32 protein-coding genes and 2 pseudogenes (1 of these 34 cut by a window edge) are annotated in these 42039 nt (G+C 70.8%); 22 read left to right on the forward strand and 12 right to left on the reverse strand.

Translation table 11 applies throughout. The features are described from left to right. Window positions 1–161 carry the 3' end of a GTPase HflX gene (gene hflX, locus ABZ659_RS26215; protein WP_360224500.1) on the forward strand. 1333 nt of this gene lie to the left of the window's left edge, so 161 of the gene's 1494 nt are visible here — the last part of the coding sequence; its start codon lies off the left edge, out of view; its stop codon occupies window positions 159–161. 68 nt (window positions 162–229) lie between these two features. Here the strand turns inward: hflX and ABZ659_RS26220 are convergent, their stop codons facing one another. Beyond that, window positions 230–1447, reverse strand: a complete 1218-nt coding sequence (locus ABZ659_RS26220; protein ID WP_360224502.1) for a hypothetical protein — start codon at window positions 1445–1447, stop codon at window positions 230–232. Between the two features lie 174 nt (window positions 1448–1621). Then, window positions 1622–2839 carry a hypothetical protein gene (locus tag ABZ659_RS26225; RefSeq protein ID WP_360224504.1) on the reverse strand — a complete coding sequence of 406 codons (1218 nt, stop codon included), beginning with the start codon at window positions 2837–2839 and terminating at the stop codon, window positions 1622–1624. Between the two features lie 585 nt (window positions 2840–3424). Here ABZ659_RS26225 and ABZ659_RS26230 point away from each other — a divergent pair. After that, the gene (locus tag ABZ659_RS26230; protein WP_360224506.1) at window positions 3425–5416 is read left to right on the forward strand and encodes an ATP-dependent DNA helicase; all 1992 of its coding nucleotides are present in this window, start codon (window positions 3425–3427) and stop codon (window positions 5414–5416) included. A gap of 205 nt (window positions 5417–5621) precedes the next feature. On the opposite strand, the gene lexA is transcribed toward ABZ659_RS26230, so the two are convergent. Continuing rightward, on the reverse strand, window positions 5622–6401 hold the full coding sequence (lexA, locus tag ABZ659_RS26235; protein WP_360224508.1) for a transcriptional repressor LexA: 780 nt from the start codon (window positions 6399–6401) through the stop codon (window positions 5622–5624). Window positions 6402–7069: 668 nt separating this feature from the next. Here lexA and nrdR point away from each other — a divergent pair. Both nrdR and ABZ659_RS26245 read left to right on the forward strand, forming a co-directional pair. Continuing rightward, a complete protein-coding gene (nrdR, locus tag ABZ659_RS26240; RefSeq protein ID WP_360224510.1) occupies window positions 7070–7621 on the forward strand; it encodes a transcriptional regulator NrdR in 552 nt (183 codons plus the stop codon). Between the two features lie 164 nt (window positions 7622–7785). Continuing rightward, window positions 7786–10680 carry a vitamin B12-dependent ribonucleotide reductase gene (locus ABZ659_RS26245; protein ID WP_360224512.1) on the forward strand — a complete coding sequence of 965 codons (2895 nt, stop codon included), beginning with the start codon at window positions 7786–7788 and terminating at the stop codon, window positions 10678–10680. A gap of 95 nt (window positions 10681–10775) precedes the next feature. Here ABZ659_RS26245 and ABZ659_RS26250 read toward each other — a convergent pair whose 3' ends face one another. Next, window positions 10776–11306: a TerD family protein gene (locus tag ABZ659_RS26250; RefSeq protein ID WP_360224514.1), complete on the reverse strand. Its 531-nt coding sequence runs from the start codon at window positions 11304–11306 to the stop codon at window positions 10776–10778. Window positions 11307–11454: 148 nt separating this feature from the next. Between ABZ659_RS26250 and ABZ659_RS26255 the strand changes: the two genes are divergently transcribed. From ABZ659_RS26255 to ABZ659_RS26265, 3 genes are all read left to right on the forward strand, one after another. Then, window positions 11455–12060 (forward strand): YdbC family protein, encoded by a 606-nt coding sequence (locus tag ABZ659_RS26255; RefSeq protein ID WP_360224516.1) that lies wholly within the window; start codon window positions 11455–11457, stop codon window positions 12058–12060. 133 nt (window positions 12061–12193) lie between these two features. After that, window positions 12194–12853: a histidine phosphatase family protein gene (locus ABZ659_RS26260; protein WP_360224518.1), complete on the forward strand. Its 660-nt coding sequence runs from the start codon at window positions 12194–12196 to the stop codon at window positions 12851–12853. Between the two features lie 12 nt (window positions 12854–12865). After that, window positions 12866–13798: an ADP-ribosylglycohydrolase family protein gene (locus tag ABZ659_RS26265; RefSeq protein WP_360224520.1), complete on the forward strand. Its 933-nt coding sequence runs from the start codon at window positions 12866–12868 to the stop codon at window positions 13796–13798. Window positions 13799–14187: 389 nt separating this feature from the next. On the opposite strand, the gene ABZ659_RS26270 is transcribed toward ABZ659_RS26265, so the two are convergent. Next, window positions 14188–15735: an MFS transporter gene (locus ABZ659_RS26270; RefSeq protein ID WP_360224522.1), complete on the reverse strand. Its 1548-nt coding sequence runs from the start codon at window positions 15733–15735 to the stop codon at window positions 14188–14190. Between the two features lie 187 nt (window positions 15736–15922). On the opposite strand from ABZ659_RS26270, the gene ABZ659_RS26275 reads away from it, so the two are divergent. The 3 genes from ABZ659_RS26275 to ABZ659_RS26285 all read left to right on the forward strand — a co-directional run bounded on the left by ABZ659_RS26275 (window position 15923) and on the right by ABZ659_RS26285 (window position 18040). Continuing rightward, window positions 15923–16546, forward strand: coding sequence for a TetR/AcrR family transcriptional regulator (locus tag ABZ659_RS26275; protein ID WP_360224524.1), 624 nt, complete (start codon window positions 15923–15925; stop codon window positions 16544–16546). A gap of 82 nt (window positions 16547–16628) precedes the next feature. Continuing rightward, window positions 16629–17330 (forward strand): ribonuclease HII, encoded by a 702-nt coding sequence (locus ABZ659_RS26280; RefSeq protein ID WP_360224526.1) that lies wholly within the window; start codon window positions 16629–16631, stop codon window positions 17328–17330. A gap of 68 nt (window positions 17331–17398) precedes the next feature. Next, window positions 17399–18040, forward strand: coding sequence for a hypothetical protein (locus ABZ659_RS26285; protein ID WP_360224528.1), 642 nt, complete (start codon window positions 17399–17401; stop codon window positions 18038–18040). Window positions 18041–18497: 457 nt separating this feature from the next. Here the strand turns inward: ABZ659_RS26285 and ABZ659_RS26290 are convergent, their stop codons facing one another. Further along, window positions 18498–19133, reverse strand: coding sequence for a hypothetical protein (locus ABZ659_RS26290; protein WP_360224530.1), 636 nt, complete (start codon window positions 19131–19133; stop codon window positions 18498–18500). Between the two features lie 278 nt (window positions 19134–19411). On the opposite strand from ABZ659_RS26290, the gene ABZ659_RS26295 reads away from it, so the two are divergent. The 8 genes and pseudogenes from ABZ659_RS26295 (at window position 19412) to ABZ659_RS26330 (ending at window position 31552) form a co-directional block, all read left to right on the forward strand. Then, complete coding sequence (locus tag ABZ659_RS26295) at window positions 19412–21571, forward strand: DEAD/DEAH box helicase (protein ID WP_360224532.1); 2160 nt, start codon at window positions 19412–19414, stop codon at window positions 21569–21571. Window positions 21572–21726: 155 nt separating this feature from the next. Then, complete coding sequence (locus ABZ659_RS26300; RefSeq protein WP_360224534.1) at window positions 21727–23301, forward strand: DUF4192 domain-containing protein; 1575 nt, start codon at window positions 21727–21729, stop codon at window positions 23299–23301. 416 nt (window positions 23302–23717) lie between these two features. Further along, a pseudogene (locus ABZ659_RS26305) lies at window positions 23718–24410 on the forward strand (glycogen debranching protein); the annotation flags it as partial. Between the two features lie 153 nt (window positions 24411–24563). After that, window positions 24564–25322 carry an NUDIX hydrolase gene (locus tag ABZ659_RS26310; RefSeq protein ID WP_360224536.1) on the forward strand — a complete coding sequence of 253 codons (759 nt, stop codon included), beginning with the start codon at window positions 24564–24566 and terminating at the stop codon, window positions 25320–25322. Between the two features lie 125 nt (window positions 25323–25447). After that, window positions 25448–27376, forward strand: a complete 1929-nt coding sequence (locus ABZ659_RS26315; RefSeq protein ID WP_360224538.1) for an ABC transporter ATP-binding protein — start codon at window positions 25448–25450, stop codon at window positions 27374–27376. A gap of 162 nt (window positions 27377–27538) precedes the next feature. Further along, window positions 27539–28426, forward strand: a complete 888-nt coding sequence (locus ABZ659_RS26320; protein ID WP_360224540.1) for an FCD domain-containing protein — start codon at window positions 27539–27541, stop codon at window positions 28424–28426. Window positions 28427–29010: 584 nt separating this feature from the next. Further along, window positions 29011–30552, forward strand: coding sequence for an RNA polymerase sigma factor (locus ABZ659_RS26325; protein WP_360224542.1), 1542 nt, complete (start codon window positions 29011–29013; stop codon window positions 30550–30552). 142 nt (window positions 30553–30694) lie between these two features. Next, window positions 30695–31552 (forward strand): serine protease, encoded by an 858-nt coding sequence (locus ABZ659_RS26330; RefSeq protein WP_360224544.1) that lies wholly within the window; start codon window positions 30695–30697, stop codon window positions 31550–31552. 100 nt (window positions 31553–31652) lie between these two features. Here the strand turns inward: ABZ659_RS26330 and ABZ659_RS26335 are convergent, their stop codons facing one another. After that, a complete protein-coding gene (locus ABZ659_RS26335) occupies window positions 31653–31883 on the reverse strand; it encodes a hypothetical protein (protein ID WP_360224546.1) in 231 nt (76 codons plus the stop codon). A gap of 443 nt (window positions 31884–32326) precedes the next feature. Between ABZ659_RS26335 and ABZ659_RS26340 the strand changes: the two genes are divergently transcribed. The 3 genes from ABZ659_RS26340 to ABZ659_RS26350 all read left to right on the forward strand — a co-directional run bounded on the left by ABZ659_RS26340 (window position 32327) and on the right by ABZ659_RS26350 (window position 36635). Then, a complete protein-coding gene (locus ABZ659_RS26340; RefSeq protein ID WP_360224548.1) occupies window positions 32327–34450 on the forward strand; it encodes a DNA topoisomerase IV subunit B in 2124 nt (707 codons plus the stop codon). 107 nt (window positions 34451–34557) lie between these two features. Further along, window positions 34558–35022, forward strand: coding sequence for a DUF485 domain-containing protein (locus tag ABZ659_RS26345; protein ID WP_360224550.1), 465 nt, complete (start codon window positions 34558–34560; stop codon window positions 35020–35022). Between the two features lie 20 nt (window positions 35023–35042). Continuing rightward, window positions 35043–36635, forward strand: coding sequence for a cation acetate symporter (locus ABZ659_RS26350; protein ID WP_360224570.1), 1593 nt, complete (start codon window positions 35043–35045; stop codon window positions 36633–36635). 151 nt (window positions 36636–36786) lie between these two features. On the opposite strand, the pseudogene ABZ659_RS26355 reads toward ABZ659_RS26350, so the two are convergent. The 3 genes and pseudogenes from ABZ659_RS26355 to ABZ659_RS26365 all read right to left on the reverse strand — a co-directional run. After that, window positions 36787–36936, reverse strand: a pseudogene (locus tag ABZ659_RS26355) (two-component system response regulator); the annotation flags it as partial. Window positions 36937–37160: 224 nt separating this feature from the next. Then, window positions 37161–38120, reverse strand: a complete 960-nt coding sequence (locus tag ABZ659_RS26360) for a sucrase ferredoxin (protein ID WP_360224552.1) — start codon at window positions 38118–38120, stop codon at window positions 37161–37163. Window positions 38121–38213: 93 nt separating this feature from the next. Continuing rightward, complete coding sequence (locus ABZ659_RS26365; protein ID WP_360224554.1) at window positions 38214–39488, reverse strand: citrate synthase; 1275 nt, start codon at window positions 39486–39488, stop codon at window positions 38214–38216. Between the two features lie 99 nt (window positions 39489–39587). On the opposite strand from ABZ659_RS26365, the gene ABZ659_RS26370 reads away from it, so the two are divergent. After that, window positions 39588–40754 carry a citrate synthase/methylcitrate synthase gene (locus ABZ659_RS26370; protein ID WP_360224556.1) on the forward strand — a complete coding sequence of 389 codons (1167 nt, stop codon included), beginning with the start codon at window positions 39588–39590 and terminating at the stop codon, window positions 40752–40754. Window positions 40755–40944: 190 nt separating this feature from the next. On the opposite strand, the gene ABZ659_RS26375 is transcribed toward ABZ659_RS26370, so the two are convergent. After that, entirely contained in the window at window positions 40945–41181 is a 237-nt protein-coding gene (locus tag ABZ659_RS26375) for a hypothetical protein (protein ID WP_360224558.1), read from the reverse strand. Window positions 41182–41327: 146 nt separating this feature from the next. After that, window positions 41328–41882: a DUF6082 family protein gene (locus tag ABZ659_RS26380; RefSeq protein ID WP_360224560.1), complete on the reverse strand. Its 555-nt coding sequence runs from the start codon at window positions 41880–41882 to the stop codon at window positions 41328–41330. Window positions 41883–42039: the final 157 nt, after the last annotated feature.

Below are 42039 nucleotides of genomic sequence, written 5' to 3' on the forward strand. Positions count from 1 at the left end.
CGCTGGTGCCGTACACCCACGGCAAGCTGGTCGCCCGCGCCCATGACGAGGGCGAGGTGATCTCCGAGGAGCACACCCCGGAGGGCACCCTGCTCAAGGTGCGCGTGCACGAGGAACTGGCGGCGGAACTGACGCCGTACGCCCCCGCCTCGGCCGTCTGAGCCGGGTCTTCACGCAGGACGGCCCGCCCCTCACCGAGGGGCGGGCCGTCCTGCGTGGTGGTGTGCGGTCACTGACCGCCGTAGGTCTCGCTCATGTTCTCGTACAGCGCCTGCGCGTCCCGGCCCAGCTGGGGTCCGGCCAGCCAGGTGTTGTCCAGCGGGCCGATCGACGTGTTCGAGACCAGCTTGGTCTCACCGTCGACCACCCGGAACCAGCCGCCGCCGGAGGAGCCACCGGTCATGGTGCAGCCGATGCGGTACATCGTCGGCAGTGACGCGTCGAGCGACAGCCTGCCCGGCTCGTCCAGGCACTTGAACATCTTCAGACCGTTGTACGGCGGTGCCGCCGGGTAGCCCCAGGCGCCCATCTGCCCGGCCTCCGCCGCGGCCGGGGCGGAGAAGTCCACGTCCAGCGCCGCGCCGACGGTCTCCTCCAGCGACTTCGCGCCCTGCTCCGGCTTCACATGGAGCACCGCGTAGTCGTACGCCGCACCCGCGCCGCCGGACTCCGAGCCGCCCTCGATCCAGCCGTTCGAGGTCGCGGCCCAGTCCGCCCACCAGTTGCCGTAGGGGGCGATCTCCCGCGGGTTGGCGTCGGACAGCTCCGCCTCGGACTTGCCGAGGTCGTTGTAGGCCGGGACGAACGCGATGTTGCGGTACCAGCCGCCGCCCCCGCCCGCGTGCACACAGTGCCCGGCCGTCCACACCAGGTTGGACTTGCCCGGGTGGTTGACGTCCTTGACCACCGTGCCCGAGCAGACCATCGAGCCCTCGGGGGAGTCGAAGAAGATCTTGCCGACCGGTGCCGCGTTCTCGTGGTACGGCGTCCGCTCGGCCTCCGCCTCGACGGGCGCGGGCTCCGGGTCGCTGACGTCCTGGACCGCGGACGCGTCCTTGACCGACATCGTCTTGTCGGCCTCCTCGGCGGCCATCATCCGCTCCGGCTTCCAGAGGCCCTCGATGACCGGGTTGACGAAGTCCTTGGCCTCACTGAGCCACTTGTCCTTGTCCCAGTCCTTCCAGCCGCCGTCCTTCCAGTCGTCGACGTCGATGCCGTGCTCCTTGAGCCGGTCCTGGAGGTCGGCCGGGATCTGGAGCTTGCCGTCGCCGCCGTCCGCCGCCCCGGACGCCGAGGCCGCCGGGCCCGGGTCGCCGTCGGCGGTGTCCTCGTCGGAGCCGCCGCAGGCGGTGGCGGTGAGCGCGAGCGCGGCGACGAGACCGGCCGCGGCGAGCAGCCGACGCCGCCTCCCGCCGAGCGCGGCGAAGGACGCAGATGGTGAACGCATGGTGTGATAACCCCCGTGGAAACGCTTGCTTGAACGCGTTGGTGTCACGTTGTCGATGTCGTCGTTGGTGTCATGTTCTTGCTGGATCAGGGTGCCGTGCGGGCCGGGGCCGAACGGCGGCGGGACGGTGAGGCTTCGCGTGAGACACCCGCCGCCGCGCCCCCTACCGGACGGTCACTGGCCCGCGAACTTCTTGCTGACCGAGTCGAAGACGCCCTCGGCCTCCTCGCCGAGCCGGGGACCGGCCAGCCAACCCGCGGTGACCGGGCCGATCGAGGTGTTGGACACCAGGGCGGGCTTGCCGTCCGACCCGGTGGCCACCCAGCCGCCGCCGGACGAACCACCGGTCATCGTGCAGCCGATGCGGTACATCGTCGGGTCCGTCTCGTTCAACGACAGCCGCCCCGGCTTGTCCTGGCACTGGTACAGCGTCTGACCGTCGTACGGCGGCGCCGCCGGATACCCGGTCGCCGTGAGGCTCTCGATCTCCGGCACGGCCGGGGCGTTGAACTCCACCGGCAGCGCCGAACCGACCGTCTCCTCCAGCGACTTGCCCCCGGCTCCCTCCTCCGGCGTCACATGCAGCACCGCGAAGTCGTACGGGGCACCGTCACCGCCGGTCGCGCCGCCCTGCTCGATCCACTGGTCAGAGGTCTGCGCCCAGTCGCTCCACCAGACACCGTACGGAGCGACCTCCTCCTTGGTGGCGCTCGCCAACTCCTCGGTGGACAGGCCCGAGTCGTTGTACGACGGCACGAACGCGATGTTCCGGTACCAGCCGCCGCTCTTGCCCGCGTGCACACAGTGGCCCGCCGTCCAGATCATGTTCGACTTGCCCGGGTGCGCCGGGTCCTGGACCACCGTGGCCGAGCAGACCATCGTGCCCTCGGGGGAGTCGAAGAGCACCTTGCCCGCCTCGGGCGCGTTGGCGTGGTACGACGCCGGAACGGCCTCGGCCTCCACCGGTGCCGGAGTCGGGTCGGTCACGCCCTGGTCGCCGGAGATGTCGTCGTCGACCTCCTGCTCGGGCGGCTCCTCGGCGTCCCGCATCCGGTCCGGGTCCCAGAGCCCCTCGATGACGGGGTTGATGAAGTCGTCGGCCTCACGCAGCCAGTCGTCCTTGTTCCAGTCCTTCCAGGCGCCGTCCCGCCACTTGTCGATGTCGATCCCGTGCTCCTTGAGCCGGTCCTTGATGTCGTCCGGCAACTGGAACTTGTCGTCGGCCCCCGCCGCCGCGGACGCCACCGCGTCGACGTCCGTGTCGTCCGACTCGCACGCGGTGGCCGTCAGCGCGACCGCCGAGACGAGCGCGACCGCGGCCAGCACGGGGGACGTTCTGCGGCGTGTGCCCCTGACCCGGCGAGCGGTGAACGACGGCCGTATGGATCGCATGGTGTGACTCCCCCTGGGGTGAACGGTCTCGGCGCTGCGGCCGTGATCCCCGCGGCAACCCGGCACCGCGCGGCACCGAACCCGCCAGGACCACCAGTGCCTGGGAACGGTCCCCCACACTATGCGTTCGCTGTGGGTGACTGCCGACGGAACGGCAACGGTTCGGCTACAAGGCTTCTGACCTGGCAATTGTCCGCAGTTCGGCGGTCTTTGCCGAAGTGATGTCCTTTCATGTCGGTGGGGCGGAGGGCGAGAGGTGAGGTGTGCTGTCGCCGTTGCGAGACCGCGGCTCCGACTTGCGGTCCACTCATGACGGAAGGCATGGACACTGATGAGACGGATGCGCCTCGCGGTCCCGTTGTCACGTGCCGCGATCGCGCGTTCACTTCTGGTACACCGCTCGGGGCGCTTCGGTTCCCACTGCCGCGGATCTTCTTCCGGCCGCGGGGAGCGGTTGCCCCCGGGCGAATCCCTGACGCGACCCGCCCCAACCCGATCAGCACTCGTCAAAAGCGGTCTTGATCCAACCCCTCCGCCACCGACGATCACCCGTTTGTCAGTGCCTGGTCGTAGGGTGGTCGCGCTATGACGAAGCCCTCACTCCCTGAACTCCTGCACGCTGCCGTCACCGCCGTCGGCGGCACGGAGCGCCCCGGCCAGGTGACCATGGCCGAAGCCGTCGCGGAGGCGATCGACGACGGCTCGCATCTGCTGGTCCAGGCCGGCACCGGCACCGGAAAGTCGCTGGGCTACCTGGTGCCCGCGCTCGCGCACGGGGAGCGGGTCGTCGTGGCGACCGCGACCCTGGCCCTCCAGCGCCAGCTCGTCGAGCGGGACCTGCCGCGCACCGTCGACGCCCTCCACCCGCTGCTGCGCCGCCGCCCGGAGTTCGCGATGCTCAAGGGCAGATCGAACTACCTCTGTCTGCACCGTCTGCACGAAGGCGTCCCGCAGGACGAGGAGGAGGGCCTCTTCGACCAGTTCGAGGCGGCCGCGCCGACCAGCAGACTGGGGCAGGACCTGCTGCGCCTCCGTGACTGGTCCCAGGAGACGGACACCGGTGACCGGGACGGCCTCACCCCCGGCGTCTCCGACCGCGCGTGGGCACAGGTCTCCGTCTCGTCGAGGGAGTGCCTGGGCGCCTCGAAGTGCGCCTACGGCGCCGAGTGCTTCGCCGAGATGGCCCGTGAGCGGGCCAAGCTGGCCGAGGTGGTCGTCACCAACCACGCCCTGCTCGCGATCGACGCCATCGAGGGCGCCCCCGTGCTGCCGCAGCACGAGGTGCTGATCGTCGACGAGGCGCACGAACTGGTCTCACGGGTCACCGGCGTGGCCACCGGCGAGCTGACTCCCGGCCAGGTCAACCGCGCGGTGCGCCGCGCCGCCAAGCTCGTGAACGAGAAGGCGGCCGACCAGCTCCAGACCGCCGCCGAGGGCTTCGAGCGGTTGATGGAGCTGGCACTGCCGGGCCGTCTCGAAGAGATCCCCGAAGATCTCGCCTACGCCCTGATGGCGCTGCGCGACGCCTGCCGCACGGTGATCTCGGCCATCGGCTCGACCCGCGACAAGTCCGTCCAGGACGAGGACGCGGTCCGCAAGCAGGCGCTCGCCTCCGTGGAGACCGTCCATGACGTGTCCGAGCGGATCGTGAACGGCTCGGAATGGGACGTCGTCTGGTACGAGCGCCACGACCGCTTCGGCGCCTCCCTGCGCGTCGCCCCGATGTCCGTCTCGGGCCTGCTGAGGGAGAAGCTCTTCACCGACCGTTCCGTGGTGCTGACCTCGGCCACCCTGAAGCTGGGCGGTGACTTCAACGGTGTGGGCGCGTCCCTGGGACTCGCTCCCGAGGGGACGGAGGGCGACGACGTCCCGCAGTGGAAGGGAGTCGACGTCGGCTCCCCCTTCGACTACCCCAAGCAGGGCATCCTCTATGTCGCCCGGCATCTGTCGCGGCCCGCGCGGGACGGCGACCGGGCGGACATGCTGGACGAACTGACGGAACTGATCAAGGCGGCGGGCGGCCGGACCCTGGGGCTGTTCTCCTCGATGCGGGGGGCCCAGCTCGCCGCCGAGGAGCTGCGTTCACGTATCCCCGAGTTCCCGATCCTCCTCCAGGGCGAGGAGACCCTCGGTGAGCTGATCAAGAACTTCTCCGCCGACCCGAAGACCTGCCTGTTCGGCACGCTCTCGCTCTGGCAGGGCGTCGACGTCCCGGGCCCCAGCTGCCAGCTGGTCGTGATGGACAAGATCCCCTTCCCGCGTCCCGACGACCCCCTGATGAGCGCCCGCCAGAAGGCCGTGGAGGAGGCCGGAGGCAACGGGTTCATGGCGGTGGCCGCCACCCACGCGGCCCTGCTGATGGCCCAGGGTGCCGGTCGCCTCGTCAGGGCTTCGGGGGACCGGGGCGTGGTCGCCGTACTGGATCAGCGCCTGGCCACGGCCCGCTACGGCAGCTACCTCAAGGCATCCATGCCCGACTTCTGGTACACGACGGACGGCCACCAGGTCCGGAAGTCCCTGGCGGCCATCGACGCGGCGGCACAGAAGGCGGAGAGCGAGAAGGCGGAACACGACTGAGAGGGCGGACGAGGGACTGACAGGGAGCTGGCGGCGGCGCGTGCGACGTAACACCGCCACCGCCCCCCTCGGTCACGGGGTCGTTGGCCAGGAGCGCGGCCAGGCTGCCCGGCGGCCGGGACACGCGCACGGCAGGACCCCGGAACCGGCGCAGGGGTCCCGGGGCCTGGTCTGGGAGCGGGTCGCTGACCCGCCGGTCGTGGCGTCAGACGCGCCGCAGAACGGCCACCACCTTGCCGAGGATGGTCGCGTCGTCGCCCGGGATGGGCTCGTATGCGGCGTTGTGCGGGAGGAGCCAGACATGGCCGTCCTCGCGCTTGAACCGCTTGACGGTGGCCTCGCCGTCCAGCATGGCAGCCACGATGTCGCCGTTCTCGGCGACGGGCTGGCGGCGGACGGTGACCCAGTCGCCGTCGCAGATCGCGGCCTCGATCATGGAGTCACCGACGACCTTCAGCACGAACAGCTCACCGTCGCCCACCAGCTGCCGGGGGAGCGGGAAGACATCCTCGACGGACTCCTCGGCGAGGATCGGGCCACCGGCGGCGATCCGGCCGACCAGCGGGACGTAGGACGCGGCGGGCTTGCCGGCGGTGTCCGTGGGCTGCGCGGCGGCGGCCTGGTCGGAGCCACGGACCTCGTACGCGCGCGGGCGGTGCGGGTCGCGACGCAGGAAGCCCTTGCGCTCCAGTGCCATCAGCTGGTGTGCCACCGAGGACGTGCTCGACAGGCCGACCGCCTGGCCGATCTCGCGCATCGACGGCGGGTAACCGCGCCGCTGCACGGAGTCCCTGATGACCTCGATCACCCGGCGTTGCCGGTCGGTGAGTCCCGAGCTGTCCGCTCGGATGCCTGGAGGTCGGCCCGGCAGGGAGCGCTTGTGTCCCTCGGGATTCGCGGTCTCGTTCATCACATGCACCGGCTCAAGTCGGCCCTGGGAGCGGTCCTGGGCGGTAATGGTGGCACTGTCTGCGGTGGTGGTCACGTCGGCCCCTCTCGATGGTCTCCCTGCTGGACAACGGTAGTAGCTTTCGAAAGGTTGCGCCAAACACACGTTCGAGTGAAAAAACGCGAATCACCTGACGTGATCTTGTGTCCAGGTGTATGGCTGGCGCGGTGTCGCGCAGACAAAGGGGCTCGTTGCTGTACGCTTCACCGCCGAGGCGGCGCCCCTGTAGGGGTGCGCCCCCAGTCTGCCATCAGGCATCCCGTCAACCGGGCACCGGCCCTCGCCCGCGCGGAAGATTCTGCGCGAGAGTCCCACGCCTCTTCCCGGTGGCGCTCACGGTATCTCCGTAAGTGCCGCCGCGGTGCGCCCGCGCGGCTCCGGGTTCGTGGTGTCGGTCCCTGGCCCCTGCCGGGCGGCAGCCGATCCGGTCGCCCACGTGGTCCGGCCACGGGGTGCTGCCCGCCCGCGTGCCCCGTGTGGTCGTACGCCACTCGTGCTCAGGGCTTACGCGCGCGCGACACGCGCGGCAGGTGTGGATGTACGGGCCAATCCCCACATCTAGTGGTTGGATGGCATCAGCAACCCAGTAGTTGTGGTCCCCCGGGTCTTGAGGTCTAGATCGATCGCCTATGCTGGTGGCTGCTTCGAGGGGCCCATGTGGCCCAGCGAGGCTATTGAGTCTGCTGTGAGGAGGGTTGGAGACCATGCACTGCCCCTTCTGCAGGCACTCCGACAGCCGCGTCGTCGACAGTCGTACGACCGACGACGGCACGTCGATCCGCAGGCGCCGCCAGTGCCCCGACTGCTCCCGTCGTTTCACGACCGTGGAGACGTGCTCGCTCATGGTGGTGAAGCGGTCCGGAGTCACCGAGCCCTTCAGTCGCACCAAGGTCATCAACGGCGTGCGCAAGGCATGTCAGGGACGGCCTGTCACCGAGGACGCGCTCGCCCAGCTGGGCCAGCGGGTCGAGGAGGCGGTGCGGGCCAGCGGAAGCGCCGAGGTGGCCGCGCACGAGGTGGGGCTGGCCATACTCGGCCCCTTGCAGGAACTGGACCTCGTCGCGTACCTGCGGTTCGCCTCCGTCTACCGGGCGTTCGACTCGCTCGAGGACTTCGAGGCCGCGATCGCGGAACTGAGGGAACACACGGGACGCCCCGCCACGGACGACGAAGACGTGGCCGACGGGGGCCAGCGAGACGACCGCGGACCCGGGGGGACCGGGCAGGTCCCCGAGCCCGCGGGCGCCGCCGACTGACCGGCGGGCCGGGACCGCGCGAGACGTGCGGGCCCGGTCGGGCGGCGGCGATCGAAGACCTGTCGCGGGCGGCGGCCAGAGGGTGCCCGCGACACCAGACAGAACACCGTGCCACGGGAACATCGGGGCACTTCAGGGCGTTTCAGCCCGTACAGGGAGGCGGCATGACAGAGACGGCGAGCGGTCCGGCACGAGGTTCCCGGGCGAAGGGCACCAAGGCCACCAAGGGACTGCGTATCGAGCGCATCCACACCACCCCCGGCGTGCACCCGTACGACGAGGTGGCCTGGGAGCGTCGTGATGTCGTCATGACCAACTGGCGCGACGGCTCGGTCAACTTCGAGCAGCGTGGCGTCGAGTTCCCCGACTTCTGGTCGGTGAACGCGGTCAACATCGTCACCAGCAAGTACTTCCGTGGTGCACTCGGCACCCCGCAGCGCGAGACCGGCCTCAAGCAGCTGATCGACCGCATCGTGAAGACGTACCGGAAGGCGGGCGAGGACCACAGGTACTTCGCGTCTCCCGCCGACGCGGAGATCTTCGAGCACGAACTGGCGTACGCCCTCCTGCACCAGATCTTCAGCTTCAACAGCCCTGTCTGGTTCAACGTCGGCACCACCCAGCCGCAGCAGGTCTCCGCCTGCTTCATCCTGTCCGTCGACGACTCCATGGAGTCGATCCTCGACTGGTACAAGGAAGAGGGCATGATCTTCAAGGGCGGTTCCGGCGCAGGCCTGAACCTCTCCCGGATCCGCTCCTCCAAGGAACTGCTGTCCTCCGGCGGCAACGCCTCCGGCCCGGTCTCCTTCATGCGCGGCGCCGACGCCTCCGCGGGCACCATCAAGTCCGGCGGTGCCACCCGCCGCGCCGCCAAGATGGTCGTCCTCGACGTGGACCACCCGGACATCGAGGACTTCATCGAGACCAAGGTCAAGGAGGAGGAGAAGATCCGCGTCCTGCGCGACGCGGGCTACGACATGGACCTGGGCGGCGACGACATCGCGTCCGTCCAGTACCAGAACGCCAACAACTCGGTCCGGGTGAACGACGAGTTCATGACGGCCGTGGAGCAGGGCGGCCAGTTCGGGCTGCGCGCCCGCATGACCGGCGAGGTCATCGAGGAGGTCGACGCCAAGTCGCTCTTCCGCAAGATCGCGGAAGCGGCCTGGGCCTGCGCCGACCCCGGCATTCAGTACGACGACACCATCAACACCTGGCACACCTGCCCCGAGTCCGGCCGGATCACCGCGTCGAACCCGTGCAGCGAGTACATGCACCTGGACAACACGTCCTGCAACCTGGCCTCGCTGAACCTGATGAAGTTCCTGAAGGACGACGGCGAGGGCCACCAGTCCTTCGAGACCGAGCGCTTCCAGAAGGTCGTCGAGCTGGTCATCACCGCGATGGACATCTCCATCAGCTTCGCGGACTTCCCCACCCAGAAGATCGGCGAGAACACGCGCGCGTTCCGCCAGCTCGGTATCGGCTACGCCAACCTGGGCGCCCTGCTGATGGCGACCGGCCACGCCTACGACTCCGACGGCGGACGCGCCCTCGCCGGTGCCATCACCTCCCTGATGACGGGCACGGCCTACCGCCGCTCCTCCGAACTCGCCGCGGTCGTCGGCACGTACGACGGGTACGCCCGCAACGCCGACGCCCACAAGCGCGTCATGAAGCAGCACGCCGACGCCAACGGCAAGGCCGTCCGCATGGACGACCTGGACACCCCGGTCTGGGCCGCCGCCACGGAGGCCTGGCAGGACGTGGTCCGGCTCGGGGAGAAGAACGGTTTCCGTAACTCCCAGGCGTCCGTCCTCGCACCGACCGGCACCATCGGTCTGGCGATGTCCTGCGACACCACCGGTGTCGAGCCCGACCTCGCGCTGGTCAAGTTCAAGAAGCTGGTCGGCGGCGGCTCGATGCAGATCGTCAACGGCACCGTCCCGCAGGCCCTGCGCCGCCTGGGGTACCAGGAGGAGCAGATCGAGGCGGTCGTCGCCCACATCGCCGAGCACGGCAACGTGATCGACGCTCCCAGCCTCAAGCCCGAGCACTACGAGGTGTTCGACTGCGCCATGGGCGAGCGTGCCATCTCCCCGATGGGTCATGTCCGCATGATGGCCGCGATCCAGCCGTGGATCTCCGGCGCCATCTCCAAGACGGTCAACATGCCGGAGACGGCGACCGTCGAGGAGGTCGAGGAGATCTACTTCGAGGCGTGGAAGATGGGCGTCAAGGCGCTCGCGATCTACCGCGACAACTGCAAGGTCGGCCAGCCCCTCTCCGCCAAGAAGAAGGAGCCGGCGGAGGAGAAGGCCGAGGCCCCGGCGGCCGTCGAGCCCTCCAAGGTCGAGAAGGTCGTCGAGTACCGTCCGGTCCGCAAGCGGCTCCCCAAGGGCCGTCCCGGGATCACCACGTCCTTCACGGTCGGCGGTGCCGAGGGCTACATGACCGCCAACTCCTACCCGGACGACGGCCTCGGCGAGGTCTTCCTGAAGATGTCCAAGCAGGGCTCGACCCTCGCGGGCATGATGGACGCCTTCTCCATCGCCGTCTCGGTGGGCCTCCAGTACGGCGTGCCGCTGGAGACGTACGTCTCCAAGTTCACCAACATGCGCTTCGAACCGGCCGGTATGACGGACGACCCGGACGTGCGGATGGCGCAGTCGATCGTCGACTACATCTTCCGCCGCCTGGCGCTGGACTTCCTGCCCTTCGAGACGCGTTCGGCTCTCGGCATCCACTCCGCCGAGGAGCGTCAGCGCCACCTGGAGACCGGTTCCTACGAGCCGCTCGACGACGAGGACATGGACGTCGAGGGCCTGGCCCAGTCGGCGCCCCGGCAGACCGACCTGAAGGCCGTCGCCACCCCCAGGGCCGAGGTCGAGGCGGCCAAGCCCGCCCCGCAGGAGGCCCACACCAGTGCCGAACTGGTGGAGATGCAACTGGGCATCCAGGCGGACGCCCCGCTGTGCTTCTCCTGCGGCACGAAGATGCAGCGGGCCGGTTCCTGCTACATCTGCGAGGGCTGCGGCTCGACCAGCGGTTGCAGCTGACCCGCTGCCGGGCTGACCGCCCGACGGGTGGTGTCCCGTAGTACCTGAGGAGGAGGGCACCGGCCATGTGCCGGTGCCCTCCTCGTCATGGGTGGTCAGGCGCGGCGCGCGCCCATGAGCTGGGCGAACGAGACGGGGTCGTCCTCGAAACCGTGGACGCCGGGATGGAAGTCCCACGCCCCCGTGTCCTCTCGTATGAACTCGGCGACCGTCGCCGCGGTCGCGCCGAGGACGGCACCGAAGTCGTCCGTGGCGAGGTCGGTGTACCCCTCACGGATGCGCAGCGCCGGGTTGATGACACTGACGAACGTCCGCGTACCGGGACGCTGCTGGATGACGACACCGACCACCACGCGCGTGTACCGCGCGTCGATCCGGTCCAGTTCCACGGTCATGACCTCGTCCCAGCCGAAGCCCTTGCCGTCCTTGCTGTCGCGGTTGAGGTGGATCGTGCCGTCAGGGGAGCGGCTGTCGAAGTGCACTACGTGGACCGGATCGCCGTACGGATCGCTGGCGAGATAGGGCGCGGCGATGATGTCCAGATCGGTGGGCGGCTGCCCCGCCGGACTCGGATCCCACTTCAGCGCGATCTCGGCCTTGTGGATCCCCTTGATGAGGCCGTTCACCGGACTTCCCCCTTCTCCGTGTGCCTCGGTGCCAACTGGCTTTTCGTCAAGGCTGGTTGTCCATCGTGCCACGCGCGCGTGCCGTCCCGCTTGGGTGATCTCCACCCGACGTGACCGACGCCACGCTCCCGGGCCGTACGATGGCGCGGTGCTGGTCAAGTGGATTCGCTGCACCGTGGTGGACCGCCGCGGTTTCGAGCGGGGGCAGCGGAAGTGGGCGGGACTTCTGGGGGAGCCGGGGTTCCGGGGGCAGGGCGGTGGCTGGAGCCGCGGGCGGCCCGGGGTGGCGCACGTCTTCGCCTTCTGGGAGAGCCGTGCCTTCTACGACTCGTTCATGGCCCGCTCCCATGACCGGCTCGCGGCGACCCAGTCGGGCACGTTCAAGGACGCCCAGGCCAAACTGTTCGACTACCGCTTCGACGTCAAGACGGGGTTCGAGCCGCGCTTCACGGACGCGGACCTGGTCCGCGTGGCGCACTGCCGCGTCCATGAGGAGCGCGCCGAGCACTTCACGCTCATGCAGGAGAAGGTGTGGAACCCGGCGATGGCCGGATCCCCCGGCATGGTCCGCGGGCTGTTCGGAGAGGCGCCCGGCAGCGAGTTCCTCATCCTGTCGATGTGGCAGTCGGCCGCCGAGCACGGCAAGTACCGCACCGAGCGGGTGGAGAGGCTGGCCCTGCGCGCCCAGACCGAGGCGGACGTCGCCGCCCTCACGGGCGACATCGTGGAACTGGAGCCGAGCTGGACGGTGTGACGACCGGGAGGCACCTATGGAACGCCGCACCCCGTGTGGCCGCTGTGCTCCGAGGTGCAGAAAATGTGTGACCTACGCCGTATGGAGCCCGTACGAGTGCTCGAACGGCTGTCACTCGATCTAGGGTTTCGGCATGGCACGACCACGGCGCATCGTTCTTGTCCGGCACGGCGAGTCAAGGGGCAACGTTGATGACTCCGTGTACGAGCGCGAGCCCGACCACGCCCTGCCGCTGACCGAGCGCGGCTGGCAGGAGGCCGAGGAGACCGGCAAACGACTGCGGGAGCTGTTCGGGCGGGAACGCGTCAGCGTGTACGTCTCCCCCTACCGCCGTACACACGAAACCCTGCGCGGCTTCCACCTCGACCCCGAGCGGATACGGGTCCGCGAAGAACCACGCCTGCGCGAGCAGGACTGGGGAAACTGGCAGGACCGTGAGGACGTACGACTCCAGAAGGCGTACCGCGACGCCTACGGGCACTTCTTCTACCGCTTCGCGCAGGGGGAGAGCGGCGCCGACGTCTACGACCGGGTCGGCGGCTTCCTGGAGAGCCTGTTCCGCAGCTTCGAGGCCCCCGACCACCCGCCGAACGTGCTGATCGTGACCCATGGCCTGGCGATGCGCTTGTTCTGTATGCGCTGGTTCCACTGGACGGTCGCCGAATTCGAGTCGCTGTCCAATCCCGGGAACGGTGAGATGCGGATGCTCGTTCTCGGAGACGACGACAAGTACGTCCTGGACAGGCCATTCGAACGCTGGCGGAATCCGGAGCCGTACGGGATCACCGATTAGAGTGGCAGGGCGATGACCGCTGACTCCTCACCCGCCGGGCGCCTGGACCGCGCCCTGGCCAGCCTGCGCGGACTCGCGGTGGGGGACGCGCTGGGGTCCCAGTTCTTCGTACCGGGGCGCTACCCGCTGCTGAAGCGCCGCGAGCTGCCGCCCGGCCCCTGGCAGTGGACCGACGACACGGAGATGGCGTGTTCCGTGGTCGCGGTCCTCACCGCCCACCACCGCATCGACCAGGACGCCCTCGCTCACTCCTTCGCCCAGCACCATGACTTCGACCGGGGGTACGGGCCCGCGGTCAACCGGCTGCTGCGCCTGGTCCGGGAGGGCGGTGACTGGCGCGAACTGGCCGCCGCGCTCTTCAACGGGCAGGGGTCCTGGGGCAACGGCGCGGCGATGCGGATCGCCCCGCTGGGCGCCTGGTACGCGTCCGACCCCGAGCAGGCCACGCACCAGGCCGAGATCTCGGCCTACCCCACGCATCAGCATCGGGAGGCCGTCGTCGGCGCCATGGCCGTCGCCGCCGCTGCCGCGCTGGCAGCCGACCCCGGCGGACCCCCGAGCGCCGAGGCACTGCTCGACGGGGTCATCGCGCTCGTCCCCAAGAGCGCTGTCGGCGCCGGACTGCGCCGTGCGCGGGACATGCTCGACTACGGCGACGCGGGCACGGTGGCGGCCGTGCTGGGCTGCGGACGGCGCACGACGGCGCACGACACGGTGCCGTTCGCGCTGTGGTCGGCAGCCCGGTCGCTGGCCGACTACGAAGCCGCCTTCTGGACGACCGCCCAGGTCGGCGGGGACGTGGACACCACCTGCGCGATCGTGGGAGGCATCGTCGCGGCGGGCAAGGCGGGGGCGCCGCCCGCCGCGTGGGTGGAGCGGACCGAGGCGCTGCCGGAGTGGGCGCCGACCGCCGTACAGGGGGCTGTGGGTCCGGAGTCCGCCTAGGTTCTGACCCGTGGCCGGGTGAGTCCTGACCTGACCGGCGGATCGGGTCACGCCGGGCTTCCACGACCGGCACCCCGCGACTTTCCGCAACTATCGGGAACTCTCCGTGACCGTTTACCCGTTGTCACGATAACCGCTGCGCGAAGAGGCGACCGGCGGGCTTGGGGTGAGTGACTGGAGGTGTCGTGGAGGGCTGGGTGGCTGTGATCGTGCTGCTCGTGGCGGTCTGTGCCGCGGCGACCGCCCTGACAGCGGGCGGCTCGCTGCTGACGTGCGCTGCCGCCATCCGCCCGCTGCTCGCCCCGGGCCGACCCGGCGGTCACGGCGACGGGCCGACGTCAGGCCCGCCCTGGTGTGAGCCGCCGGAGTTCTGCCGCGTCGCGGGTCCGTCACCCCATCATGGGACCGGTCGTGCCGGACAGGGCCTCCATGTCGCTCTTGCGTATCCGGATCACCAGCCATGCCGTGCCGAGGGCGAGTACGGCCATCGCGGCGGCCGGGATGAAGGCCGTCGAGATCCCCTGCGCGAGCACCTCGTGGCTCCACGGTGCGGGCAGTTGCTGCGTCTGCGCGAACTCCGCCTTCTGCTGCGGGGTGCCTTCGGCGAGGAACTGCGGGACCTGCTTCTCCGCCTCGTCCTTGCTCGCGGTGCCGAAGACGGTCGTGAGGATCGACAGTCCCAGCGACCCGCCGACCTGCTGGGTGGCATTGAGCAGGCCGGACGCCGCCCCCGCTTCGTGCGAGGCCACGCCCGAGACCGCGGTGACCGTCGCCGTGACGAAGTTCAGCCCCATACCGAAGCCGAACACGAGCATCGGCCCGAGCACGCCGCCCACGTACGAGCTGTCGGGGCTGATGAGGGTCTGCCAGGCGAGACCGACCGCCACCAGCGCCGAGCCGACCACCATGAACGGCTTGGGGCCCAGCGTCGGCAGGTACTGCTGCGACAGCCCCGCGCCGATCGCGATCGCGACCGTGACGGGCAGGAAGGCCAGACCAGCCTTGATCGGGCTGTAGCCGAGCACGTTCTGCACGAACAGCACGATGTAGAAGAACATCCCGAACATGGCGGCTGCCAGGCTCAGCATGATCACGTACGTCCCCGACCGGTTGCGGTCGGCGAACATCTTCAGCGGCGTGATGGGCTCCCTGGCCCGGGTCTCGATGAAGACGAAGGCCAGCAGGAGTACGAGCGCGGCGCTGAAGGACCCGACGGTCATGCTGTCCCGCCAGCCGTCCTCCGCCGCCCGGATGAACCCGTACACGAGGGAGGCCATGCCGAGGGTCGAGGTCAGCGCTCCCGCGATGTCGAAGCGGCCCGGGTGCCGCTCGGACTCGCTGATGTAGAGCGGTGTCAGCACGACGATCAGCACACCGATGGGCACGTTGACGAAGAGCACCCAGCGCCAGTCGAGCCAGTCGGTGAGCATTCCGCCTGCGAGCAGCCCGATGGCGCCACCGCCCGCGGAGACGGCGGCGAAGACACCGAAGGCGCGGTTTCGCTCCGGTCCTTCGCGGAACGTGGTGGTGATGAGGGCCAGCGAGGTGGGCGACGCGATGGCGCCGCCCACGCCCTGGAGGGCGCGTGCGGCCAGCAGCTGCCACGGCTCCTGTGCGAGTCCGCCGAGCAGCGAGGCGAAGGTGAAGAGCAGGATGCCGGTGATGAAGACCCGTCGGCGACCGAGGATGTCACCGGCCCTGGCACCGAGCAGGAGCAGACCGCCGAAGGTGAGGGTGTAGGCGCTGACCACCCACGTCAGGTCGGTCGTGCTGAACTGGAGCGCGGCTTGAATGTGCGGCAGCGCGATGTTCACAATCGTCGCATCGAGTACGACCATGAGCTGACAGGCCGCGATGACGGTGAGGGCGATGCCGGGACGTCCCGGTCGTCGAGCCGCACCTGGCTGTGTGTTTTCGATCAACTGAGAGGTTGTCACTATGGGTCCCCCACGAACCGTGTAGTGAACGGTCGCGTTCACTGTGGCGTCCACGGTAGTGAGTCCCCAGTAAGGAACGCAACCGTTCACTTGGAATGTCCCCGTACTGCGTGTCCCTCGCTGTCGCCGTCCGGTCTGCGCCCCGCCCCCCGACTCCCCGCTCACTCTGCTTGCTGGAGACAATCGAATGGTTACTTCGCGCTGGACGGCCGCCCCCGCTCAGGCGGCCACTCCCCGTCGGCGCGGTGCCGTACTCGAACGTGCGATCCTCGACGCCGCGTTGGAGCAGCTCAGTACGGTCGGCTGGAACGGCCTCACGATGGAGGGCGTGGCCAGCGGTGCCCAGACGGGCAAGGCCGCGGTGTACCGCCGCTGGCCGTCCAAGGAGGACCTGGTGGCGGACGCGCTGCAAGCGGGGCTGCCACGGCTGGAGGCGGCGCCGGACCTGGGCGACGTCCGCGAGGATCTGCTGGCGCTGTGTCGGCGGATGCGCGAGGCGATGTACTCGCGTACCGGTCTCGCCCTGCGGTCAGTCGTTCACGAATGCGACTCGCTCCAGGCGGAGCGGTTCTACAGCGTGATCGTCGACGGTGTCGTGGAGCCCACGGTCGGGCATCTCCGCGATGTCATCAACCGTGGAGTCAAGCGAGGGGAGGTGCGGACCGACGCGGCGAACGAATACGTGTATGACGCCATCCCGGCCATGATGATGTACCGATCGAAGATGTGCGACAGCGAATGGACCGATCGGGAAATCGAGGAGATGGTCGACCAGTTGATGATCCCACTGCTGCGGCCGACGAAGGGCTGAGACCGTGCCGTTCTGGTTCCGCGGCGGCCACTGCGGACCGGGGTGTCGCCGGGCGTTCGGGGCGGCGTACGCTTAGGGCGCCATGCCGTACGAACCGCCTACTCACACCGTCGAACGCTCCCTGCGGGCCACGACCGGAGCGAAGATCATTGCCGGTGTCGACGAAGTGGGCCGCGGGGCCTGGGCTGGTCCCGTGACCGTCTGTGCGGCGGTCACCGGACTGCGCCGCCCGCCCGAGGGCCTCACCGACTCCAAGCTCCTCACCGTCAAGCGTCGCACCGAGCTTGCCCTGCTCCTCCAGACGTGGGTGACGTCGTACGCCCTCGGGCACGCGTCGCCGGAGGAGATCGACGAGCGCGGCATGACGGCGGCGCTGCGCCTCGCGGCGGTGCGGGCCCTGGAGAGCCTTCCGGTCCGCCCGGACGCGGTGATCCTCGACGGGAAACACGACTACCTCGGAACGCCGTGGCGGGTCCGGACGGTGATCAAGGGTGACCAGTCGTGTGTGGCGGTCGCGGCGGCGTCGGTCATCGCCAAGGTGCAGCGCGACAAAATGATGGCCGAACTGGGTATCGACCATGCAGACTTCGGTTTCGCGGACAACGCCGGGTATCCGTCACCCGTGCACAAGGCCGCGCTGGCGGAGTGGGGGCCCACCCCGCACCACCGGTTGTCGTGGGCGTATCTTGATGCGCTGCCCCAGTGGCGGCACCTCAAGAAGGTCCGCAGCTGGGCGGAGGGAAGCGTTCCGGGGATCGAGGGGCAGCTCGGCTTCGATTTCTGACGACTCCGCTCGCACGTATGTGCCACCCGCTGACGCGAGCCGCACCGACGTTTGATAAATATCAGCTCATGCCTCTCATCCCCGAGGAGCCTCAGATTCACGAGAGTGCCCAGGGTCCCCGCGCTACTCCGGCCAGTGGCCGTACCGCGCCGACCCCTCGTCCCGTACCCGGCCCCCGCCCCGCGGCCCCGCCCCGCCCCGGTCGTCCCGGTCCGCACCGGCCCACGCCGCCGGTGCAGCGGGCACCGCGTGACGCGGCCACGGCCACGCCGGGGCCGTCAGGTCCCGCTGCCCCCGCCCCCTCGGGCGAGGCCGCGAAGACCCCGCAGATCCAGCTGATCCCGGCCACCCTCACCGGCGCGCTCGACGCCGCCGAGGAGGCCGTGGACCTGCTCCTGGAGTCCGGGCGTGCCCCCGGCGACGTGCTGGTGATCACCACCGGCGAGCCGCACCCGTGGGCCACCCACGAACTGTCATTCGGAGAAGCGTCGTACTGGGCGCAGCACGACGCGGGCGACGACGTCTTCTACGCAGACGCCACCGCCGCCGGTCGGGCCGCGTCCCGTCCGGTCGTGGTCGTCGCCGTCAACGGCGGCTCCGACACCGTTGCAGCGACCGCTCTCCCGCTGGCCCTCAGCCGGGCCGGTGCCCTGCTGATCGTCTGCGGCGATCCGCAGCAGATCAACGCCGTGCTGGGCGCGGGCGTCTGAGCCCGCTCCGGCAGGTCCGAACGGGCCGACCGGCGGCTGTGGGGCGGGATGCGGCAGGGACGCACAGTGGTCCCTTCGGCGTGCGCTGACCCGGCCTGACCGGCCGAGCGCGCCGCGCTCGCGCACCGGCGCCGTCCGTCGCCCCCGGACGCGGCGCGGGCTGTTCGCCCATCCTGCTAGCGCACCGGCGCCGTACCGCGGGGGCCAGCGCCGAGCTGTGGCGTCAGGTGGGCGGTCACGCCTGCCTGGCTCTCACCGCACGTACGGACCCGCTCCGCTTCTGGGGCGGTGCACGGGGCTGTCCGCGGCAGTGCCGTGCTCGGGGACGGTCGTACAACGGTGACCGGCCATGTGTGCGGCCGCTGCGTATCCCCGCGATACCCACGACGGGAAGGGGCGCCTCACGCGCGAGCGGTGCCGAGCGCCAGACGACAGTGCCGCGACGACGGGACCGCGCTCAGCGGGCCGCCGCGCGGCGCAGGACCTCAGAGGCGGCGCCCCCGGTACGCAGCGGCGGGGGCGGTGCCTCCGCGGTGGCGAAGGGCTCCGGCGCGGAGTCCGCGCTCGGCCGCCGTCCGCCCCGCCCCTCGCCCAGGACCTGCCAGCCGTCGCGGGTCAGCGTGATGTACGCCCCGCAGCGCAGGCCGTGCAGGGTGCACGCGTCGCGCAACCCCCACATCCACGCGCCGTCCTCCTCCGTCCAACGCGCGTCACCCTCACGGCAGTAGAGCAGCACAGCCGTACGCACCGGGGTACGGCGACGCAGGTCGTGGGGTATGACCCGGCGCAGCTGGGAGAGCAGCGCGTTGCGGAACATCCAGCCGTCGGCCGGGGCGGGGCGGCGGAGGAACGAGGCGCTGGCCCGCAGTCGCTCGTCCGGGTCGAGGACCGCCACGACCGCGGTGTGCGGCCCGGGGTGATGTCGCGCGTGCAGTCCGCTGACCACCTCACGCGGGTTGCGCAGCAGGGGGATCCCCGCAGCCGCCCACTCCGCAGGTTCGAGCATACGGGCCACAGGGTTGGCGGATGCGGCGGACAGGTCGGCGGACGTCGACGTGGATGCCGCGGAGGACGGAGCAAATCCGAAGGTCACGATCCTCCCTTCGGCTACGCGCCCACACTGCGGGCGCCATTGGATTCGGGGGAGCGCACACCGCAGCGAAGCTCTGCCGGATCACGGCCCAGCCGTGCGGGGAGCGGACTTCAATTCTTCCTGTCGAACTGAGATGCGGCAACGAGCAATTGATGTCACTGGTCCTTATCGGGTGTTGAGTGGCTTATATCCCTACCCACGGACCCCTCGGGTGACGCGTGGGCGCCGATCGCCGGTGAGGTGGCCGATTGTCAGTGCCATCGGGTTGCATGGGGGGCATGGATGATCTGGAACTGCGTACCGAGGCCGACACCATCCTCGCCGAGCTGGTCGGCGACCCGGGAGGTCAGGCGCGGCTGCGTGAGGACCAGTGGCAGGCCGTTGCCGCGCTCGTGGAGGACCGCAGGCGCGCCCTGGTGGTGCAGCGCACCGGCTGGGGCAAGTCGGCGGTGTACTTCGTCGCCACCGCCCTGCTGCGCCGTCGTGGAGCCGGTCCCACGGTGATCGTCTCCCCGCTGCTTGCCCTCATGCGCAACCAGGTCGAGTCGGCGGCGCGGGCCGGTATCCGGGCGCGCACCATCAACTCGGCCAACCCGGAGGAGTGGGACGCCATCCACGACGAGGTGGAACGCGGGGAGACCGACGTCCTCCTGGTCAGTCCGGAGCGGCTCAACTCCGTCGACTTCCGCGAGCAGTTGCTGCCCAGACTCGCCGCCACGACCGGTCTGCTGGTCGTCGACGAGGCGCACTGCATCTCCGACTGGGGGCATGACTTCCGGCCCGACTACCGGCGGCTGCGGGCGATGCTCGCCGAGCTCTCCCCGGGCGTCCCGGTGCTCGCCACCACGGCCACGGCCAACGCGCGCGTGACCGCCGACGTGGCCGAGCAACTGGGCACCGGCGCGGGTGAGGCGCTGGTGCTGCGCGGGCCGCTGGAGCGGGAGAGCCTGCGGCTCGGGGTGGTCCGGCTGCCCGACGCCGCGCACCGTCTGGGCTGGCTCGCCGAGCACCTGGACGAGCTGCCCGGGTCGGGGATCATCTACGCCCTGACGGTGGCCGCGGCCGAGGAAGCCGCCGCCTTCCTGCGGCAGCGCGGCTTCCCGGTGGCCTCGTACACGGGGCGCACGGAGAACGCCGACCGGCTCCAGGCCGAGGCCGACCTGCTGGACAACCGGGTCAAGGCGCTGGTGGCGACGTCAGCGCTCGGGATGGGCTTCGACAAACCCGACCTGGGCTTCGTCGTGCACCTCGGTTCGCCGTCCTCGCCGATCGCCTACTACCAGCAGGTGGGACGAGCGGGACGCGGCGTGGAACACGCCGACGTGCTGCTGCTGCCGGGCAAGGAGGACGAGGCCATCTGGCGCTACTTCGCCGACACCGCCTTCCCGCCCGAGACGCAGGTGCGGCAGACCCTCGCGGCGCTCGCCGACGCCGGACGGCCCCTGTCCGCGCCCGCGCTGGAGGCACTGGTCGATCTCCGGCGCACCCGCCTGGAGACCATGCTGAAGGTGCTCGACGTGGACGGTGCCGTCAAGCGGGTGAAGGGCGGCTGGATCGCCACCGGCCAGCGGTGGGAGTACGACGCCGAGCGGTACGCGTGGGTCGCCCGGCAGCGGGCCGCCGAGCAGCAGGCCATGCGGGAGTACGTGAGCACGGACCGGTGCCGGATGGAGTACCTGCGCCAGCAACTGGACGACGAGGGGGCGGCGCCCTGCGGACGCTGCGACAACTGCGCGGGATCCTGGGCCGACTCCTCGGTCTCGGCGGAGACACTGACGGGAGCGGCGAAGGAACTGGACCGGCCCGGGGTGGAGGTCGAGCCACGCCGGATGTGGCCCACGGGACTGCCCGCACTCGGCATCGACCTCAAGGGGCGTATCCCGGCCGGGGAACAGTGCGCCACCGGACGCGCCCTGGGACGGCTCTCCGACATGGGCTGGGGCAACCGGCTGCGGCCCCTGCTGGCCGAGAACGCGCCGGACACGCCGGTCCCGGACGACGTGCTGCGTGCCGCGGTGACGGTCCTCGCCGACTGGGCGCGTTCCCCGGGCGGCTGGGCGTCGAACGCCCCGGACGCCGCCGCCCGCCCGGTGGGCGTCGTGGCCGTCCCCTCCCTGGCCCGGCCCCAGCTGGTCGGTTCCCTCGCCCAGGGCATCGCGGACGTGGGCCGTCTGCCGTTCCTGGGCACGCTGACCCACACCGGGCCGAGTGGCGCGCACACGGTACGCCGCAGCAACTCCGCCCAGCGCGTCAGGGCCCTCTCCGGAGCCTTCGCCGTCTCAGAGGAGTTGGCCGCGGCTTTGAAGACCTCCCCAGGACCCGTCCTGCTCGTGGACGACTACACCGACTCCGGCTGGACCCTCGCCATCGCCGCCCGACTCCTTCGGCAGGCGGGCGGCAAGGCGGTACTCCCGCTGGTCCTCGCGGTGGCGGGCTGAACCCCCGGCCGCCTGTTGACTCACGAGGCCGTTGGGCGGTGGCGACGGCTGTAGGCGGCCATGTCGTGACACCTTCTACCTCTGATTGACGTGAGCCTGATCGGAGTTATCCACAGCCTCAAGCGAGATTCTGCAATCCGCGAGATCGTCGACACATGACGCATCACGACGAAACCACTGGATCCTTCGACAACGACGACATTGCCGGACGGAAGGGGAACGACCGACCGGCAACGGGCTCCACGCACCCCACACACACCGCCGCACCGCACATCGGCCCCACCGCCTACGGTGGCGACCTCGGCGCCCAGCAGGTCACCCTGCGCACCCCGGCCGAACTGGCCGACGCCCTGCCGTACCTGCTCGGATACCGCCCCGAGGACAGCATCGTGCTGGTCGCCCTCCACGACCGCGACGGACGCGGACGGTTCGGCGGCCGGGCCCGCCTCGGCATCCCGGCGAACCCGGACGACTGGCCCTCCGTGGCCCGGCAGTTGGCGCAGGGACTGGTCAAGGGCAGCGAGCGCAGGGGAGCACGACCCGAGCAGATGGTCGCGTACGTCTGCCAGGAACCGCCGACTGGCGAGACCGGCCAGCAGGTCATGGAACGCCTACGACCACTCGTCCAGCAACTCCGCGTCGAATGCGGCCTGCTCGACGTCCCCGTGCTCGACGCCCTCTGCATCTCGTCCGGCCGTTTCTGGTCGTACTGCTGCGACATCGAGGGCTGTTGCCCGGCCGAGGGAGCGCCGATGGGCCTGCCCGGCACCTCTGTACTGGCCGCGGCGGCCACGTACGTCGGACTCCAAGTGCGGGGCACGCTGCGGGAACTGCGGGCCCGGCTGCTCCCGTGGGAGACCGCCGCAGTGCAGGACCAGGAAGCGGCGCTCGACACCGCCAGTCTGACCGTGGTGCGACGCATCCTCGACGAGACGAGCCGCGAGCAGGTCGCCGAGGAGACCCTCGAACTGGCTGAGCGGCTCATGGGCCGTCTCGCGGCGGCGCCACCCGCCACCAGCACCGCGTCAGCCGACCTGGGGGACGACGAACTGCTCAGCAATGGTGAAGCCGCGACCTTGATCCTCGGGCTGCAGGACCGCACGACCCGCGACCGCGCGGCCGAGTGGATGGAGGAGGACGAGGCAGGTCCCGCGATCCGGCTCTGGCGGGCCCTGTCCAGGCGCTGCGTCGGCTCCTACCGCGAACACGCCGCCGCACCGCTCACCCTCGTCGGATGGGTCGCCTGGTCCACCGGCGACGACATCGAGGCACGGGAGGCCCTCGCCATGGCGCTGGGCTCCGACCCGGACTACCTCTTCGCCCGACTGCTGCACCAGGCGGTCAACGAGGGACTCGACCCTGAGTCGCTCCGACGCTGCCTGCGCGCCGAACGCGAGGAACGCGGGCGGGACGACGCCGCAGGACCAGACAGCACGGAAGAGCCTGCGGCACGGCCCACACCGGCTCCGGCAACAGCGGGGACTACGGTTTTCCGGCGACGCACACGCCCTGGTGCCCCTACGCCGGGGGTGGGCGTGGCCAGGCCCCTTCCGAAGCCGTCCGGAAGCACCCGCCCGGGTGGCGGACGGCCCGGACGGACCCGGCCCTCCGACGGCCGCCCCGGCGGGTCCCGTCCCGGAGCCCTGGGGGAGGAGACGGCACGTCGTCGCGGCAGGCGTACGGGAGACGAGCGTCCGGCGAGGAACGGCGGTACTGGGGATGACGTATGAGGCGGCGCGAGCTACGAGGCCATGGCCGTGCCGCGAAGATCGGTTGCCGAGGAGTGATCGCGGGGGCCGTGCATGCCATCGCCGGACTATGGAAGGGTGGCCGACTCGACTCCGTGCGGAGGTCGGCACCCCACGGTGAGGCGGGCGGCAGCGAAGGCCGACCGGTGCGACGCCGTCAATCGGTCAGCGTGCCGTGGCGTGGCCGTGACCTGGAGGAGCGCGGTTCCGTTCACCTGAGTGGCGGAACGCCTGAGCAGGGCGGGCCGCCGCACCGACCATGTCCTCCCGGAGCCTCCGCCAGGCACCGATCGTGCCCGAGGCGCACGAACCTGGCCGCCCTGGGTGCTATCGCGTCCGGTCGCGCGGGCCCCGAACTGCCCGCCAGCGTTCATGACTCCGGCCTGCGCTGGTCCTGCGACTTCTGGGTGGCCACGCCGGGAGGTGGACACCCCGCCGCCGCGCGGGCCTCCGCCGGACGTCTGCTGCCCCAGCTCGGCTCGGCTGCCGCCCACCTCCTTGACACCGGCCTGCTGGGCGGCGGCGTCCACGCCCCTGGCCTGCTCGACGGCGTGCAGACCGGGCAACTGGCCCGGCTGCTCGGCAGCCCGGCCATGGACTCAGGCTGGGGCCTACGTGGGCTGGGAGCGAAGGAGGCGGCCTACAACCCGTTCGGCCACCGTGGCGGGGCCGTGCGGGTGCAGGAGACCGCGACAGCCGTCGCGGGCCTGGCCGCGGCGGGCTACGAGAGCGAGGCGAGCGGACTGCTGCGGGGCGTCCTTGCGGCGGCCGAGGCCTTCGGGTACCGGCTGCCCGAGATGTACGCGGGAGAGCAGCGCACCGACGGCAGCGCCCCGCTGCCCCACCCGGCGGCCTGCCGCCCCGCCGCCACCTCGGCCGCCGCCGGGACCCTGCTGCTGACCTCCCTCGTGGGCATCCGCCTGGACGCCCCGGGCGGCACGGTCACCCGGCGCCCCATACGCAGCGCACCCCTCGGCGAGATCGGGCTGCGGGGCCTGAGCGTCGCGGGTGCCCCCTTCTCCGTACGGGTCAGCCGACGCGGCCTCGCCATGGTCGAGGAGGCAGCGGACGGCCTGCGACTGGGCGTGTGACCGCTCGGCAGCAGCCGTATGACCTCGTATGACACGACAGCGGATCACAGGCAGCGGCGGACCCTTGGTCCGCTTCCGGAGGCACGCGGACCGGCCACTGGTCGGGCTGGCGAAGGGAGTGTTTATCGTCAGGCAGACGACTATGATCGCCATATGCCCTACGACCCGTCAGCCTTTCCGCCTTTTGCCGTCACCGTGGACCTGGTCGTGCTGACCGTTCGCCGCCACGCCCTCTGCGCGATGGCGGTGCGCCGCGGTGAGCCCCCTTTCCAGGGGCGCTGGGCGCTGCCCGGCGGCTTCGTACGAGCTGACGAGGACCTGGCACAGGCGGCGGCACGGGAACTGGCCGAGGAGACCGGGCTGCGCGTCCACGACCCCGCCGTCCCCGCCCAGGACAACGGCGCCCACCTGGAACAACTCGCGACCTACGGCGACCCCAAGCGTGACCCCAGAATGCGCGTGGTCAGCGTCGCCCACCTGGCGCTCGCCCCCGACCTGCCCGCACCCCGGGCCGGAGGCGACGCGAGCAACGCGCGCTGGGCGCCGGTCGAGGAACTGTTGCAGCAGGGCGGCTACGGGCGGGACAGCGACCCACTGGCACCCCTCGCCTTCGACCACGCCCAGATCCTCGCGGACGGCGTGGAGCGGGCCCGCTCCAAGATCGAGTACTCCTCGCTGGCCACGGCGTTCTGCCCGCCGGAGTTCACCGTCGGCGAGCTGCGTCGCGTCTACGAGGCCGTATGGGGCGTCGCGCTCGACCCGCGCAACTTCCACCGCAAGGTCACCGGCACCCCGGGCTTCCTCGTCCCCACCGGCGGCACCACCACACGCCAGGGCGGCCGACCCGCCCAGCTCTTCCGGGCGGGCGGAGCCACACTGCTCAACCCCCCGATGCTGCGGCCCGAGGTGTAGCGCGGGGCCGCGACAGTGCTGCCGAGGACCACCCGCCGGGCCACCACACCCCGACGCGGGACCGGACCCGGGAGCCCATCTCGCGGTGCCCGAAAAATCGGACATAGCGCGCTATCTTGCTGAGAGTGATCCAGGCCATCGGACTGACCAGCAACCCCCGCAAGGGCCTTGCCCCCGCCGTCGACGACCTCTCCTTCGAAGCGCGCGCGGGCCAGGTCACCGCGCTGCTCGGAGCGGTCGACGCGGGTAAGACGACGGCGCTCCGGCTCATGCTGGAGCTTCAACAGGGCCGGGGGATCACCTACTTCAGAGGCCGCCCACTGCACCGCATCGCCCACCCGTCGCGCGAGGTCGGTGTGCTCCTCGGCGACGTACCGGGCCACCCGGCCCGCACGGTCCGCGGCCATCTGCGCATGTTGTGCGCGGCCAGCGGAGTGCCCGTCCGCAGGGCCGACGAGGTCCTTGAGGCCGTAGGTCTCGTCAGTCTGCGCGACGAGCGCCTCGGCACCCTCTCACGCGCCATGGACCGCCGCTTCGGCCTGGGCTGCGCGCTCCTGGCCGACCCTCACACCCTAGTCCTCGACGAACCGGCCGACGGGCTCTCCACCCGCGAGAGCCGCTGGCTGCACAGCGCGCTCCGTGCGCACGCCGCCCAGGGCGGCACGGTCCTGTTCACCACCGCCGACCCGAAGGAGGCCGCCCGTACCGCCGACCGGATCGTGACGCTGGACCGCGGCCGACTCGTCGCCGACCAGGACGCCGCGGACTTCGCCCGCACCAGACTGCGCCCCCGGGTCGCCGTACGCAGCCCGCACGCCGCCCGTCTCGCCGCGCTGCTGACCAAGGAGGCCCGCACCAGGCACCGTTCGGTCGAGGTCGTACGAGAGGGCGGCAACCGCCTCTCCGTGTACGGCGGTAGCTGCGCCGACGTCGGCGAGACCGCTTTCCGGCACGGCATCCTCGTACACCGACTCGCGGACGAGATCGGCGACATGGGGCCCGGCGCGACGGAGGACGCCGCGGCGTGGGCACCCCAGCCGCAGCCGCAGCCGCAGCCACAGTCAAGGGAGGGCCGCCCTCTCCCCTCCGAGTCACCCTTGGAAGCCTCCCCCTCCCCCCCTTCCCACCCCACCCTCCCCGCCACCACCCCGCCCACGCCAAACACGCCACCCCCACCCCCACCTCCGCCCGCACCCTCCGAGCCCATCCCCAGCCCTCAGGACCGCCCCCTCGAAGCCGCCCCCTCGCTGCCCGCGCTCCCGCCCCCCATCTCCGTGCGCCCCGCCCCCAGCCCACTGCGGCCGCTGCGGTACGAGCTGCGGCGGGCCGCCGGGATCAGTACCGGGTTTCTGACCGGGGCGGCGGTGCTCGTCGTGTCGGCCGTCACCGCCGTGGTCCTCGCGCGGGTCGGGCACACCCCGCAGCCGCGCCTGCTGGCGGCGTGGCCGCGGGAGCTGCCGCTGCCGCCCGCGGCGCTCGGGGCTGGGCTGCTGGGCGCGCTGGCCTTCGGTGACGAGTTCCGCCACCCCGCGCTGGCGGCGGATCGCGGCACCGTGCCCCGCAGGCTGGGGCTGCTGGTCGCGAAGCTCCTCGTGGCCGCGGTCACCGCGCTGACCCTGGCCGTCCTCACCGTGGGCTGCGACGCCGAAGTGCTCTACCTGTTCTACGGACGGGAGCTGGCGGAGGTTCCCGCTGACTGGCTTCCGCTGGGTGCCGGTTGGGTCGGGCTGGTCGTGGGGTGCGCCTGGTCGGGGGTGCTGGCCGCGGGGGTCTTCCGGTCCACGACCGCCGGGCTGGCGGCGGTGGTCGGCGTTCCGGTGCTCGTCGTACCCGTCGTACACAGGGTTCTGGAGGGGCCGTCCGTTCGGGCCGCGAGGGGGTGGCCGATGCGCTGGCGTGAGGTGCTCCTGTCGCAATGGCCCTTCGGTGGGGAGCGGTACCTGGCCGCGCTGGCGCGGATGCTCGCCCAACCCGTGGGCAGCGCGCTGGCGTTGTCGCTGACCACGCTGCTCTGCGCGTATCTGCTCACGACCCTGCGGAGCAGGGCCCGGTGACACTGGTTCGTCGCCTTCCGGTCGCGGCCTGTGCGCAACTCTCCAGGGAACGCCCATTTCTTTCCGATAAGGCGTCAATTGGGGCGAAGTGAGCGATCACCCTTTCGTGTGCTTTTCACCAAAGACCTCAAGGGAGTTGGAGACGGCGCCGACAAAGGATGCGTGAGTACCCTTGCGCACACCATGATGACCTCCGCCCGCTCCGCTGACTCCGGTCTCACCGGACCGGGCGAAATCGACCGCTACCCCTACGCCGAGGCCCCGGCCGTCGACCGCGTCGGCATCCCCGCGTGGGAGGGCGCCGACCCCGAGCTCGGCCGCGCGGGCCGACGCGCCACGGGCAGCCGTGGCCGCGGCCTGCACGGCCAACTCGTCCAACAGCTCGGCCAGATGATCGTCTCCGGGGACCTGGGTGCCGACCGTCCGCTGGTGCCCGAGGAGATCGGCCAGCGCTTCGAGGTCTCCCGCACCGTCGTCCGTGAGTCGCTCCGCGTCCTGGAGGCCAAGGGCCTCGTCAGTGCCCGCCCGAACGTCGGCACGCGCGTGCGCCCCGTCAGTGACTGGAACCTCCTTGACCCGGACATCATCGAATGGCGGGCCTTCGGGCCGCAGCGCGACGACCAGCGCCGTGAGCTGAGCGAGCTGCGGTGGACCATCGAGCCGCTCGCCGCGCGACTGGCCGCCGGGCACGGCCGCGAGGACGTCCAGCAGCGGCTCTCCGACATGGTCGGGATCATGGGCCACTCCTTGGGGCAGGGTGACGTGCTGACCTTCTCCCGCGCCGACGCCGAGTTCCATTCCCTGCTGATCCAGGTCGCGGGCAACCGCATGTTGGAGCACCTCTCCGGGATCGTCTCCGCGGCCCTCCAGGTCTCCGGCGGCCCGGTCACGGGCTGTGACCGTCCGAACGAGGCCTCGCTGGCACACCACGCCAGGATCGCCGACGCCCTCGCCGCGGGCGACGGGGCGGGCGCGGAGACCGCCATGCGGCAACTGCTCACCGTCCACCCCGAGGTGGAGCGCGTGGTGCCCGCCCCGCGCGAGCACTGACCCTGGTCCCGCGCGCGAGCGCTGCCCCGGTCCCCGCGTGGACGCCGACCGCTCCCGGCCCAGCGCGTGCCGCCGCGGGCGCGGGTGCTGACCGCCCTCTCGCGCGGACGCTGGACGCGCGCCCGTGCGAGCGCTGACCGCTCCCCGGGAGCACCGCGGCCCGGTGGGCGTCCTTCCTCCTGCGCCACCGCCCGGCTGGCGCCCTCCTCCGTCGGACCCCGCAGGGATCCTCCCGACCTGCGGGGTCCGATGCCGCGCGAGGTCATCGACGGTCGGTAACAGCGGCCAATCGGGCGGTACGGCGGACAATGGTCGTACAAGGGTGAAACCATCTGCCCGTGTCTGACCGTTTTTGAGTGCTTACGGGGTGTGACTCGGGCCACGCGGAATGGGCGTAACGCTCGTGGAGGCAGCGCGATGACCTAAGAGGTGACAGCCGCGGAGGGAATACAGACGCCGTACACGGCGCTGTGCATCTTCCCCGGCCCCGCCCGCGCCGTCGGCCCATCCCCAAGCCGGTGGTCGGCTCCTGTCCGTCACGGACGGGGCCGGAAGTCGTTTTCCAACGTTCCGAGAGGTTGTTCGTGTCGGCCAGCACATCCCGTACGCTCCCGCCGGAGATCGCCGAGTCCGTCTCTGTCATGGCGCTCATTGAGCGGGGAAAGGCTGAGGGGCAGATCGCCGGCGATGACGTGCGTCGGGCCTTCGAAGCTGACCAGATTCCGGCCACTCAGTGGAAGAACGTACTGCGCAGCCTCAACCAGATCCTCGAGGAAGAGGGTGTGACGCTGATGGTCAGTGCCGCGGAGCCCAAGCGCACCCGGAAGAGCGTCGCAGCGAAGAGTCCGGCCAAGCGCACCGCCACCAAGACCGTCGCGGCGAAGACGGTGTCCGCGAGGAAGGCCACCGCCAGCACAGCCGCTCCGGCCGCTCCGGCCGACCCCGCAGTCGACGAAGCCGCGGAGGAGACCGCGCCCGCCAAGAAGGCGGCCGCGAAGAAGGCGACCGCCAAGAAGGCGGCCACGAAGAAGACCGTCGCCAAGAAGACGACCGCGAAGAAGACGGCCGCCAAGAAGGACGACGCCGAGCTGGTCGAAGAAGAGGTCCTGGAGGAGCCCAAGGCGGGCGACGAGCCCGAGGGCACCGAGAACGCGGGCTTCGTACTGTCCGACGAGGACGAGGACGACGCCCCCGCCCAGCAGGTCGCCGCCGCCGGCGCGACCGCCGACCCGGTCAAGGACTACCTCAAGCAGATCGGCAAGGTCCCGCTGCTCAACGCCGAGCAGGAGGTCGAGCTGGCCAAGCGCATCGAGGCGGGTCTCTTCGCCGAGGACAAGCTCGCCAACTCCGACAAGCTGGCGCCGAAGCTCAAGCGCGAGCTGGAGATCATCGCCGAGGACGGCCGCCGCGCCAAGAACCACCTGCTGGAGGCCAACCTCCGTCTGGTGGTCTCCCTGGCCAAGCGCTACACCGGCCGCGGAATGCTCTTCCTGGACCTCATCCAGGAGGGCAACCTCGGCCTCATCCGCGCGGTGGAGAAGTTCGACTACACCAAGGGCTACAAGTTCTCCACATACGCCACCTGGTGGATCCGGCAGGCGATCACCCGCGCGATGGCCGACCAGGCCCGCACCATCCGTATCCCGGTGCACATGGTCGAGGTCATCAACAAGCTCGCGCGTGTGCAGCGCCAGATGCTCCAGGACCTGGGCCGCGAGCCCACCCCGGAGGAGCTGGCCAAGGAACTCGACATGACCCCCGAGAAGGTCATCGAGGTCCAGAAGTACGGCCGCGAGCCCATCTCCCTGCACACCCCGCTCGGTGAGGACGGCGACAGCGAGTTCGGTGACCTCATCGAGGACTCCGAGGCCGTCGTCCCGGCCGACGCGGTCAGCTTCACCCTCCTTCAGGAGCAGCTGCACTCCGTCCTGGACACCCTCTCGGAGCGCGAGGCGGGCGTCGTCTCCATGCGCTTCGGTCTCACCGACGGTCAGCCGAAGACCCTCGACGAGATCGGCAAGGTCTACGGCGTCACGCGTGAGCGCATCCGCCAGATCGAGTCCAAGACCATGTCGAAGCTGCGCCACCCGTCCCGCTCCCAGGTGCTGCGCGACTACCTCGACTAGGCCGCACCGTCCCTCGGTACGGCGACGAAGGCCCGGCTCCCCCTCGGGGAACCGGGCCTTCCGCGTGCCCGCGCGGGGTGCGGGGTGCTGCCTGGTGAATCACTCTGGGTGTTCCATGACCGCCCCAGAGTGAGGAGCATGTATGCGTCGGTCTGTTGTCCGGGCGCTGTCCCGGCCGCTGGTCCTGGCCGCTGCCGCGGCCGTGCTGCCGCTGGTCTCCGCCGTCCCCGCCGCCGCCGACAGCGTCGTCATCGGCGGGTTCCCCGTGGACGTCGCCCAGAGCCCCTGGACGGTGGCCCTGTCCAGCCGTGACCGGTTCGGGGGTACGCGGGCGGGTCAGTTCTGCGACGGGGTGGCCGTCGGCCCGACGACCGTGCTCACGGCGGCCCACTGCCTGGACGAGGAGGTGCTGAGCGGCCCCGTGGAGCAGGTGCGTGACTTCAAGGTCATCGCGGGCCGTACGGACCTGCGCGCGCGGGAAGGGCGGGAGATAGCCGTACGGGACGCCTGGGTGAACCCGGACTACGACCGTGACAGCAACGCCGGGGACTTCGCGGTGCTCAGCCTCGCCGAGTCGCTGCCGGAGAACTCGGCCATCCAGATGGCGCCCGCGGGGGACCCCGCCTACGAGCCCGGCACGGCGGCCGTGGTCTACGGCTGGGGCGACACCAGCGGCGCCGGGGACTACGCGACCGGGCTACGGGGAGCGCGACTGCATGTGCTGTCGGACGCCCTGTGTGAGCGCGCCTATCCGGGCGGCGGGGACGGCGAGTACCGAGCGGAGAGCATGTTGTGCGCCGGTGAGGTACTGGGCGGGCGGGACGCCTGCCAGGGCGACAGCGGCGGGCCACTGGTCGCGCGCGGGAGGCTGGTGGGTCTGGTGTCCTGGGGGAGCGGCTGCGGGCGCTCCGGCAGCCCCGGCGTCTACACGAGGGTGTCCGACCTGCTCACCAAGGTGCGCTGGGGCACGGAGGCGGGGTCGCCGCGCGCCGGAACCTGACTGGGATACGTGGAGACGATGACGGGCGGCCACCCCTGAGGGCAGGGGGACCGCCCGCACTCCGGCCTGTGCCGGATCGGCTCGTCGTGGATCCGAGGTGTCAGCGCTCTTCTTCCGTAGCGGAAGCGGGAACGGTCGTCAGCCGCTCCGTCTCGTCCTGTATCTCAGCGGCGATCTTCTTGAGTTCCGGCTCGAACTTGCGGCCGTGGTGGGCGCAGAAGAGCAGTTCTCCGCCGCTGAGCAGGACGACGCGCACATACGCCTGTGCGCCGCAGCGGTCGCAGCGGTCAGCGGCCGTCAGCGGGCTCGCGGGGGTCAGAACAGTAGTCACGTCGCCTCTTCTCTAGCTCGACGAGCTGTCGTACCAGGGTCAACATCCAACCAGGCCCAAAACGTTCCCGCTCGGGGCTATTCCTCGAAAAATCTCTCCGAGGCCGGCCGTCTGCTGCCGGTTGGCGGCGAATGTGCCGTATTGCGTGTCTGTGTGTCTTACGGTTTCGCGCTGTCGGTCATCATCGGTCCTCCCGGCTGGGTTGCCGGTTTGTTCATGAGGACGTGCCCGGAGCCTAAATGGTTCATGCCCCGAAGGGAACGTGATATGTACTTCACCCCATCGAGGGATCGAACAGGTATGCGATGGTGCACTAGGCTGAAACCGCAGACGAGGGTGGCGTTACAACGGCTCTACCTGGGCTCGGTACCCTCTGAGCGGCGACCGAAGCCGGGCCCTTACCCACCAGGGCCTCATCTGAAATTCAGCGAGGAGCGAACCGCGTGACCGCCGAAACGTCCGTGCCGTCCACAGCGCTGCTGGCAGGAGCAGACCGGGACGGTTCCAACTACACCGCGCGGCACCTGCTCGTCCTGGAAGGGCTGGAGGCCGTCCGCAAGCGCCCGGGAATGTACATCGGCTCGACAGACAGTCGAGGCCTGATGCACTGCCTCTGGGAGATCATCGACAACTCCGTCGACGAGGCCCTCGGCGGCTACTGCGACCACATCGAGGTCGTCCTGCACGACGACGGCTCGGTGGAGGTCCGGGACAACGGCCGAGGCATCCCCGTCGACGTCGAGCCCAAGACCGGCCTCTCCGGCGTCGAGGTCGTCATGACCAAGCTGCACGCGGGCGGCAAGTTCGGCGGCGGCTCCTACGCCGCCTCCGGCGGTCTGCACGGCGTCGGTGCCTCCGTGGTCAACGCCCTCTCCGCCCGGCTGGACGTCGAGGTCGACCGCGGCGGGCACACCCACGCGATCAGCTTCCGGCGGGGCGTGCCCGGCGCCTTCGCCTCGCTCGGCCCGGACGCGAAGTTCGAGGCCCACAGCGGCCTGCGCAAGGCCAAGAAGATCCCCAAGACCCGCACCGGCACGCGCGTGCGCTACTGGGCCGACCGCCAGATCTTCCTCAAGGACGCCAAGCTCTCCCTGGACAACCTCCACCAGCGCGCCCGCCAGACCGCCTTCCTCGTCCCGGGCCTCACCATCGTCGTCCGCGACGAGTACGGCCTCGGTGAGGGCGGCAGCAAGGGTGAGGAGTCCTTCCGCTTCGACGGCGGCATCAGCGAGTTCTGCGAGTACCTGGCCACGGACAAGGCGATCTGCGACGTCCTCCGCTTCTCCGGACAGGGCACCTTCAAGGAGACCGTCCCCGTCCTCGACGAGCACGGCCAGATGACGCCCACCGAGGTCACGCGCGAGCTGGGCGTCGACGTGGCGCTGCGCTGGGGAACCGGCTACGACACCACGCTCAGGTCCTTCGTCAACATCATCGCCACCCCCAAGGGCGGCACCCACGTCGCGGGCTTCGAACAGGCCGTCGCCAAGACGATGAACGAGGTGCTGCGCGCCAAGAAGCTGCTGCGCGTCGCCGAGGACGACGTCGTCAAGGACGACGCCCTGGAGGGCCTCACCGCGGTCGTCACCGTCCGGCTCGCCGAACCGCAGTTCGAGGGGCAGACCAAGGAGGTGCTCGGCACCTCGGCGGCCCGCCGGATCGTGAACAACGTGATCACCAAGGAGCTGAAGGCGTTCCTGACGGCCACCAAGCGGGACGCCGCCCAGCAGGCCCGCGTGGTCATGGAGAAGGTGGTCGCCGCCGCCCGTACGCGCATCGCGGCCCGCCAGCACAAGGACGCGCAGCGCCGCAAGACGGCCCTGGAGTCCTCCTCCCTGCCCGCCAAGCTGGCCGACTGCCGCAGTGACGACGTCGAGCGCAGCGAGCTGTTCATCGTCGAGGGAGACTCCGCGCTCGGTACGGCCAAGCTGGCCCGGAACTCCGAGTTCCAGGCGCTGCTGCCGATCCGCGGCAAGATCCTCAACGTCCAGAAGTCGTCCGTCACGGACATGCTCAAGAACGCCGAGTGTGGTGCGATCATCCAGGTCATAGGAGCCGGGTCCGGCCGCACCTTCGACATCGACGCGGCCCGCTACGGCAAGATCATCATGATGACCGACGCCGACGTGGACGGCTCCCACATCCGCACCCTGCTGCTGACGCTGTTCCACCGCTACATGCGGCCCATGGTCGAGTCGGGCCGGGTCTTCGCCGCCGTGCCGCCGCTGCACCGGATCGAGATCATCCAGCCCAAGAAGGGCCAGGACAAGTACGTCTACACGTACTCCGACCGGGAACTGCGCGACAAGCTGATGGAGTTCCAGGGCAAGGGCATCCGCTACAAGGACTCCATCCAGCGCTACAAGGGCCTCGGCGAGATGGACGCCGACCAGCTGGCCGAGACGACGATGGACCCCCGCCACCGCACCCTGCGCCGGATCAACCTCTCCGACCTGGAGTCCGCCGAGGGCGTCTTCGACCTGCTGATGGGCAACGAGGTCGCCCCGCGCAAGGAGTTCATCTCCAACTCGGCGGCGACGCTGGACCGGTCCCGTATCGACGCGTAACCGCCGCCCGTACCCGAGCTTCGCTCCCGTTCTCCCCTCATCACCTGATGGGGTGAGAGCGGGAGGAAGAAGAGTCAGGGATCTTCCCGGTCTGTCCATGCTTGGCCATGCACTCAAGCAACGCTAGGTACGGCGACCCCTGGTATGACGCGCTCGCCTCCGGCTGTGGCGAGGCGAACGGGACGCACGAACCGGCCACGTCCGTGCCGCCCGCCCGCGTGGGCGGCGCACGGGACGCCACGGCCGAGGTCTACGTAGAGGTGCGGCGCAGCGCGGCCTTCCAGGAAGTACGCAGCCGCTACCGGCGGTTCGTGGTGCCCGCGGTCGTCGGCTTCCTCGTCTGGTACGTGGCCTACGTGGTGACCGCCACGACCGTGCCCGGTTTGATGGCCCGGCCCGTGGCGGGCGCGGTGAACGTGGCGATGCTGGCCGGGCTCGCACAGTTCCTCACCACCTTCCTGCTGACCTGGGCCTACGCGCGGCACGCGCGGCTGCGCCGGGACCGGGCCGCACTCGAACTGCGCTGGGACACCCAGGAACTGACCCGCGGCGCGCGGGGCGGTGCGGGGTGACGGAGAAGCTCCCGGGCAGCCTGACGGGTGATCATCAGGCGCTGGCGCTGCTGCTGTTCAGTGTGTTCGTCGCCGTCACCCTGGGGATCACCACGTGGGTGAGCCGTGACCGGCATGGTTCCGCGGAGGAGTTCTATGCCGGGGGACGTCTCTTCTCCCCCCTGGAGAATGGTTTCGCCATCGCGGGTGACTACATGTCGGCCGCCTCCTTCCTCGGCATCTCCGGGCTCATCGCCCTCTACGGCTACGACGGGATGCTGTACTCGGTGGGCTTCCTGGTGGCCTGGCTGGTCGTGCTCTTCCTGGTCGCGGAACTGGTGCGCAACTGCGGCCGGTTCACCCTGGCCGACGTCGTCGCCGCCCGGATGCGGGAGCGGCCGGTGCGGATCGCGGCGGGAACTTCCTCGGTGACCGTGTCCGTTCTGTATCTGGTGGCGCAGATGGTGGGCGCGGGCAGCCTGGTCGCGCTGCTGCTGGGCGGGAGCAGCGGCGCGGCGCGGACCTGGACCGTGATCGGCGTCGGCGCGCTCATGGTGATCTATGTGTCGTGGGGAGGGATGCGGGCCACCACCTGGATCCAGATCGTGAAGGCGGTGCTGTTGATCGGCGGCACCATCGCGCTGACGGCGCTCGTCCTGGCGCGGTTCCACGGCGACATCAACCGACTGCTCACCACGGCGGCCGACCGCAGCGGGCACGGCCGGGAGTTCCTGGCACCCGGGCTGCGCTACGGCGGGGGCTGGACCGCCCGCGTCGACTTCATCAGCCTCGGACTGGCGCTGGTCCTGGGCACCGCCGGGCTGCCGCACATCCTGTCCCGCTTCTACACCGTGCCGACCGCGCGGGCTGCACGGCGTTCGGTGGTCTGGGCGATCGGGCTGATCGGCGGCTTCTACCTGATGACGATCGTCCTCGGCTTCGGCGCCGCCGCGATCCTCGGACCGGACACCGTGCGCGGCTCCAACGCGGCCGGGAACACGGCGGTTCCGCTGCTGGCGCTCGACCTGGGCGGCGGCGCGAATTCCACCGGAGGAACGGTTCTCTTCGCGGTGGTCGCCGCGGTCGCCTTCGCCACCATCCTCGCCGTGGTCGCCGGGATCACCCTCGCCTCCTCCGCCTCCGTGGCCCACGACCTGTACGCGTCCCTGCGGCGCCGCCGGGCCGCGCCCCGCAGCGAGGTCACCGTCGCCCGGGTCGCAGCGGTCGGCATCGGCGTCGTCGCCATCGCCCTCGGCCTGCTGGCCCGGGACCTGAACGTCGCCTTCCTGGTCGGCCTCGCCTTCGCCGTCGCCGCGTCCGCCAACCTGCCCGTGCTGCTCTACTCGCTGTTCTGGCGCGGCTTCACCACCCGCGGCGCCGTATGGTCCGTCTACGGCGGGCTGGTCCCGGCCGTCCTGCTCGTTGTCCTGTCGCCGGTGGTGTCGGGCAGCCCCGACGCGCTGTTCCCGGGCCTCGACTTCCAGTTCTTCCCACTTCAGAACCCCGGCCTGGTCTCCATCCCGCTGGGCTTCGCCGCGGGCTGGCTCGGCACGGTCACCTCGGCGGAGGAGCCCGACGAGGCCAGGCACGCGGAGACGGAGGTGCGGTCGCTGACGGGGGCGGGGGCGGCGTAGCGGCCCGGCGCCCGCGACGCCGACAGCCCGGCCCGTCCGCCCCGAGAGGCGGACCGGGGAGATCGGAGCGCGCGTGGGCGAGAAACGGCGGCCTGGATTCCGTAGGGAAGGAGGGCACGGTTCTTTCCCCCCGCCCCCAGGGGCCGTGTCCTCAGGCGCGGGTCGCCCACACGCAACGGTGTTCCGGGCGGCCCGCGTCCCCGTACGCCAGGGTCACTGTGGCCCGTCCCGTGCGCTCCAGGAGCTACAGACAGCGCTGGGCGGTCTGGCGGCTCATGCCCGTGCGTTCGGCGGTCTCCTGCCGACGACCGTGACCAGCCCCCCGGGGCCGACCAGCAGGTCCGGCGGCCTTGTGCGGTCCGACACGCGGAGCGCTACCCCGCGTTCCACGGCGACGGGTGCCTTGGCCACCAGCAGCGCGGCGGGCGATGAGCCAGGCCGACAGCGCACGGACTCCGAGTGCGCCCCCGGCGTACGCCAGCAGCTCGGGGATCGCGTGGATGAGCCGTTCCGCGCGCCCCGCCGTCAGCCGGCGAGCGCCGTCGCCGTCAGCGCGCGGACCGCGAGCACGTCCATCCGCGCGGGCGCGCCCAGCACGGACGTGCCGCAGCTCTCCGGACGCGGCGGCAGGGACGCGCCCTGGGCGACCAGGACGCGCCAGTGCCGCCCGTCGACGTGCGCCACGGTCACCTCCCAGCGCGGCGCCGCGTCGTCCGCCCGTAGGACGTCCTCGGTGCGTACGACGCTCAGCGCGCCCGCCGTGTCCTCACCCGTCGCCCTCCGCACGGCCAGCTCGGCCGCCTGGCCGGGCCGCTCCCACGCGGAACTGCCCCGGCACCCCTCCAGCACGATCCGGCCCTCCTGGACGCCGTGCAGGACCTCCTTGACCGTGTGCGCCTGAGCACGCCCGTAGGCGTATCCGTACGGCAGCACGAGCACCGTCGGCGCGAACCGGTGGCCGCCCAGGTGGGTGACCTCCCACACGCCCGGCACTCCGGAGGTGGCGAGTTCTGCGGCCAGGGGGCGGCCGAGCAGGGCGCAGCAGCGGTCGCGCCGGCCGTTGGTGCAGACGAGCGCGAGCGGGTCGCCGGTGTGGGCGCGGCCGTCGAGGGCCCGGTCGAAGGTTCGGTGGTCGCCCCTGCCGAGGGCGGCGAAGTCGACGCCGAGCAGTTCGCGCGGATCCGTGGTCGTGGCGGAGCGCAACCAGGGGTCGCCGGGCAGGGTGTGCGCCGCGTACACCCGGCGTACGGCGGTGGTGCCGGGGTCGGCGTGGCGGCCGGGGCGGCGGATGAGCGCCACGCGGACGCCCGTGCCCTGGGCGGCGCCTTCGAGGGCGCGGCCGAGGGCGGGGTCCAGATGGCTTGAGGTGAGCGCACGCGGGCCCCACGGGCCGGACTGTTCCAGCAGCAGCCAGGTGGTCGCCGTGGCCGCGGTGCCGGGAACGGGCTCGTCGAGGTCGCGGGAGACGGTCGCGCACGTACTCACGGAGGTGAGCCTAACCTGAGTTGTCGGGAGTGACTTCCTGGTGCCTCTGTTTCCCGTTCCGGGTTCCCCGTTTCTGCCCGGCAAAGACCCGGTTCACGGCAGTGGTCGGGGCGGCCGCGGGCCCACGTACTGACCGCTGGGCCGCATCCGCAGGGGGCGTTCGCCGTACTCCTCCAGAGCGTGGGCGATCCAGCCCGCGGTACGGGCCACCGCGAAGATCGTCTCGCCCGCCGTGGCGGGCATACCGCTGGAGGCGGTGAGGACGGCGAGCGCCAAGTCCACGTTGGCGTGCAGCGGGTGGTGGCGGGCGGCGGTGGCCTCGATGTCGCGGGCCGCCGCGAGCGCGGGCGCGGCGTGGGGCAGATCGTCCAGGAGGGCGAACAGGGCACGCGCGCGTGGGTCCTCACCGGGGTAGAGCCGGTGGCCGAGTCCGGGGACGCGGCGTCCGGCCCGCAGTTCCTCGGCGATCACGGGGGCGGCGTCGCCGTGGTCGAGTACGTCGAGCAGCAGCCGGTGGGCGAGGCCGCTGGCCGCGCCGTGCAGCGGGCCCTCGATCACGCCGAGCCCGGCCGAGACGGCCGCGTAGGCGTGCGCGCGGGCCGACGCGGCGACGCGCACCGCGAGCGTCGAGGCGGCCAGGTCGTGGTCGCCGAGCAGGCCGAGGGCGGTGTCCAGGACGCGCAGCGACGCCTCGTCGGCCGGGCGCCCGCTGAGCCGCCCCCACAGGCGGTGGGCCAGCGGACCCTCGTCGCGGTGGGTGAGCCGCACCGGTGGCAGCGCCGCGACGAGCGTGGGGATGAGGACGCGCGCGGTGCCGAGTACCGCCTCCTCGGACAGGTCGAAACGGAGCGGGTCGGCGGCAGCGGCGGCGATCGCGGCGACCCGAAGGCGGTCGGTGGGCGTGCTGTGTCCGGGCAGCGCGCCGACCGCGCTGCGGGCCACGGCGACGGCGGACTCCGGGGCGGTGAAGGTGGCTCCGGGGCGCAGCCTGCCCGTCCACAGCCACTCGGCGACCTCCTCGTAGGAGTGCCGGGCGGCGAGTTCGGTCGCGTCGACGCCGCGGAAGTAGTACCGGTCCTTGTCGATGAGGGTGATCCGGGTGCGTACCGCGAGTTCACGGCCCGGCCCCCCCGCGGCGCCCGAACCGCCCGCACCCGCCCCGCCGTCCCGCCTGTTGCGCCGCGCGAGCGCCTCGACCTCCTTGGCGTCGAAGGTGCTGCCCCTTCCGCCGGGCGCGCGTCTGCTGCTGAGCTGGCCGCGGCTGACGTACGCGTAGACGGTCTCGGGTTTCACCCCGAGCAGTTCGGCGGCCTCCTTGGTGCTCAGCCGCCGCTCCGGATGGCCGGGCCCGGGTTCTTGATCGCGCATGGGGACCACCGTATAAGCCCTCCCTTCATATTGATTCAATCAATATTGACAGATCTTGAGTCAACCATGGACAGTCGAATCAAGTACAGGGAGGAAATCATGTCCGTCAACAGGTCCAGCACCGCCCTCGTCGACGTACCGCGCGGACTCGCGGGTGTCGTGGTCGCCGAGACCCGGATCGGTGACGTCCGGGGGCTGGAGGGCTTCTACCACTACCGCCAGTACTCGGCCGTCGAACTCGCGCGGACCCGCGGTTTCGAGGATGTCTGGCACCTGCTGGTCCACGGCGAACTGCCGGACGCCGCCCGCTCCGCCGCCTTCGCCGCCGAGACCGCGGCGTTGCGTCGCCTGCCCCCCGACGTCCGGGCGACGCTGCCCGCCATCGCGGCGGCCGGTGGCGGCTCCGGCCCCCTCGCCGGGATGCGCACCGCGCTGTCACTCCTCGGCGCGGCGCACGGCTTCCAGCCGGTGTACGACATCGACGCGGACCGGCGGCGGGCGGACACGGTCACCGCCACCGCGGCCGTCCCCACCCTGCTCGCCGCGCTGTACCGGCTCGGACGGGGGCTCGACCCGGTCGAACCGCGCGATGACCTGTCGTACGCGGCGAACTACCTCTACATGGTGACGGGCGAGGAGCCCGACGCTCAGAGGGCCAGGGCGATCGAGCGGTACCTGATCTCAACCATTGATCATGGCTTCAACGCGTCAACCTTCACGGCCCGCGTGATCGCGTCCACCGGCGCGGACGTGGCCGCCTGTCTCGCCGGGGCGGTGGGCGCGCTGTCCGGGCCGCTGCACGGTGGCGCGCCCAGCCGGGCGCTCGACACCCTCGACGCCATCGGCACCCCCGACCGTATCGACGCCTGGGTGCGTGACCGTGTCCTCGCCGGTGACCGCATCATGGGCTTCGGTCATGCCGTCTACCGCACGGAGGACCCCCGCTCCCGGATGCTCCGTGAGATCGCCCAGGGCTTCGGCGGGCCGCGCGTCGACTTCGCCGTCGAGGTGGAGCGCGGCGTCGAGGCGATCCTCGCCGAGCTGAAGCCCGGCCGCGAACTCCACGCCAACGTCGAGTTCTACGCGGGCCTGGTCATGGAACTGTGCGGCCTCCCACGCGAGATGTTCACTCCGACGTTCGCGGCGGGGCGCATGGTGGGGTGGAGTGCCAACGTGCTGGAGCAGGCGGAGGACTCCAAGATCATTCGCCCGGCTGCGCGGTATGTGGGGCCGCGGGTGCCGGTTCAGGTGCCTGAGGCGGTCTGAGGGGCGAACCGGGCCGCGGACATGCGTGTGGCCTGGTGCCGTTCTGGCGCCAGGCCCCATCGGGTGTTCTCGTCGAGCAGGGACGGTGTGCCGGGTGCTCGCGGGTCGGCTGTCCGGCTCGGTCAACGGTTGCGTGCGGCCGGAGGCGTGACGGGCGGTCGGTGTGGACGACGCGTGCTCGTGCGGGGCGTCAGGCGTCGGGGATGTCCGCCTTGGCGCGGATCAGGGTTTCCCGGCTGACGATGACGATGCGCTCGTAGTCGGCGCGGGACGCGTCGGTGGGCAGTTCGCCGTCCAACGCCGCGGTGGCTTCCGTGCCGATGACGGCGAAGTTGCCGTCGCTCAGCTCGAACACGTCCGGGCAGTTGGCTCCGGAGTTGCTGCCTCGGGCGCTCGGGGGCGCACCGATACGGCGCACGATTTTCAAGGGCTACCGTTCCTTAGGGAGTTTCGGGCACACGGATATGACAGAAGGTAATGGGACTGGTGAGGTGCTCGTGGCAACATGGCCAAAAGTCACTCAGTCGTGTCCTTGGTGGTCGCAGCGTTGATCGGTGCATGACCGAAGGGCTGTCAGTCCGACGGAGGGTTGCCCACCACCCACCATTCGTCCGTGTCCGCCTCGTCCAGATCCATGACGAGCTTGTCCACCATGCGTCCGATCCGTGCCTCGTCGGACGACGGGCTCAAGGTCGCCCGCTGCCCCTTCGATGCCTCCCAGTACTCACGGAAGATCTGGCTCTGGAAGAACTCGCGCAGGTGCGCGTACAGTTCGTCCCGGTCCAGAACGCCTGCGCGGTAGAGGTGGAAGAGGTAGGCGTACCACGCGTTCGCGTAGAAGAACTGTCGTCGCCGCTCGGCAGGGATGCTCTTATCGTAGGTGTCGATCACAGATGCCAGCGACGGATCGTCTATCGCCCTCGACAGCAACTCCCAGTGCATCCGCTGCTGGTGCGCGAGAGCCTTGCGGCGGATTGCCAGCTCTTCCAGCTCTAGGCGCCGCGCGTACAGTTGCGCCGCCCTGTCCGACCGCCGTTGACGCGCTGCCAGCGTCGCGCTGACGGTAGTGGCCAAAAGAGCCAGTGCGATGGATCCCAGACGCCCCGTTGCGTATGTGCGTACGGCCATGTCAGCCCCCGAATCGAGCGACCGTTCGCTGGTTAGTCGCGGACCGGCGAACGGTAGGTGGCGCTAGGAGTTGTCTTCAAATGTCACGCCCACATCAGGAGCGAGGCGAGGGTGACGGCTGCCTGGTAGGACTCGGCGGTCTTGTCGTAGCGGGTTG

The sequence above is a fragment of the Streptomyces sp. NPDC006997 genome, from assembly GCF_040635175.1.
Lineage (GTDB): Bacteria > Actinomycetota > Actinomycetes > Streptomycetales > Streptomycetaceae > Streptomyces.

Excerpts from the sequence above, each read along its gene's own strand:
- ABZ659_RS26345 (WP_360224550.1), top strand. The coding sequence starts at position 34,558 with ATGCACTCAAGCAACGCTAGGTACGGCGACCCCTGGTATGACGCGCTC.
- ABZ659_RS26260 (WP_360224518.1), top strand. The coding sequence starts at position 12,194 with ATGGCACGACCACGGCGCATCGTTCTTGTCCGGCACGGCGAGTCAAGG.
- ABZ659_RS26295 (WP_360224532.1), top strand. The coding sequence starts at position 19,412 with ATGGATGATCTGGAACTGCGTACCGAGGCCGACACCATCCTCGCCGAG.
- ABZ659_RS26330 (WP_360224544.1), top strand. The coding sequence starts at position 30,695 with ATGCGTCGGTCTGTTGTCCGGGCGCTGTCCCGGCCGCTGGTCCTGGCC.
- ABZ659_RS26380 (WP_360224560.1), bottom strand. The coding sequence starts at position 41,882 with ATGGCCGTACGCACATACGCAACGGGGCGTCTGGGATCCATCGCACTG.
- ABZ659_RS26225 (WP_360224504.1), bottom strand. The coding sequence starts at position 2,839 with ATGCGATCCATACGGCCGTCGTTCACCGCTCGCCGGGTCAGGGGCACA.
- ABZ659_RS26310 (WP_360224536.1), top strand. The coding sequence starts at position 24,564 with ATGCCCTACGACCCGTCAGCCTTTCCGCCTTTTGCCGTCACCGTGGAC.
- ABZ659_RS26365 (WP_360224554.1), bottom strand. The coding sequence starts at position 39,488 with ATGCGCGATCAAGAACCCGGGCCCGGCCATCCGGAGCGGCGGCTGAGC.
- ABZ659_RS26265 (WP_360224520.1), top strand. The coding sequence starts at position 12,866 with ATGACCGCTGACTCCTCACCCGCCGGGCGCCTGGACCGCGCCCTGGCC.
- ABZ659_RS26230 (WP_360224506.1), top strand. The coding sequence starts at position 3,425 with ATGACGAAGCCCTCACTCCCTGAACTCCTGCACGCTGCCGTCACCGCC.
- ABZ659_RS26245 (WP_360224512.1), top strand. The coding sequence starts at position 7,786 with ATGACAGAGACGGCGAGCGGTCCGGCACGAGGTTCCCGGGCGAAGGGC.
- ABZ659_RS26280 (WP_360224526.1), top strand. The coding sequence starts at position 16,629 with ATGCCGTACGAACCGCCTACTCACACCGTCGAACGCTCCCTGCGGGCC.
- ABZ659_RS26220 (WP_360224502.1), bottom strand. The coding sequence starts at position 1,447 with ATGCGTTCACCATCTGCGTCCTTCGCCGCGCTCGGCGGGAGGCGGCGT.
- nrdR (WP_360224510.1), top strand. The coding sequence starts at position 7,070 with ATGCACTGCCCCTTCTGCAGGCACTCCGACAGCCGCGTCGTCGACAGT.
- ABZ659_RS26285 (WP_360224528.1), top strand. The coding sequence starts at position 17,399 with ATGCCTCTCATCCCCGAGGAGCCTCAGATTCACGAGAGTGCCCAGGGT.
- ABZ659_RS26300 (WP_360224534.1), top strand. The coding sequence starts at position 21,727 with ATGACGCATCACGACGAAACCACTGGATCCTTCGACAACGACGACATT.
- ABZ659_RS26370 (WP_360224556.1), top strand. The coding sequence starts at position 39,588 with ATGTCCGTCAACAGGTCCAGCACCGCCCTCGTCGACGTACCGCGCGGA.
- ABZ659_RS26275 (WP_360224524.1), top strand. The coding sequence starts at position 15,923 with ATGGTTACTTCGCGCTGGACGGCCGCCCCCGCTCAGGCGGCCACTCCC.